This is a genomic window from Nocardioides sp. NPDC006303, from assembly GCF_040613175.1.
Lineage (GTDB): Bacteria > Actinomycetota > Actinomycetes > Propionibacteriales > Nocardioidaceae > Nocardioides.
This window is the reverse complement of the sequence record NZ_JBEXRR010000031.1, coordinates 1-57,671: the sequence shown is the minus strand read 5'-3', so window position 1 is coordinate 57,671 and position 57,671 is coordinate 1. Positions and strand designations below refer to the sequence as shown.

The 57,671-nt window shown below is 70.0% G+C and carries 47 protein-coding genes and 1 tRNA gene (1 of these 48 running past the window's edge); 37 read left to right on the top strand and 11 right to left on the bottom strand.

Annotated elements, in window-relative coordinates:
• The 3 genes from ABZY89_RS21195 to ABZY89_RS21185 all read right to left on the bottom strand — a co-directional run.
• Positions 1-977, bottom strand: the 5' portion of a protein-coding gene (locus ABZY89_RS21195) for a LacI family DNA-binding transcriptional regulator (RefSeq protein WP_355230363.1). Its footprint begins 28 nt before the window's first position; only the first 977 of its 1,005 coding nucleotides appear in the window; its start codon is at positions 975-977; its stop codon lies off the left edge, out of view.
• A gap of 114 nt (positions 978-1,091) precedes the next feature.
• On the bottom strand, positions 1,092-2,285 hold the full coding sequence (locus tag ABZY89_RS21190; RefSeq protein WP_355230361.1) for a glycosyl hydrolase: 1,194 nt from the start codon (positions 2,283-2,285) through the stop codon (positions 1,092-1,094).
• 36 nt (positions 2,286-2,321) lie between these two features.
• The gene (locus ABZY89_RS21185; RefSeq protein WP_355230359.1) at positions 2,322-3,344 is read right to left on the bottom strand and encodes a LacI family DNA-binding transcriptional regulator; all 1,023 of its coding nucleotides are present in this window, start codon (positions 3,342-3,344) and stop codon (positions 2,322-2,324) included.
• Positions 3,345-3,482: 138 nt separating this feature from the next.
• On the opposite strand from ABZY89_RS21185, the gene ABZY89_RS21180 reads away from it, so the two are divergent.
• From ABZY89_RS21180 to ABZY89_RS21145, 8 genes are all read left to right on the top strand, one after another.
• On the top strand, positions 3,483-4,754 hold the full coding sequence (locus ABZY89_RS21180) for a sugar ABC transporter substrate-binding protein (protein ID WP_355230357.1): 1,272 nt from the start codon (positions 3,483-3,485) through the stop codon (positions 4,752-4,754).
• Positions 4,751-5,653, top strand: coding sequence for a sugar ABC transporter permease (locus tag ABZY89_RS21175; RefSeq protein WP_355230355.1), 903 nt, complete (start codon positions 4,751-4,753; stop codon positions 5,651-5,653). Before ABZY89_RS21180 ends, ABZY89_RS21175 begins: the two co-directional genes overlap by 4 nt.
• A 4-nt stretch (positions 5,654-5,657) precedes the next feature.
• On the top strand, positions 5,658-6,515 hold the full coding sequence (locus ABZY89_RS21170) for a carbohydrate ABC transporter permease (protein WP_355230353.1): 858 nt from the start codon (positions 5,658-5,660) through the stop codon (positions 6,513-6,515).
• Positions 6,512-7,753, top strand: a complete 1,242-nt coding sequence (locus ABZY89_RS21165; RefSeq protein WP_355230351.1) for an AGE family epimerase/isomerase — start codon at positions 6,512-6,514, stop codon at positions 7,751-7,753. Before ABZY89_RS21170 ends, ABZY89_RS21165 begins: the two co-directional genes overlap by 4 nt.
• Positions 7,750-10,785 (top strand): GH92 family glycosyl hydrolase, encoded by a 3,036-nt coding sequence (locus tag ABZY89_RS21160; RefSeq protein WP_355230349.1) that lies wholly within the window; start codon positions 7,750-7,752, stop codon positions 10,783-10,785. The genes ABZY89_RS21165 and ABZY89_RS21160 overlap by 4 nt, the downstream gene beginning before the upstream one ends.
• Positions 10,785-13,760 (top strand): glycoside hydrolase family 38 C-terminal domain-containing protein, encoded by a 2,976-nt coding sequence (locus ABZY89_RS21155; RefSeq protein WP_355230347.1) that lies wholly within the window; start codon positions 10,785-10,787, stop codon positions 13,758-13,760. Before ABZY89_RS21160 ends, ABZY89_RS21155 begins: the two co-directional genes overlap by 1 nt.
• 14 nt (positions 13,761-13,774) lie before the next feature.
• Positions 13,775-14,674 carry an endo-beta-N-acetylglucosaminidase H gene (locus ABZY89_RS21150; RefSeq protein ID WP_355230345.1) on the top strand — a complete coding sequence of 300 codons (900 nt, stop codon included), beginning with the start codon at positions 13,775-13,777 and terminating at the stop codon, positions 14,672-14,674.
• 273 nt (positions 14,675-14,947) lie between these two features.
• Positions 14,948-16,282 carry a hypothetical protein gene (locus ABZY89_RS21145; protein ID WP_355230344.1) on the top strand — a complete coding sequence of 445 codons (1,335 nt, stop codon included), beginning with the start codon at positions 14,948-14,950 and terminating at the stop codon, positions 16,280-16,282.
• Here ABZY89_RS21145 and ABZY89_RS21140 read toward each other — a convergent pair.
• Positions 16,266-16,883 (bottom strand): hypothetical protein, encoded by a 618-nt coding sequence (locus ABZY89_RS21140; protein ID WP_355230343.1) that lies wholly within the window; start codon positions 16,881-16,883, stop codon positions 16,266-16,268. The two genes, ABZY89_RS21145 and ABZY89_RS21140, sit on opposite strands and share 17 nt — an antisense overlap.
• A 104-nt stretch (positions 16,884-16,987) precedes the next feature.
• Here ABZY89_RS21140 and ABZY89_RS21135 point away from each other — a divergent pair, with 104 nt between their 5' ends.
• The 12 genes from ABZY89_RS21135 (at position 16,988) to ABZY89_RS21080 (ending at position 28,178) form a co-directional block, all read left to right on the top strand.
• Positions 16,988-18,547 (top strand): TIGR03767 family metallophosphoesterase, encoded by a 1,560-nt coding sequence (locus ABZY89_RS21135; protein WP_355230342.1) that lies wholly within the window; start codon positions 16,988-16,990, stop codon positions 18,545-18,547.
• Positions 18,548-18,679: 132 nt separating this feature from the next.
• A complete protein-coding gene (locus ABZY89_RS21130; RefSeq protein WP_008358178.1) occupies positions 18,680-19,093 on the top strand; it encodes a DUF3052 domain-containing protein in 414 nt (137 codons plus the stop codon).
• A 99-nt stretch (positions 19,094-19,192) separates the two neighbouring features.
• Positions 19,193-20,857: an AMP-binding protein gene (locus ABZY89_RS21125; RefSeq protein ID WP_355230340.1), complete on the top strand. Its 1,665-nt coding sequence runs from the start codon at positions 19,193-19,195 to the stop codon at positions 20,855-20,857.
• Positions 20,854-21,318, top strand: a complete 465-nt coding sequence (locus tag ABZY89_RS21120; RefSeq protein WP_355230338.1) for a peroxiredoxin — start codon at positions 20,854-20,856, stop codon at positions 21,316-21,318. The genes ABZY89_RS21125 and ABZY89_RS21120 overlap by 4 nt, the downstream gene beginning before the upstream one ends.
• A gap of 184 nt (positions 21,319-21,502) precedes the next feature.
• Positions 21,503-21,578 (top strand) — tRNA-Val (locus tag ABZY89_RS21115).
• A gap of 252 nt (positions 21,579-21,830) precedes the next feature.
• Entirely contained in the window at positions 21,831-22,811 is a 981-nt protein-coding gene (locus tag ABZY89_RS21110) for an AraC family transcriptional regulator (protein WP_355230336.1), read from the top strand.
• A gap of 81 nt (positions 22,812-22,892) precedes the next feature.
• A complete protein-coding gene (locus ABZY89_RS21105) occupies positions 22,893-23,723 on the top strand; it encodes a carbon-nitrogen family hydrolase (protein WP_355230335.1) in 831 nt (276 codons plus the stop codon).
• Complete coding sequence (locus ABZY89_RS21100; protein ID WP_355230333.1) at positions 23,720-24,400, top strand: DUF2848 family protein; 681 nt, start codon at positions 23,720-23,722, stop codon at positions 24,398-24,400. The genes ABZY89_RS21105 and ABZY89_RS21100 overlap by 4 nt, the downstream gene beginning before the upstream one ends.
• Positions 24,400-25,875 carry a 4-hydroxyphenylacetate 3-hydroxylase N-terminal domain-containing protein gene (locus ABZY89_RS21095; protein ID WP_355230331.1) on the top strand — a complete coding sequence of 492 codons (1,476 nt, stop codon included), beginning with the start codon at positions 24,400-24,402 and terminating at the stop codon, positions 25,873-25,875. Before ABZY89_RS21100 ends, ABZY89_RS21095 begins: the two co-directional genes overlap by 1 nt.
• Positions 25,872-26,228 (top strand): cupin domain-containing protein, encoded by a 357-nt coding sequence (locus tag ABZY89_RS21090; RefSeq protein ID WP_355230330.1) that lies wholly within the window; start codon positions 25,872-25,874, stop codon positions 26,226-26,228. Before ABZY89_RS21095 ends, ABZY89_RS21090 begins: the two co-directional genes overlap by 4 nt.
• A 14-nt stretch (positions 26,229-26,242) precedes the next feature.
• A complete protein-coding gene (locus tag ABZY89_RS21085; RefSeq protein WP_355230328.1) occupies positions 26,243-26,749 on the top strand; it encodes a flavin reductase family protein in 507 nt (168 codons plus the stop codon).
• Positions 26,750-26,840: 91 nt separating this feature from the next.
• Entirely contained in the window at positions 26,841-28,178 is a 1,338-nt protein-coding gene (locus ABZY89_RS21080; protein WP_355230326.1) for an MFS transporter, read from the top strand.
• 16 nt (positions 28,179-28,194) lie between these two features.
• Here ABZY89_RS21080 and ABZY89_RS21075 read toward each other — a convergent pair whose 3' ends face one another.
• Positions 28,195-28,839, bottom strand: a complete 645-nt coding sequence (locus ABZY89_RS21075; RefSeq protein ID WP_355230324.1) for a TetR/AcrR family transcriptional regulator C-terminal domain-containing protein — start codon at positions 28,837-28,839, stop codon at positions 28,195-28,197.
• 87 nt (positions 28,840-28,926) lie between these two features.
• Between ABZY89_RS21075 and ABZY89_RS21070 the strand changes: the two genes are divergently transcribed.
• The 3 genes from ABZY89_RS21070 to ABZY89_RS21060 are packed head-to-tail and all read left to right on the top strand — an operon-like array spanning position 28,927 to position 33,097.
• Positions 28,927-30,396, top strand: a complete 1,470-nt coding sequence (locus ABZY89_RS21070) for an APC family permease (protein ID WP_355230322.1) — start codon at positions 28,927-28,929, stop codon at positions 30,394-30,396.
• On the top strand, positions 30,393-31,976 hold the full coding sequence (locus ABZY89_RS21065) for an amidohydrolase family protein (protein WP_355230320.1): 1,584 nt from the start codon (positions 30,393-30,395) through the stop codon (positions 31,974-31,976). Before ABZY89_RS21070 ends, ABZY89_RS21065 begins: the two co-directional genes overlap by 4 nt.
• On the top strand, positions 31,973-33,097 hold the full coding sequence (locus ABZY89_RS21060) for a serine hydrolase (protein WP_355230319.1): 1,125 nt from the start codon (positions 31,973-31,975) through the stop codon (positions 33,095-33,097). The genes ABZY89_RS21065 and ABZY89_RS21060 overlap by 4 nt, the downstream gene beginning before the upstream one ends.
• On the opposite strand, the gene ABZY89_RS21055 is transcribed toward ABZY89_RS21060, so the two are convergent.
• Positions 33,098-34,306, bottom strand: a complete 1,209-nt coding sequence (locus ABZY89_RS21055) for an MFS transporter (RefSeq protein ID WP_355230317.1) — start codon at positions 34,304-34,306, stop codon at positions 33,098-33,100.
• 84 nt (positions 34,307-34,390) lie between these two features.
• Between ABZY89_RS21055 and ABZY89_RS21050 the strand changes: the two genes are divergently transcribed.
• Positions 34,391-35,314: a LysR family transcriptional regulator gene (locus ABZY89_RS21050; protein ID WP_355230315.1), complete on the top strand. Its 924-nt coding sequence runs from the start codon at positions 34,391-34,393 to the stop codon at positions 35,312-35,314.
• On the opposite strand, the gene ABZY89_RS21045 is transcribed toward ABZY89_RS21050, so the two are convergent.
• Complete coding sequence (locus ABZY89_RS21045) at positions 35,315-36,217, bottom strand: LysR family transcriptional regulator (protein ID WP_355230313.1); 903 nt, start codon at positions 36,215-36,217, stop codon at positions 35,315-35,317.
• A gap of 212 nt (positions 36,218-36,429) precedes the next feature.
• On the opposite strand from ABZY89_RS21045, the gene ABZY89_RS21040 reads away from it, so the two are divergent.
• The 7 genes from ABZY89_RS21040 (at position 36,430) to ABZY89_RS21010 (ending at position 45,335) form a co-directional block, all read left to right on the top strand.
• Positions 36,430-37,539 (top strand): PrpF domain-containing protein, encoded by a 1,110-nt coding sequence (locus ABZY89_RS21040; RefSeq protein ID WP_355230311.1) that lies wholly within the window; start codon positions 36,430-36,432, stop codon positions 37,537-37,539.
• A gap of 58 nt (positions 37,540-37,597) precedes the next feature.
• Positions 37,598-38,797, top strand: a complete 1,200-nt coding sequence (locus tag ABZY89_RS21035) for a hypothetical protein (protein WP_355230309.1) — start codon at positions 37,598-37,600, stop codon at positions 38,795-38,797.
• Between the two features lie 10 nt (positions 38,798-38,807).
• Entirely contained in the window at positions 38,808-40,871 is a 2,064-nt protein-coding gene (locus ABZY89_RS21030) for a tripartite tricarboxylate transporter permease (RefSeq protein WP_355230307.1), read from the top strand.
• Between the two features lie 46 nt (positions 40,872-40,917).
• The gene (locus ABZY89_RS21025) at positions 40,918-41,292 is read left to right on the top strand and encodes a universal stress protein (protein ID WP_355230305.1); all 375 of its coding nucleotides are present in this window, start codon (positions 40,918-40,920) and stop codon (positions 41,290-41,292) included.
• A gap of 94 nt (positions 41,293-41,386) precedes the next feature.
• Positions 41,387-43,474: an MMPL family transporter gene (locus tag ABZY89_RS21020; RefSeq protein ID WP_355230303.1), complete on the top strand. Its 2,088-nt coding sequence runs from the start codon at positions 41,387-41,389 to the stop codon at positions 43,472-43,474.
• The gene (locus ABZY89_RS21015; protein WP_355230301.1) at positions 43,471-44,721 is read left to right on the top strand and encodes a sensor histidine kinase; all 1,251 of its coding nucleotides are present in this window, start codon (positions 43,471-43,473) and stop codon (positions 44,719-44,721) included. Before ABZY89_RS21020 ends, ABZY89_RS21015 begins: the two co-directional genes overlap by 4 nt.
• Positions 44,718-45,335 (top strand): response regulator transcription factor, encoded by a 618-nt coding sequence (locus tag ABZY89_RS21010; RefSeq protein ID WP_355230299.1) that lies wholly within the window; start codon positions 44,718-44,720, stop codon positions 45,333-45,335. Before ABZY89_RS21015 ends, ABZY89_RS21010 begins: the two co-directional genes overlap by 4 nt.
• Before the next feature lie 15 nt (positions 45,336-45,350).
• Here ABZY89_RS21010 and ABZY89_RS21005 read toward each other — a convergent pair whose 3' ends face one another.
• On the bottom strand, positions 45,351-46,010 hold the full coding sequence (locus ABZY89_RS21005) for a response regulator transcription factor (protein ID WP_355230297.1): 660 nt from the start codon (positions 46,008-46,010) through the stop codon (positions 45,351-45,353).
• On the bottom strand, positions 46,007-47,257 hold the full coding sequence (locus tag ABZY89_RS21000; RefSeq protein WP_355230295.1) for a histidine kinase: 1,251 nt from the start codon (positions 47,255-47,257) through the stop codon (positions 46,007-46,009). Before ABZY89_RS21000 ends, ABZY89_RS21005 begins: the two co-directional genes overlap by 4 nt.
• A 145-nt stretch (positions 47,258-47,402) precedes the next feature.
• On the opposite strand from ABZY89_RS21000, the gene ABZY89_RS20995 reads away from it, so the two are divergent.
• On the top strand, positions 47,403-48,299 hold the full coding sequence (locus ABZY89_RS20995) for a type II CAAX endopeptidase family protein (protein WP_355230293.1): 897 nt from the start codon (positions 47,403-47,405) through the stop codon (positions 48,297-48,299).
• Here ABZY89_RS20995 and ABZY89_RS20990 read toward each other — a convergent pair.
• Positions 48,296-49,555, bottom strand: coding sequence for an MFS transporter (locus ABZY89_RS20990; protein ID WP_355230291.1), 1,260 nt, complete (start codon positions 49,553-49,555; stop codon positions 48,296-48,298). The two genes, ABZY89_RS20995 and ABZY89_RS20990, sit on opposite strands and share 4 nt — an antisense overlap.
• A gap of 104 nt (positions 49,556-49,659) precedes the next feature.
• Here ABZY89_RS20990 and ABZY89_RS20985 point away from each other — a divergent pair, with 104 nt between their 5' ends.
• From ABZY89_RS20985 to ABZY89_RS20965, 5 genes are all read left to right on the top strand, one after another.
• Complete coding sequence (locus ABZY89_RS20985) at positions 49,660-51,099, top strand: aspartate aminotransferase family protein (RefSeq protein WP_355230290.1); 1,440 nt, start codon at positions 49,660-49,662, stop codon at positions 51,097-51,099.
• Positions 51,096-52,448, top strand: coding sequence for a SidA/IucD/PvdA family monooxygenase (locus ABZY89_RS20980; protein ID WP_355230288.1), 1,353 nt, complete (start codon positions 51,096-51,098; stop codon positions 52,446-52,448). The genes ABZY89_RS20985 and ABZY89_RS20980 overlap by 4 nt, the downstream gene beginning before the upstream one ends.
• Entirely contained in the window at positions 52,445-54,697 is a 2,253-nt protein-coding gene (locus ABZY89_RS20975) for a GNAT family N-acetyltransferase (RefSeq protein WP_355230287.1), read from the top strand. The genes ABZY89_RS20980 and ABZY89_RS20975 overlap by 4 nt, the downstream gene beginning before the upstream one ends.
• A gap of 79 nt (positions 54,698-54,776) precedes the next feature.
• A complete protein-coding gene (locus ABZY89_RS20970; protein WP_355230286.1) occupies positions 54,777-56,777 on the top strand; it encodes a penicillin acylase family protein in 2,001 nt (666 codons plus the stop codon).
• Complete coding sequence (locus ABZY89_RS20965) at positions 56,768-57,265, top strand: GNAT family N-acetyltransferase (protein ID WP_355230284.1); 498 nt, start codon at positions 56,768-56,770, stop codon at positions 57,263-57,265. The genes ABZY89_RS20970 and ABZY89_RS20965 overlap by 10 nt, the downstream gene beginning before the upstream one ends.
• 1 nt (position 57,266) lies before the next feature.
• Here the strand turns inward: ABZY89_RS20965 and ABZY89_RS20960 are convergent, their stop codons facing one another.
• On the bottom strand, positions 57,267-57,602 hold the full coding sequence (locus tag ABZY89_RS20960; RefSeq protein ID WP_355230282.1) for a DUF1048 domain-containing protein: 336 nt from the start codon (positions 57,600-57,602) through the stop codon (positions 57,267-57,269).
• Between the last annotated feature and the right edge of the window lie 69 nt (positions 57,603-57,671).

Sequence of the window (57,671 nt, the reverse complement as noted above, 5' to 3'; positions counted from 1 at the left end):
ACCGGGGTGACGAACCGGACGATCGGCGGTCCGGCCGCGACCGGGTCGGTGACCCGGCCGATCAGCCGGGAGACCGCCTGGCGTCCGAGTTCGTCCGCGGCCGAGTCCACGGCTGTATAGGGGAGCGAGAACTCCTCGCCGAAGTCACGCGAGTAGAGGCTGACCACGCTGAGGTCCTCGGGGACCCGCACCCCGCGTTCGCTCAGGATCGAGGGCAGCGCGGCGACCGTCGCGTCGTTGTGGACGATCAGGCCGGTCGCGGTCGGGTGTGCATCGAGGATGCGGTTGACCGATTCGCCGATCGCGGGCTGGCGGGACTCGCCGTGATAGCAGTGGATCTGGATCCCGTGTCGCGCCGCGCGCTCGACGGCCGCGTCGCGGAACCGCCAGGCGTAGGTCCCACCGCGCTCGACCACGTGGTGCGGCGGCGCGATCAGGATCAGTTCGCGGTGATCGCGTTCGTGCAGGTGGTCGACGAGCATCCTGGCCGCCTCGCCGAAGTCGAGGTCGACGAAGTCCAGGCCGGCGGTGTCGCGGGCAAGGCCGAGCAGCACCCCGGGCTTGCGGACCGCCCTCAGCGCCTCGAGACGCGGGTCCTCGGCCGTGACGTCGAGGAGGACGATGCCGTCGACCATGCGGGAGTCCGCGATCCGGTGGATCGCGGAGGGGCCGTCGGGGTCGGTCACCATCAGGATGTCGTAGCCGAGCTCGCGGGCCCGCATGGAGATCGGCAGGACGTACTGCAGCATCGCCGGCGCGAACTCGTCCTCGTGGAACTGCAGCAGCAGTCCGAGCACCATCGTCTGCGAGGTGGCCAGTGCGCGTGCGCCGGCGTTCGGGGTGAAGCCGAGCTCGCGGATGGCCTGCTCGATCCGCTCCCGCGTCTCGGTCGAGATCGTGCGCTTGCCGGAGAGGGCGTAGGAGACGGTGCTCCGCGAGACGCCCGCGTGCCGCGCTACGTCTTGGATGGTGGCCAACTCGCTACCTGACTTTCGAACCGGTTCGACACTGGAATTGACTAGAGTGTGATCAGGATCACGCGTCGTGTCAAGGGTCTCGACAGGGCTCGACCGTGGGGAAGGTGGCCGAGGTTAGCGGGAGCGGGTGGGCGGGACGATCTCGACCGGCCCGTCCACCCGGGCGGCGACCCAGGCGCGGTGGAAGTCGCTGCCGGGGGCGACCTCGGCGCGGCGCTCGGGCTCGCGGATCAGGTCGACGGGGCACTCGAGCTGCTGTCGTGGCGTGGGCGTGGGGCGAGGGCCGCTGTGGTCGGCGATCGCGGCCGCCAGCGCCTCTGCGACAGGCTTGCGGCGGTGGTCGACGGTGAAGAGACCGAGGTCGTACTCACGCTCGGGGAAGTCGACCAGCGATCGGTCCAGGTCGTGGGAGCACCACCAGGTGATGCCGTACAGGGCCGGGTTCTGGACGACGTGGTCGATGGTGCCGGTGACGAACTCGCGCACGCTGTCGGGTCCGATCTCCGGCAGGGGAGCGCCGATCTCCTGGAGCCAGACCGGGCGCCCGGGCTCGGCGGCGTACGCGGCGGCAAGCTCGACCAGGTAGTCGGCATGCGTGAGCGTGGCCGGACCCAGGGGCGCGTCGATCGCGCCGACGCCGTTGAAGACCCAGGAGTGCACGGTGCTGAGGTCGCCGAGCGTGGTGACGTCGGCGGGCCCGAAGGGGTGGTCAGGTGCGTAGAAGGCGTCGTCGAAGAGCGAGTGGAGGCAGAGCAGGCCGGGGGCGGCCTTGCGTGCGGTCTCGAGGAGCTCCTGGGCCCAGGAGCGGGACTCGGCGATGGTCGTCGGGTTCGACGGCCACAGGTTGTTGACCTCGTTGCCGAGGGTCAGTGCGAAGACGTTGTCCCGGGTGGCGACCGCCCCGGCGAGGGCGTCGACGTAGGTGCGCAGACCCTCGCGCACCTCCGGGTGGCTGAAGAGCGATCGCTGGTGGTGGGTGAGCACCCACGAGGGCAGGAAGTCGAAGCTGGACAGATGCCCCTGGATCAGGTCGACGCAGACGTCGAGCCCGCGGGCAGCGGCCAGGTCGATGGTGGTGAGCACGTCATCGATTGCCGAAGACCGGATCAGCGAGCGGTTGGGCTGGATCCAGGGCCAGACCGGGAAGATGCGTACGTGGTCGAGGCCGAGCCCGGCCAGGTCGTCGAAGTCGCGGGCGATCTCGTCGGCGTCGAAGTCGAGCCAGGAGTAGAACCAGCCGGACGAGGGCACGTGGTTGGCGCCGAAGCGCAACGGGGCAGGGGCTGAGGGCGTCGGGAGAGCTGGCACTCGCGCAATATAAACCGTTTAAGTAAACCGAGGCAATCAGTGTCCGGCGGGCGGAGCCGTGCTCTCCCGCGGGACGAGCACCGGGGTGCTCGACTGATGGCGGACGGTGAGGGTCGGATCGGCGATCAGCCGGAGCAGCCCGCGGGCGGCCTCGGTGGCCCATCCCTGGGTGTCGCGGGTCAGGGCGGTCAGCGAGGGATGGGTGAGGCGGGCCAGCAGCGAGTCGTCGAAGGAGAGGATCGACAGGTCCTGTGGCACCCGCACCCCCATCTCCAGAGCGACGCCGAGGCCGGCCACAGCCATCACGTCGCTGTCGTAGACGATCGCCGTCGGCCGATCCCGCCGCGACAGCACCCGGCGGGTGATGACCGCCCCCTCGGAGTCGCTGTAGTCGGTCGGGATCGAGACCACCTCGGCCAGCTCGTGGCGCTCCTTGGCCTCGGTGAGAACGTCCATCCGGCGCTTGGTGTGCAGGAACTGCGGCATGCCGGCGACGTGGACGACGTGGCGGTGGCCGAGCGCGGCGAGGTAGTCGACCGCCTCATGCATGGCCTCGCTGTCGTCGGCCCAGCTGAAGCTCAGCGACGTGTCTTCGAGCGGCCCGCCGAGCACCATCACCGGGACCTCGAGGGCCTCCAGCGCCGCGAACCGGGGGTCGTCGATGAGCGGGTCGAGGAGCACGAAGCCGTCGACCCGCCTCTCGGCGGTCCAGTTCCGGTAGGCCGCCATCTCGGCCTCCGGGTCCTCGACCACGAGCAGCTGCAGCGCGGTGCCATCCTCGGCCAGGCCGGCCTGCAGGCCGGAGACGATCTGGCCGAAGAACGGCTCGAGGCCGAGCGTTCGTGCGGGGCGGGACAGGATCAGGCCGACGGCTCCGGCGCGCGCGTTGCCGAGGGATCTGGCCGCGCGATGGGGGCGCCAGTTCATCTCGTCGGCCACGGCGAGGATGCGGCGCCGGGTCTCCTCGCTGACTCCCGGCCGTCCGTTGAGCGCGAACGAGACCGCGCCCTTGGAGACGCCGGCGCGCTCTGCGATGTCCGCGATCGTGGGTCGTGCCATCGACAAGTCCTTCCTGGGACGAGGCCGGAGGCGATTGTGGCGCCCCTCACACGGATGCCTTGACGGCACACCTCGTTCGGTGAATAGTACGGCCCGAACTTAACCGCTTTATCAAAAGCTTTCAGCAAGGAGCCAGAAATGAGCGTACGCCGGTTGGTGGGGGTCGCCGCTGGGTTGGCCATGGGCATCACTGCGATGACGGGTTGCGGGGCCGGTGACGAGCCGTCCGCCGGTGACCTCGGGGGCAAGATCGAGGGCAAGGTCTCGATCCAGACCTGGGCGCTGAAGCCCAAGTTCACCGACTACGTCGAAGGCGTGATCGCCGACTTCGAGAAGGAGAACCCGGGCGTCGAGGTCACCTGGCTCGACCAGCCCGGCGACGGCTACGACCAGAAGGTGCTCACCCAGGCATCCTCCGGCGACCTTCCCGACGTCACCAACCTGCCTCCGGACTTCGCTCTTCCGCTCGCCCAGCAGGACCAGCTCCTCGACCTCGCGGAGACCGACGTCGACCTGGAGGGGACGTTCGTCGAAGGTGGCCTGCAGGGCTACCAGTACGACGGCCTCGACGGCACCTACGGCTACCCGTGGTACCTCGGCACCGACGTGAACTACTGGAACAAGGACATGCTCGCGAAGAACGGGCTCGACCCGGCCAGCCTGCCCACCGACCTCGACTCGCTGATCGAGCAGGCCAGGACGCTCAAGGAGAAGTCCGGCGGCAAGGTCTACCTGATGACCCGCAAGCCGGGGCTCAACGACCTGCAGCAGGCCGACGTACCGATCTTCAACGAGGACGGCACCGAGCTCACCTTCAACACCCCCGAGGCCGTCGAGCTCGTGCAGAAGTACGCCGACGCCTATGCAGACGGGCTGCTGCCGAAGGACATCCTCACCGACACCTTCCAGGGCAACGCGGAGCTCTACAACCAGGAGAAGGCCGCCTGGACGACCGGCAGCTCCAACATCTCCGGTCTCGAGGAGGCCAACCCGACCCTCGCGAAGGGCACCGAGATCTCGCCGGCCTTCGGTGACGGCCCGCTCTACGTCCAGGGCCTCTCGGTGAACGCCAACAGCAAGAACCTCGCCGCCGCGAACGCGCTGGCCCAGTTCGTGACCAACCCCGACAACCAGCGCGAGTTCGCCAAGCTGGCCCCGGGTGTCTACCCGAGCACCGTCGCCTCGCAGGAGGACCCCTACTTCACCGAGGACGACGGCTCCGTCGCTGCCAAGGCCAAGGTCACCGGTCTGAAGACCCTGACCACCGCGATCCCGAACAACCCGAGGGTCTCGCCGGCGATGTCGACCATCATCGACCAGCAGATCGGCCTCGCCATCAGCGGTGACGCGACGCCACAGGAAGCCCTCGACAACGCCGTCGAGGAGTGCAACAAGCTGCTGGCGCAGTGACGGACTCGATCAAGATGAGCGGCCGGGTGCGTGAACACAAGTGGTTCACGCCCTGGTTGCTCGTCGCGCCCGCGACCCTGTGGCTGTGCGTGTTCAACCTCTATCCGGCGTTGAACACGGTCTACATGGCCTTCACGAACAAGAAGCCGCTCGGCGGAGGACACTTCGTCGGGCTCGCCAACTTCGAGCGGATGCTCGATGACGACCAGCTCGTCTATGCCCTGACCAACTCGGTCCTCTACATGCTGGTCTGCGTACCTCTGCTCACCATGCTGCCGCTGCTGCTGGCGGTGCTGGTTGAGAAGAAGCTGCCCGGCCTGACCTTCTTCCGGGTGGCGTTCTACACCCCGGTGGTCGCCTCGGCGGTGGTCGTCGCGCTGATCTGGAACTGGATGCTCGACGACCGCGGCGCCATCAACGCGATCCTGCAGGCGCTGAAGGTGGTCCAGGAGCCGCTGCCGTTCCTCACCGACCGCTGGCTGCTGCTGTTCAGCGCGATCAGCCTGACGGTCTGGAAGGGCCTCGGCTACTACATGATCATCTACCTCTCCGCGCTCGGGAACGTCGGCAAGGAGCTGCACGAGGCGGCCGCTGTCGACGGTGCCGGCCCGGTGCGCCGGTTCTGGAGCATCACGGTGCCCGGTGTACGCGGCACGATGCTGCTGATCACGATCTTGATCACGGTCTCCTCGCTGCGGGTCTTCTCCGAGCTCTACGTGATGACCGGCGGCACCGGCGGACCGGGAGGCCGGGTCAGCTCGGTGGTCATGCTGATCCAGATGTACTCCACCGGCTTCACCGGTCACCTCGGCTACGCCTCGGCGCTGAGCCTGCTGCTCTTCGTCCTCACCCTGGTGCCGATGGTGCTGCTGGTCCGTCTCAACAGGAAGGACGGCTGAGTCGATGGCTGCGAAACAGAAGGCGTACGCCTTCCACCGGATGTCCGTGGGCGAGGTCGTGCTGCGCTACGCGCTGCTCGCGGTGGTGCTCGTCATCACGATCCTGCCGTTCCTCTGGCAGCTCTCGACCTCGCTGAAGGGGATCGACGAGAACATCTACACCGCGACCCCGCGGTTCATCCCGGAGGACCCGACGTTCGCCAACTACACCAAGGTCGCCGAGGTCGTCCCGGTCGTCGACTACGCGATGAACTCGCTCATCGTCGCGGTCCTGGTCGTGGGCGGCAACGTCCTCGGGGCCACCATGGCGGGCTATGCGCTGGCGAAGCTGCGCTTCCGCGGGAGCCGGCTGGTGCTCGGTGCGCTGCTGGCCACCCTGATCCTGCCGGGCGAGGCGACGATCATCGCCCAGTACGTCACCGTCCGCTCGCTCGGCCTGACCGACACCCTGCTGGGCGTCGCGCTGCCGGGCATGATCGGGATGATCAACGTCCTGCTGATGCGGGCCGCGTTCACCGCGATCCCTGACGAGCTCGAGATGGCCGCCAAGGTCGACGGCGCCAACGCCTGGCAGCGGCTGATCCACGTCAACCTCCCCGGCGTACGCGGCATGCTCAGCGTCATCTCGATCTTCGCGTTCATCGGGGCCTGGGACGACTTCCTGTGGCCGCTGATCGTGCTGACCGACCCAGAGAACCTCACGCTGACCGTCGGCCTGCAGTATCTGTCCGGCACATTCACCAACAACCCCCGCCTGATCGCGGCAGGCACGATGATCTCGTTCGTCCCGATCGTGATCGTCTTCGCGGTGCTGCAGCGCTACTTCTTCCGCGGGGTCGAGGAAGGGGCCATCAAGGGATGACCGACCTGCAACTGACCACCGCCGAGATCGCCCGCTTCGAGGAGGAGGCCTCGCGCCTGCTGTCGTTCGCCCGGGCCTCCCGTCACGACGGCGGCGGCTTCGGGTGGCTCGACGAGCACGGCCGGCTCTCTCCCGAGCGGCCCGTCGAGACCTGGATCACCTGCCGGATGACGCACGTCTTCGGGCTCGCGCAGCTGCGCGGTGACGCCTCGGCCGCTGCGTACGTCGACCACGGGGTCGCCGCGCTGACCGGGCTGCTCCATGACGACGACAACGGCGGCTGGCACTCCGCGGTCTCCCCGGAGACCGGCGAGGTGGTGAGCACCGTGAAGGAGGGCTACGCCCACGCCTTCGTCGTGCTCGCCGCCACCACCGCGTACGCCGCCGGCCGCCCCGGCGCGGAGGCACTGCTCGACGACGCGCTGAGCGTGATGGAGGAGCGTTTCTGGCGCGAGGACGACGGCATGATCCTCGACGTCTGGAGCGCCGACTGGACCACCTTGGACGGCTATCGCGGCGTGAACGCCAACATGCACGCTGTCGAGGCGTTCCTCGCGGTCGCCGAGGTGACCGGGCACCGGGTCTGGCTCGAGCGCGCGCTGCGGATCCTGGAGCGGGTCGTGCACGGCCTCGCGCGTGAGCACGACTGGCGGCTGCCGGAGCACTTCTCCTCGGCTTGGGCCGTGGATCTGGACTACAACGTCGACGAGCCGGGCCACCCGTTCCGGCCGTACGGCGTCACCATCGGGCACCTCTTCGAATGGGCGCGGCTGGCGCTGCACGCGCGGACCCTGCTCGGGGCGGAGGCTCCTTCGTGGCTGCGCGAGGACGCTCAGTCGCTGCTCGCCGCGGCGACGTCGCGCGGTTGGTCGGTCGACGGGGCGCCCGGATTCGTCTACACGACCGACTTCGCCGACCGGCCCGTCGTACGCGAGCGCATGCACTGGGTCGCCGCCGAGGCCGTCGCCGCGGCCTGGACCCTCTTCCGCGACACCGGCTCCGCCGCCGCGCTCGCGGACGTACGCCGCTGGTGGGCCTACTGCGAGGAGCATCTGGTCGACCGCGAGGGTGGCTCCTGGCACCACGAGCTCGACGCCCTCAACCAGCCTTCGGCCACCGTCTGGCCGGGCAAGCCGGACGTCTACCACGCCTATCAGACGGTGATCCTGCCTCTGCTCCCCGCGGGCGCCAGCTTCGCCGGGGCGGCCCGTGGGACCAGCGGTGGGGGAGCGGCGTGAAAGGTCCTCGGGATCCCGTCGCCGCCCGTGCCGGGGTGGGCTACTCGTCCGAGGACGCCTGGCTTCTCGAGGTGGCGCCCGGGGTCGGCGATGTCGAGGCTGAGTTTCCGCTGGAGGCGCCGATCGAGGTGGCCGACGGGGACGAGCTGCGCTTCGTCGTCTTCCCGGAATCGGCGTCGGCCGATGAGCGGCGGTGGGAATCGACGTACCTCTGTCTCGACGCGGTGCTCGACGACGGGCGGCGGCTCAGCGAGGTCGGGCTGGTCGACCAGTACGGGCAGGCGCTGACCACGGCCGCTCAGGGGCAGGGGAAGCGGGCGTTGGTGGACCAGTGGAACCTGCGGCGGGTGGCGCTGACGGGGTTGGCCGGGCGCCGGATCGAGCGGCTGCTGGTCGTGGCCCGTGCCGCGGAGGTGCCGCTGCGGGTGTGGGTCGACGACGTCGGCGTACGCCCTGTCCGCCCGCTCCCGGCGGAGCCGCTCGACCAGGTCGACATCCGCCGGGGAACGCACTCCAGCGACCGGTTCTCGCGCGGGAACAACGCGCCGCTGGTCGGGCTGCCCCACGGCGGGGTGTTCGGACTGCCGATGACGAACGCCGCCGCGGGCAACTGGCCCTACGCCTGGCACGCGCACAACCGTGACACGGACGGTGGGCCGAACCGGCCGGCGATCGAGGCGTTCGCGACCTCTCACATCCCGAGCCCGTGGATGGGTGACCACGGGGTCTTCGGGGTGATGCCGAGCCCGCTCATCGAGCCTGACGACGACCGGCGCGCGCGAGCGCTGGGGTTCGACCACGACGACGAGGAGGCCGGGCCGCACCGGTACGCGGTCGCGCTCGACGGTGGCGTCACCGCCGAGCTGGTCCCGGGCGACTTCGCGCTCGGGATGCGGTTCACCGGGGCCCGCTCGCTGGTGCTCGACCACCATGGCGAGATCCGGTCGCTGACCTGCGAGAACGGCAGAGAGGGCCTGATCGTCCGCGCCCTCCTCGACGACCGCGAGGGCAAGCCCGCCCAGCACATCCACCTCCGCGTCGAGGGCACCTCCCAGCTGCGCCTGGGCGGGGGCCGGCTCCGCGGCCACATCGCGCTGAACGGGGCGAGGGCCGTCGACGTACGGCTGGGCATCTCGACCGTCAGCGACGAGCAGGCGGCCGCCAACCTAGAGGCCGCCGGGTCGTTCGATGAGATGGCCGCGCGGGCGCGCGCGGCGTGGGAGCAGGCGCTGTCGACCATCGAGGTCGAGGGGGCGAGCGAGGACCAGCTGGTCTCGATCCGCTCCGGGCTCTACCGGCTCTTCCTCTACCCCAATCGCTACGGCGAGGGGCCTGGTCACGCGCACACCTCGCCCTACGACCTGACCACGGTCAGACATGCGCCGATGACGGTCACCCACGGCTTCTGGGACACCTACCGCACCGCCTGGCCACTCCTCGCGCTGCTCGACCCGGCCGGCGCCGGCGAGCTGGCGGAGGGCTTCGTCGAGCACTTCCGCGACCGCGGCTGGACACCGCGCTGGAGCGCCCCGGCCGCCGAGGACTGCATGACCGGCACCACCTTCGACACGGTCCTCGCCGACCTGGCGCTGCGGGGCGTGCCCGGCATCGACCTGGAGACCGCGTACGCCTCGGCGCTGAAGAACGCGACCGTGCCGGCCGATGACGTACGGGTCGGTCGCAAGGGGCTGCGGCGCGCGATCTTCCGTGGATACGTCGCCACCGAGACCCACGAGGGCATGTCCTGGACGCTCGACAACGCGATCAACGACTGGGGCATCTCTCGCTTGGCCCGCGTCCTGAACGAGGACCGGGCATCAGAGGACCTGGCGGCAGAGGGGGAGTACTTCTCCCGGCGGGCGCTTGGGTATCGGAACGTCTTCGACACGTCTCGTGGGTTCTTCATCGGGCGTACGCCCTCCGGAGACTGGCGGGACGGCTTCGACCCCGACGAGTGGGGGCACGACTACACCGAGACCAACGCCTGGGGGACCGCGTTCACCGCGCCCCACGACGGCGCCGGGCTGGCCGCGCTCCACGGCGGCGAGGCGGCGCTCGGCGCGAAGCTGGACGACTTCTTCGCGCGTCCCGAGACCGGCGCGGCATCGCTGTCGGGCCACTACGGGTTCGCGATCCACGAGATGACCGAGGCCCGGGACGTACGCATGGGGATGCTCGGCCTCTCCAACCAGCCGGCCCACCACATCCCGTTCATGTACATGTTCGCCGGGCGGCACGACGACGCCCACCGGATCGTCCACGAGTGCCTCGGCCGACTCTTCGTCGGGTCCGACCTCGGCCAGGGATATCCCGGCGACGAGGACAACGGCGAGATGTCGGCCTGGTACGTCTTCGCCACGATCGGCCTCTACCCGCTGGTCCCCGGCTCCGCCTCCTACGTGATCGTGCCGCCGTCGGTGCGCCGGACGGTGCTGCGGCCACGCGACGGCAAGGAGATCGTGATCGAGGCGGTCGGGAGCGGTGGCTACATCCGCTCGGTGACCCTCGGCGGCGCGCCCTGGGACGAGATCTCGATCCCGCACGCGCGTCTGGTCGACGGCGCGCGCCTGGTCATCGAGCTCTCCGAGGTGCCGTGCGGCTGGGCGAAGGACTCCCGGCCGCAGTCGGCCTCGCGGATCGCGCCCGGACTGCCGGTGACCGACGCGACCGTCGTGGCTCCCGCCTCGCTGACCGACGACACCGGCGAGACCGCGATCGCGCTGAGGTCGGGGGAGCAGGTGGAGGTGCCGCTCGTCGGCGGACGGCGGCTCTCCCTCTACACCGTGACCTCCGCCGAGCCGGGAGATCTGGCCTGGGCGCTGGACTACCTCGATGCCGGCGGCGCGACGGTGGCCCGCGAGGAGCGGGCTGCTGAGACGTACGTCTGGGCTGGTCAGACCCGGGTTTTCCGGGTCAGGCGCGGAGACCCGGTCGTGGCATGCGCCGTACGGTTCACCGCGTTGTCCGACTGCGTGCTCACGCAGCTGGAGCTCATCGAAGACGACCTCGAGAACAGACAGGACGAGCACTGATGCACGACGACGTACACCTCACCGAAGGCCGCGTGAGCCGGGTCCTCAAGGAGCGCCTGTGGCCGGCGGTCCACACCGCCGCGGCGCCCGTGAGCGTCGAGTGGCACGAGCTGCCGGGGGAGCCGATCGCTCCCGCGGAAGGGCTGGCCCTGGCGTACGAGAAGGTGGAGGTCGGCACCGACTGGGGTCCGGCCTGGGGGACCACCTGGTTCCGGATCACCGGGACCGTGCCCGCGGAGTGGGCCGGCAGGCGGGTGGAGCTGGTCTGCGACCTCGGCTTCGACGTCAACATGCCCGGCTTCCAGTGCGAGGGGCTGGTCTACACACCCGACGCCCTCACCGGCGAACCCAGCCCGGTCAAGAGCCTCAACCCGCGCAACCAGTGGGTGCTGGTGGCGTCGGAGGCCGTCGGCGGTGAGGAGGTCGAGCTCTTCCTGGAGGCCGCGGCCAACCCGGTGCTGCTCGACTACCACCCCTTCCTGCCCACCCAGGAAGGCGACATCCAGACCTCCTCGCCCAAGAAGCTCTACACGACCCGACGGATCGAGCTGGCCGTCTTCGAGAAGGACGTCTTCGAGCTCTGCCTCGACCTGGAGACGCTCCACGAGCTGCAGGTCGAGCTGCCCGAGGGGCCGCGCAAGTTCCGCATCCTGCAGGCCATCGACGACGCCCTCGACCGGGTCGACCTGCAGCGCATCGCGGAGACGGCGGCTTCGGCCCGCTCGGCTCTCACTGGGGTCCTCGAGGCGGCCTCGCACGACTCCGCCCACCAGATCGCAGCGATCGGCCACGCCCACATCGACTCGGCCTGGCTGTGGCCGGTGCGCGAGACGATCCGCAAGGTCGCCCGCACCACCTCCTCGATGACCGAGCTGCTCGGCGAGGATCCCGACTTCCGCTACGGGATGTCATCGGCCCAGCAGTACGCCTGGCTCAAGGAGCACCGTCCCGAGGTCTACGCCAAGGTCAAGGCCGCGGTCGCCGAGGGGCGCTTCATCCCGCTCGGCGGCATGTGGGTCGAGTCCGACACCACGATGCCGTCGGGGGAGTCGCTGGTGCGGCAGTTCCTCTACGGCCAGCGCTTCTTCGAGACCGAGTTCGGGATCCGCTGCAAGGGCGTCTGGCTGCCGGACTCGTTCGGCTATTCGCCGGCCCTGCCGCAGCTGATGAAGCGGGCCGGCTTCGAGTGGTTCTTCACCCAGAAGATCTCCTGGAACCAGGTCAACAAGTTCCCTCACCACACCTTCGAGTGGGAGGGCATCGACGGATCCCGCATCCTCAGCCACTTCCCGCCGATGGACACCTACAACTCCCGGCTCTCCGGCGACGAGGTCGCCAAGGCGTCGCGCCAGTTCCGCGAGAACCGGCTCGCCACCGGGTCGATCGCCCCCGTCGGCTGGGGCGATGGCGGTGGCGGCACCACCCGCGAGATGGCCGGCAAGGCCCGCCGGCTCCGTGATCTGGAGGGCTCCGCCCAGGTGTCCTGGCGACACCCCGACGACTTCTTCGCCGAGGCTCGTGAGGAGCTCGCCGGGCCGCCGGTGTGGGTCGGTGAGCTCTACCTCGAGCTCCACCGCGCCACCCTCACCTCTCAGCACCTCACCAAGCAGGGCAACCGGCGCTGCGAGCACCTGCTCGTCGAGGCCGAGCTGTGGTCCGCCACCGCTTCCGTTCGTGGTCTTCTCGACTACCCCTACGACGAGCTGGACGCGCTGTGGCAGCAGATCCTGCTGCAGCAGTTCCACGACATCCTGCCAGGCACCTCGATCGCCTGGGTCCACCGCGAGGCGGCTGCCCAGTATGCCCGGGTCGCCGAGGCCGCCACCGCCCTCATCGAGCGTTCCCTCACCGCCCTTGCCGGGGAAGGCACGGTCGCGCTGCGTGCCGACGGGCGCTCGGGCGCGGTCACGGCGGCCGAGCCGGTGGCGGCGGTCTCCGTGGTCGAGCAGGACGGGACGTACGTCTTGGACAACGGCATCGTCCGGGTCACCGTCTCCGCCGAGGGGCTGATCACCTCGGCGCTCGATCTGGCGACCGGGCGGGACGCGATCCCGGCCGGGGCAGAGGCCAACCTGCTCCAGCTCCACCAGGACTTCCCGAACATGTGGGACGCCTGGGACGTGGACCGGTTCTACCGCAACCGGGTCACCGACCTGCGCGAGGTCACGTCGATCTCGGTGACGCCCGACGGGCTGGTCATCGAGCGGCCCATCTCCGCCGACTCCTCGACCACGCAGGTGCTCTCGCTCGCTCCCGGCTCGCGGGTGCTGGACATCGCGCAGAGCACCGAATGGCACGAGACCGAGAAGTTCCTCAAGGTCGCCTTCCCGCTCGACGTCAAGGCCGAGCAGACGCTCGCCGAGACCCAGTTCGGCTACCACCGCCGCCCGACGCACACGAACACCTCCTGGGAGGCGGCGAAGTTCGAGACGTCGATGCACCGCTGGGTGCTGGCTTCGGAACCTGGGTTCGGCGTCGCGCTGGTCAACGACTCGACGTACGGCTTCGACGTCACCCGTCCTTCCGCTCTGACCACGGAGGTGCGGTTGTCGCTCCTGCGCGCGCCGCGGTTCCCGGACCCGGAGACCGACCAGGGCGTGCAGACCCACCGCTACGGCCTGGTCATCGGTGCCTCTGTCGCGGCCGCGACCGAGGCGGGCGCCGCGCTCAACACGCCTCCCCGTCCTGTGTCGGGAGCCCGTGCGGTCGAGCCTCTGGTGACCGTCTCCGGCGAGGGCCTGGTGGTCTCGAGCGTGAAGCTCGCCGCCGACCGCTCCGGCGACCTGGTCGTGCGTGTCTACGAGTCCACCGGCGCGCGTACGCAGGGGGAGCTGCGCGTCGCAGAGAGCTTCGGGCGGGTCGAAGAGATCTCGCTCGTCGAGGACCCGATCGCGGAGGTGAGCGCCGACGGCGGTGTCGTCGCGCTCAGTCTCGGTGCCTTCGAGGTCCGCACCCTGAGGTTCCACCGCAACTAAAGGAGATCGGTCACATGTCAGTTCCCCACATCTCACGTAGACGCATGCTGCTCGGCGCCGGAGCGGCCGGCCTCGCGGCCACCGGCTTCGCCTCTGCGGCGAACGCGGCGCGGCCGCTCGCTCAGCCGACCCTGATGACCGGTTATGTCGAGGTCAACAACTACAGCGTCGGCAACGTCGCCAAGTACGAGCTCGCCGGAGGCGGCAACGTCTTCGACATCGGCCTGATCTTCGCCGCCAACATCAACTACGACGGCCAGCGGGCCTACCTCTACAACAACCCGCAGGTGCAGGCGCAGCTCGACGCCGCCGACGTACACATCCGCCCGGCCCAGGCCAAGGGCATCAAGATCCTGCTCTCGGTGCTCGGCAACCATCAGGGGGCCGGGTTCGCCAACTTCCCCGACCGTGCCGCCGCCGAGGCGTTCGCCGACCAGCTCGCCGACGTGGTCAACCGCTACGGGCTCGACGGGATCGACTTCGACGACGAGTGGTCCAACTACGGCGCCAACGGCACCGGCCAGCCCAACGACTTCTCCTTCGTCTACCTCCTCGAGGCGCTGCGCTCGCGGATTCCCGACAAGCTGATCACGCTCTACTTCATCGGCCCCACCGCCGAGCGGCTCTCCTACGGCGGGGTCAACGCCGGAGACCTCCTCGACTACGCCTGGAACCCCTACTACGGCACCTGGGGCGTCCCCGACGTCCCCGGCCTCGGCAAGCCCGCGCTGGCGCCCGCGGCCATCGACATCCAGGGCACCTCCTCCTCGACCGCAGCCAGCCTCGCCTCCCGCACCGTCTCCCAGGGTTACGGCGTCTTCAACACCTACAACCTCGGCTCCGCCGACGCGAGCGCCTACCTCTCGACAGTCACCCGCAACCTGTACGGCAAAGCGACCGTCTACACCGGCTGAGTTCCTGCAGGGGTTGGCGTGTCTTCGCTTCCGCATTCTTGGCCGCCGACCCTTTCGGGAGGGTCTCGAAAAGATGGCTGACTATCGGGTCGGCGGCCAGCCCTGTCGGGCTTTGGTTCGGGTTGGGTGCCGGCGTTCGCCGGCTCGGGCCGGGCCTCTTCGTGTCGGCTGGCGTATCCGCGCCAATCCAGGGACTGAGAATGACATCAATGTGCCATCTGACCTGGGGAAATACGGTTCTCGGGGGCGCCGTGGTCTGGTAAAATATGGGTCATGGAAGCACTCCTCGATCCGGGCGACACGGCCAGCAGTCTGCTGGATGCGGTGCGTACGTCTCGTGCGGTCGCGGAGCAGGCTGACCGTGATGTGCTGATCGCTGCCGCCAGGTTCGCGGCGTTGCATTCGGTCGACTCCGTGGAGGAGTCCGCGCGGCTGGATGGCGACACGTTCGGAGACCGGATGCTGCCCTTGGCCGGGCCTGGGGCACCGCTGGTGTCGGAGGCGGCGGCCGTGGAGTTCGCGGCTGCGTTGGGTCGATCGACCCAGGCGGGCAAGAGGTTCCTCGGGGACGCGGTCGAGCTACGCTACCGGCTCAAGCATGTCTGGGCGCGAATCCTGGACGGGTCGCTGTTGGCGTGGCGGGCCCGACGGATCGCCGACATGACCAGGTACCTCGATGCCGAGGTCGTCGCCTGGGTGGACAAGCAGGTCGGTCCTCACGCCCACAAGATGGGCCCGGTCCAGCTGGAGCGCGCGGTCACCCAGGCGGCCGCGCTGTTCGAACCCGACCTCGCCGCAGCGATCGCCGAAACCGACGCGGCCGAACATCGCTCGGTCACCATCACCACCAACCAGACGACCCCCTTCGTCGGCGTCGGTGCCGAACAGGGGCAGGCGGTCCTGGCGCTGGGCTATGTCGACGGCGTCCTCGACGCTGCGGACGCGCTGGATCTGGAGCAGGCCATCGCAGCGATCGCGCACGGTCTCCTCGGTCAGGACGGCTACGCCGACGCAAGCTTGGACGTGCGCCGGGCTGCAGCGCTCGGGGTCCTGGGGCGGGCCTACAACTCGGGTTCCCTCGATGGCGTCCCCGGAGCTGCCCGGGTCGTCGAGCTGGTCATCCACACCGACACGCGCGAACTAGCCAGAACCGGCCTGGTGAGCCTCGGAAACACACGTGGCCTGGCCAGCATCGAACGCCTCGAGCAGTGGGCCACCACCCCCGGCACGGTCGTCAAACCGATCATCGTGGTCGACCTGACCGAAGACATCGAGGCAGCCGGCTATGTTCCGACCGCCCGGCAGCGGCGTCAGGCCGCGCTGATCCACCAGAAGTGCTCCTTCCCATACTGCCAAGCACGAGCCGAGCGCTGCGACCTCGATCATCGAGCCGCGTACGCTGCCGGCGGCCCAACCAGCAGCCAGAACCTCACCCCGCTGTGCCGACAGCACCATCGGATGAAGACCCACCACGGCTGGCGCTACCACCGGATCCGAGCAAGCACCTACCGATGGCGCAGCCCCCACGGTTACGAGTACGTCGTCAGTCCAGCTGGCACCATCGATGTCAGCAGTGACATCGACCCACCACTCACGCTCGCCGCCTGATCTGGTCGAGCGCACGGATCGCGGGATACGTCGTGATGTGGGGGAAGTCGGTCCGGTAGTACTCCGACCAGTAGCTCGTCGCGCGCGCTCGTGTGAGCGCCATGAAAGCCGGGTTGGACTCAGCGAAGTGCTGGAGCCCACGTGCCACGTTCGGATAGGTCATTGCCCCGTCAGTCAGGAGCTCCTCGACGTCGATGCAGATCTCGACGACGTACTCGCCGAGCAGTTGCACGACGAAGGGCGCGCACCAGTCCACATCCGCGCTCAACGCGACGCCGAGGGCGCGCTGTCGAGTATGTCCATCGCGGTGACGGGTGTAGATGCAGCCCGCAGCCGCACGACTCAACGGCGCGAGGCGCTCGAACGCGCCTGCCGGAAACGTGTTGTAGATCCGACCTGGAATCTCCAGATCGTCGCCGCGGAAGGTGACAGCTGGCCACTTCGCGTTGTTGGACTCATGGATCAGGCCAAGGGGTGAGTAATCGGCTGGTGGAACAAGGTCGATGGCCTGACGAGCAGCCGCACGCGCAACCGATGGAAAGGCGCCCAGCAGCTGCGATCGCAGCTGCTCCGCTCCATCTCGTCCCGCCCGGTCGATCACGCGGACATTCTCTACCCGGTCGGGACCGCGGCGACATGGTGCCTGGGAGTATCGTTCGCCCACGAACCGCGGCGGCCGGTCGTGAGGGAGAAGAGGCGGCTTAGATGGGTGTCACGAGCGAGAGCGGGCGGATTGTCGCGGGCGGCCGGAAGGGCAACTACGTACGTCTGGCCGAAGGGCCGCAGGAGCGCCACGTCTCGCGCACCGATCTGGCGCGGAGGCCCGAGGATCTCGGCGACCCGGTGCTGACCGTCGCGCACCTGTCCGACATGCACATCTGCGACCACCAGTCGCCGGCTCGGGTCGAGGTCCTGGACCGGCTCATGGACCCCGACACCGCGACCCGTGAGCTGATCGACGAGATCGGGACGTACCGGGCACAGGAGCTGCTGACCGCCCAGGTCGGCGCGGCGATGGTCGAGGCGGTCAACGAGATCACCGAGGGTCCCGTCGGCGGTGGCCCGCTGGACCTGGCGATCGCAACCGGCGACAACACCGACAACGGGCAGTACAACGAGCTCGACTGGTATCTGACCCTGCTCGACGGCGGCCGGCTGACCCCCGACTCCGGCGACATGCTGCACTACGAAGGCGTCGCCGCCCTGCCGGACAAGCGCTTCTGGCACCCCGAGGGCGAGACGTACGACATGCGCCGGGGCGACCACGGCTTCCCGCTCGTCCCAGGGCTGCTCAAAGCCGTGCGCAAGGCGATCGACTCACCCGGGCTGGAGGTGCCCTGGCTGGCCGTCAACGGCAACCACGACGGGCTGCTGCAGGGCACCGTGCCGGACAGCTCCGCCATCGGCGAGATCGCGGTCGGCGACCTGAAGGCGATCGCCATGCCCGAGCACTGGACCGACGAGGCCAAGGCGAAGCTCATCGCCGGGCTGATCTCCGGCGACCCGGTGGCGCTCGGGATGCTGGCCGAGCTCGAGCCGTACGAGGTGACCCCCGACCGGCGTCGCCGGCAGACGACGCTGCAGGAGTTCGTCGACTCCCACGTGCACGACGAGGCGAAGCCGCCGGGCCACGGCTTCAAGGCCGGCGGCAAGCCCTACTACCGCTACGACGTCAACGACGAGGTGACCTTCGTCGTCCTCGACACGGTCAACCCGGCCGGCGGCTTCCAGGGATCGATCGACGCCGAGCAGCTGGAGTGGCTCGACGCGGTGCTCGCCTCCACGGATTACGACGAGCGGCTCGCGGTGATCGCCAGCCACCACGATGTGGCCTCGCTGGTCAACGACATGAGTGGCGGCGGCGGCACCCGCCGGGTGCTCAGCGACGAGGTCGAGCAGACCGTCTCACGTCATGAGAGCGCCGTGCTCTGGCTCAACGGGCACACGCATCGTACGTCGGTGAAGCCTCGCGGCTCCTGGTGGGAGGTCACCGCTCCGTCCCTGATCGACTGGCCGCAGCAGGGCCGGATCGTCGAGCTGATCTCCGACGGGGACGTGCTCACCATCGCCACCACGATGCTCGACCACGCCGGTCCCGCCCGTTGGAGCGGTTCGATCGAGGAGGTCGGCCACCTCGCCTCGCTGTCTCGTGAGCTGTCCGCCAACGACTGGCAGGGACCGAAGGTGCGCCTCGCCGAGCACCCGTCGGCAGGGACGGCGCAGGATCGCAACGTACTGCTCCACCTGCTCGATCCGAGGGCCTGAAAGGCCTCCGACACGCCGTTATCTAGCGTATGACAGGCGGGTGGGGTTGCGTGGACCAGCGTTCTCCGCTGGACTACCACCAACCAAGTTCATGCAAGCGGCGTGGACATCAAGCTTTTGGAGGAACGACACGTGAGCTCGACCGCAGCCACAGGGCCTGCGGACCGGCTGGGCCTCAAGTCCGGCATGGTCATCCAGGAACTGGGCTGGGACAACGATACTGATGACGAGCTGCGGGTCGCCATCGAAGATTCCGTCGACGCGGACCTGGTCGACGGCGACTACGGCAACGTGGTCGACGCCGTGCTGCTGTGGTGGCGCGACGACGACGGCGACCTCGTCGACGGTCTCGTCGACGCGCTGACCGACCTCGTCGGAGGCGGCGTCATCTGGTTGCTGACGCCGAAGGTGGGCCGCCCTGGCGCGGTCGACCCGGCCGACATCGCCGAGGCCGCACCGATCGCCGGACTGTCCCAGACCACCACCGCATCTGTGAGCAAGGACTGGGCCGCGACGCGTCTGCTGGCGCCGAAGACTCCGGTCTGATGCCGGCGATTCTCGGCGCCGGCAGTCTCGGGCTCCGCTTCGACCGGACCGCTGGACACCCACAGGAGATCTAGGTTGAGCCTGGCTACACTCCCAACGGTGTTCTCGACTACGGCTGCCAAGGCGCGCACCGCCGGATCCGCGGCGAAGATCCTGGCCGGCTCCGGCATCGTCCGGCCGGTCAACCCCCTCGGGCTCGCACGGACCGGCCTGGCGCTGGCGCGCTGGGGCACCGGGCCGGCCGGAGGCTTCATCGGCCTCGCCCACCGCTACCCGCGGCGCACCGCGCTCATCGACGAGCTCGGCTCGTTGACGTACGCCGAGCTCGACCGCCGCTCCAACGCGATCGCCCGGGCCCTGGCGGCCCGGGGGGTCGGTGAGGGCGACGGGGTCGCGATCATGTGCCGCAACCACCGCGGGTTCGTCGACGCGACCTTGGCGGTCGCGAAGCTGGGTGCCGATGCGCTCTACCTCAACACCGCTTTCGCCGGTCCGCAGCTCGTCGGGGTGCTGGAGCGGGACAAGCCCGCCCTGATCATCCACGACGAGGAGTTCACCGGGCTGCTGTCCTCGGCGACCTCGGCCGCGAGGCTGGTCGCGTGGGTCGACTCCTCGGATCCTGGTGAGACTCTCGAGTCGCTGGTCACCGGCGACGCGCGGCCGGTGTCGCCGCCGAAGCGGCACGGGCGGATCGTGATCCTCACCTCCGGCACGACGGGAGCGCCCAAGTCGGCGCCGCGTCAGGAGGCCGGGGTCGACGCGGCGATCGCGCTGATGTCTCGGATGCCGATGAAGGACGGCTGGCGCTGCTTCATCGCCGCGCCGCTCTTCCACACCTGGGGGATCGCCCACCTGCTCTTCGCCGAGCTGCTCGGCACCACCATGATCCTGCGCCGCCGGTTCGACCCGGAGGACGCGCTGGCGACCCTCGCGGAGACCCGGGCCGACTCGTTCGTGGTCATCCCGGTCATGATGCAGCGGATCCTGTCGCTGCCGGAGGAGACGCTGGCTGCGTACGACCTCGAGGGGATCGCCTCCCGGCTCAAGGCCGTCGCGTCCTCCGGCTCGGCGCTGCCCGGCGATCTCGCCCTGGAGTGGATGGACCGGTTCGGCGACAGCCTCTACAACATCTACGGCTCGACCGAGGTCTCCTATGCCTCGATCGCCGACCCTGTCGACCTGCGGGAGGCGCCGACCTCGGCGGGCAAGATTCCGTGGGGCACACAGATGAAGATCCTCGATGGCGACGGCGCCCCGGTGCCCGATGGTGAGGCCGGCCGGATCTTCGTCGGCAACGGGCTCCTCTTCGAGGGCTACACCAGCGGCGGCGGCAAGGAGGTCGTCGACGGTCTGATGGCGACCGGCGACGTCGGGCGGTTCGGGCCCGACGGCCGGCTCTACGTCGAGGGCCGTGACGACGACATGATCGTCTCTGGCGGCGAGAACGTCTTCCCGCAGGAGGTCGAGGACTGCCTCATCCGCCACCCGCTCGTCGCCGACGCTGCCTGTGTCGGGGTCGACGACACCGACTTCGGCAAGCGGCTGCGCGGGTTCGTGGTGCTGGTTCCTGGCGCCGAGGGTGACGTCGATGCGGTGTTGAAGGACTGGGTCAAGGAGAATCTTGCTCGCTTCAAGGTGCCGCGCGAGATCGTCGTGACCGACGCTCTGCCGCGCAACGCGACCGGCAAGGTGCTCCGTCGCGAGCTGGCCACCTGGGACAACGAGGCGGCAGAGTCGAACGGCGAGAGGGCGGCAGGGCAGTGAGTGGACTCGAGATCGGTGGTCCGGCTCCGGACTTCACGCTGCGCGACCAGTTCGGCGCCGACGTCACCCTCTCGGACTTCCACGGCAAGAAGGCGGTGGCGATCTTCTTCTTCCCGTTCGCCTTCTCCGGCGTGTGCACCGGTGAGATGAGCGGCCTGCGTGACCGGCTCGACGAGTTCGTCACCTTCGACACCGAGGTCCTGGCGATCTCGTGCGACCCGGTGTACGCCATGCGGCAGTTCGCCGACACCGACCGGCTCAACTTCTCGGTACTCTCCGACTTCTGGCCGCACGGCGAGGTCACTCAGGCCTACGACGTCTTCAACGACCGCACCGGCGCCCCGCGACGCTCCTCCTACATCGTCGACAAGGCAGGCGTCGTGCGGTGGGCCGTGCACAACGACAACGCCGACGGCCGTGATCTCGACGAGCATCTCCGGCAGCTCCACGCGGCGGTGTGAGGAAGTAGTTTACGGGTCATCAAAGGTCCGTTAACAGCCTGGTTACATGGCTTTTCCTATGCCCTGGGTGGGATCTACTCTTTAAGTGTTGAGCCGCTGATGACCCGAGACGTCAGCGGCTCAACTTCCATTTACGGCCCGGTTTCTCTGGGCCGCCCCTGATCGCGTACTCTTGGGGCGCTTCGGACGCATAGCTCAGTTGGTAGAGCGCCTCCCTTACAAGGAGGATGTCGGGGGTTCGAGTCCCTCTGCGTCCACCAACACCGCCCGAGCTCACCGCCCCGTGCGGGGATCCACCGCCGGTGTCTTGGCGGTCTGTGCTCAGTTCCTTGTCGGTGCGTGAGCTCCGCTTCGGCCCCAGTGACGTCGAGGCTTGGCTGGCAGGTCTCGGCGAAGGCCGGGCGCACGTTCTTGACTCACCTGTCGTTGACGCCGCCGTGAGGGGCGAGCCATGATCGGTGGATTCGAGGTGTCGACTCGATGTCCATCTGTTCAGATCGTCGGGAGGTGCCATGGGAGTTCCCGCGTTGGCGCGCCTGACGGCGGATCGCGGTCGCGCCGTGCTGTCGGAGACCGAGGATGCCGACCGGGTCATCGACGCATGCACCGGGGCTCTGCGCCCTCACTCCCTTGCCGTACGCAAAGCCCGGGCACGGCTCGCCACGACCCTGACCCACGTCCCGCTGCGGGACGCGTCGGTGAATCTGCTGCGCTACGGCGCCGAGGTCACGGTGAGCTCTGGCGACGGGGTCCTCGACGACTATCTCCTCACGCTTCCGGTCGCCGGCGCGGGAATGTTCCGCTACGGGGATGCGGAGGTGCTGGCGACACCTGGTCGCGGCGTCATCATCGGCCCGCACCGCGAGTTCGAGTTCGCGTTCGACGCGGCCTGGGACCAGGTGATCGTGCGTCTCGACCGGGCTCGGGTCGAGTCGGTGGCGGCCGGGCTGACCGGAGAGGTGGGGCCGGTCCACTTCGATGTCGCGTTGGCCGAGGATGTCATCAGCCTCAATGGCTTGCTGGAGTCGGCCGTCAGCCTCGTCGACTCGGCCGCGGTCGAGCATCGTCCGCAGCTGATATGGCAGCTCGAGCAGGTGATCATCGAGACCCTGCTGCTCGCTCAGCCGAACAACCGGACAGCCGCCGATCCGGAGCGTGCCCAGCCGGTGTCGCCGCGCATACGGCAGGCGATGGACTTCATGCTCGACCGGCTGAGCGACCCGGTGACTGTCACGGCCGTTGCGGAGGCGTGCGGAACCAGCGTACGCAGCCTGCAGGCCGGCTTCCGGCGTGAGCTCGGGACGACCCCGGTGCAGTGGCTGAGGTCCCAGCGGATCGAGCGCGCCCACGCCCTGCTGGCCGGCGGCGCACCTGGACTCTCGGTGACCGACGTCGCCTACAGCTGCGGGTTCTTCCACCTCGGCGAGTTCGGCACCGCGTTCCGCAGCCGCTACGGCGTGACCCCCTCCGCGGTTCTCGCCGAACGCCGCTGACACCTCTCCTCGCGCAATTCCGAGTGCGCGACGGCGCCTTTCCGATATCCGGTGTGTGCCCAGTCACATGATCGTTGGGGCATGCAGATATCGCTCCTCCAGCTCGCCAGCCCGGACCATGAATCGGTCGAGGACCGACTTGCCCGCGTCGATCGTGCGGTCCGCGCCGAGCGCGCCTTGCACGACGTCGAACTGCTGGTCCTGCCAGAGATGTGGACGGCCGGCTACTTCTCCTTCGAGCAGTACGCCGAGCGCGCCGAGCCCTTCGAGGGCCCGACTCTCTCCGCAGCTCGCGGCTGGGCCGCTGCACTGCAGCTGTTCGTGCACCTCGGCAGCTTCGTCGAGGTCGACGCCGATGACCGGCTGCACAACACCTCCGTCGTGGTCGCCCCTGACGGCAAGGTCGTCGCCCGCTACCGCAAGGTCCATCTGTTCGGCTACGGCTCTCGCGAGTCCGAGCTGCTGACACCGGGCGACGACCTCGGCGTCGGGCCGGTCGCAGGCCCTGTCACCGGTATCACGACGTGCTACGACCTGCGCTTTCCCGAGCTCTTCCGGAGCCTTGTCGACGAGGGCGCGGAGCACGTGGTCGTCTGCGCCGCCTGGCCCGCTGCCCGCCTCGAGCACTGGCGCCTGTTCACGTCCGTGCGCGCCGTCGAGCAGCAGGTCAACCTGATCGCCTGCAACGCGGTCGGCGAACAACAGGGTGTCGCCCTCGGCGGCCACAGCCGCGTGGTCGCACCCACCGGCGAGGTGCTCGTCGAGGCCGGCGTGGACGAGGGCTTCACGTACGCCGATATCGACGCCGGCCTGCCGCGCCGGTTCCGCGCCGAGTTTCCCGCCCTGGCCGACCGCCGCTGGCCGGCCCCGCCCGTATCAACGCAGTCCACCCCGATGAAGGAGTACGCATGAGCACCACCGCGACGCGCCTCCGGCTCGGCACCACCGACGGTGTCGACGTCGAGATCGCAGCCACCCACCTCGTCGTCGCCGGATACACCGGCCGCGACCAGGAGGCGGTCCGCCATCACATCGACGAGCTCGCCGCGATCGGTGTACCGGAGCCGGACACGATCCCGGCCTTCTACCCGCTCGATGTCGACAGGCTGACCACCGCCGGTCACATCGAGGTCAACGGCACCGAGACCTCTGGCGAGGTCGAGCCGGTGCTCATCCGGGCCAACGGCACCTACTACCTGACCATCGGCTCGGACCACACCGACCGAAAGATGGAGACCGTCGGTATCCAGCTCTCGAAGGCCGCTTGCCCCAAGCCGATCGCTTCCACCCTCATCGAGCTCGGCGACCCGCCAGCCCTCGTCGACTGGGACGCCATCGTCGTCCGCAGCTGGGTCGACGGCGACCTCTACCAGGAGGGCACCCTCGCCTCGATGCTTCCGATCACCCAGGTCCTGGCCGAGTGGGACCAGATCGGGGGCAGCGCCGACGTCGCCCTTGTCCTCTTCGGCGGCACCCGGCCGCTGATCGACGGCACCTTCCGCTACGGCCGCGACTGGCGCATGCAGCTCGAAGTCCCCGGCCACGAACCCATCGAACTCGCCTACACCGTCTCTGTCAGGAGCAACTGATGCGCACCAGCAACGACTACCTCGCCTCCCTCGACGACGGCCGCCGCGTCATCGTCGACGGCAAGCCCGTCGAGCACGTCGCCAGCGACCCGGCTTTCGCCCCGATCGCCAACACCATCGGCAACCTGCTCGACCTCGCCGTCGATCCCGACAACGGGATGCAGGTCCACGACGAGGCGACCGACCGCCCGGTCAACCGCCTCTTCCTCGCACCCCGCAGCGCGGAGGACCTGCAGTCCTGGCGCGACGCGGCCCAGGTCTGGGCCGACCACACCCACGGCTGGGTGGGGCGCTCGCCCGACCACGTCGGCGCCTTCGTAGCCGCGTTCTCGGCCCACCCGGAAGCGTTCGCGACCGAGCGCGGTCTGGCCGACAACGTGCTGGCGTTCCACCGCCGCGTCGTCGAGAACGACCTGTACGTGTCGTACGCGATCATCCCGCCGCAGGTCTCGCGAGCCACGACCGCGCACGCCTGGGAGGGCGACTTCATCCAGGTCGGCGTCAAAGAGGAGCGCGAGGACGGCATCGTTGTCCGCGGTGCCCAGATGTTGGCCACCGGCGGCGCGGTCGCCGACGAGATCCTGGTGTCGTGCATCAAGCCCCTTCAGGCCGAGGATGCCGACTTCGCGGTCAGCTTCACGGTCCCGGTCAACGCTGACGGCCTCAGTCTCTACTGCCGCCGCCCCTACGCGCCCGGCGTGACGAGCGAGTACGACTACCCGCTCAGCTCCCGTTTCGACGAGACCGACGCGCTGCTCGTCTTCGACGACGTCTTCATCCCGTGGGAGAACGTCTTCGTCTACAAGGACGTCGTCGGCCTTCGCAAGCAGTTCTTCGAGACCGCCGCTCACGTCCTCGGCAACTTCCAGGCCCAGATCCGGTTCGCCACCAAGCTGAAGTTCCTCGCCGGCATCGCCCGCAAGGTCGCCGCCGTCAACGGCGTCGACAAGTTCCCCGGTGTCGTCGAGAAGCTCGGCGAGCTGGCCAGCCTGGTCTCGGTCGTCGAGTCGGGTGTCAACTCCGCCCAGTTCACTGCGACGATCGACGCGCAGGGCCTGATCCGCCCCGGAGCCCAGGCGCTCTACGGTGCGATGGGTCTCCAGGCTGAGATCCACCCGCGAGTCATCGGCATCCTGCGTGACCTTGTCGGCGGTGGGGTCCTGCAGGTGCCCTCGAGCGTGCACGAGCTCGTCGAGGAGGCCACTCGCGACGACATGGAGCGTTACGTCAGCAGCCCCGGCCTCTCCTCGATCGACAGGGTGAAGCTGTTCAAGCTGGCCTGGGACGCGATCGGCAGCGAGTTCGCAGGACGGCACCAGCAGTACGAGCTCTTCTACTCCGGCGCCCCCTTCGTCGTGAAGGGCTACGCGTTCCGCAACTTCGACTACGACGGGCCGCTCGCGTCCGTCGAGGAGTTCCTGGCGTCGTACGGCGTCACCGAGCTCGCCGCAATCACCGAGGAGGTCACGGCATGAGCAAGCCCGAGATCGAGTTCACGCCGATCACCGACATCGACTACACCCTGTGCCCGGGGGACAACCCGCTGATCAAGGAGCGGATCCTAGCGGCAGACCCCGTCGGCGGCGTGGCGACCCGCATCCTGCGCTACGAGCCCGGCGCCGACTCGACCGAGCTGGGCGTGCAGAAGCACGAGTTCTGGGAGGAGGTCTACATCATCGAGGGCTCGTTCCACGACCTCTCGCTGGACCGGACCTTCGTGGCCGGCGAGTTCGCCTGCCGCCCGCCGGGCATGCCGCACGGCCCCTGGCGCACCGATGACGGTGTGACCACCTACGAGGTCCGTTACCACGCGCGGGCCGAGGACTGAGGGAGATGGAAACGATGACCGCAGTCGACCCTATGGCGATGCGCCAGACCATGGGTCGCTTCGCCACCGGCGTCGCCGTCATCACGACCGAACACGACGGCGTTCCGCACGGGATGACCGTGAACTCGCTGACCTCGGTCTCGCTCGACCCGCCGCTGCTCCTGGTCTGCTTCCACCACGGAGCCCGCAGCGCTGAGGCGGTCACATCCGCCGGGCGGTTCGCGGTGAATATCCTCGCGTCGCGACAGCAGCCCATCGCTCTGCGCTTCGCGCAGCGCGGCGAGGACCACTTCGCCGGCCTCGGCCTGGAGTACGACGGGCACCGCGTGCCCGTCGTACCCGGCGCGCTGGCCCACCTCGACTGCGACGTCGAACGGGTCGTCGAGGCCGGTGATCACACGATCGTCTTCGGGACGGTCGTCGACGTCTGCTCCCGCGAGGGCGAGGCGCTCGGCTTCCATGGCGGTCGATTCGCGGACGTCACCCCGCACGGGCGCGAGCCCGAGCACTGGTTCTTCTAGGCCTTCCCGGCCTGAACGAGAAATGCCCCGGCGGCTGCGGCAACAGCCCCCGAGGCGAGGTCACCGGACACGCACCCTTCAGGAGAGACCCATGTCCAGAACAACCCTCGATCAACCTAGCAAGCAGACTCAGCGAACGTCGCACACCAGCCTCCCGGTCGTCGCCGGCTCGAGCCTCGCCGGCACAGCCGTCGAGTGGTACGACTTCTTCCTCTACGGGACCGCCTCGGCGCTGGTCTTCAACACCCTGTTCTTCCCGGCGTCCGACCCGCTCGTCGGCACGATCCTGGCTTTCGCGACGTACGCCGTGGGCTTCCTGGCGCGTCCGATCGGCGCCATCGTCCTCGGTCACTTCGGCGACCGGCACGGACGCCGCGCCACGCTGATCGCGAGCCTCCTGCTGATGGGCGGATCCACCTTCCTGATCGCCTTCCTGCCGAGCTACGCGACGATCGGGATCGGCGCGCCGATCCTGCTCGTCGTCCTGCGGCTGGTGCAGGGCTTCGCGCTCGGCGGCGAGTGGGGCGGTGCCGTGCTTCTCGTCTCCGAGCACGGCGACGAGAAGCGGAGGGCCTTCTACGCCTCCTGGCCGAACATCGGCCCGCCGCTCGGCAACCTCGCGGCAGCAGGCGTGCTCCTCGCCCTCAACAGCATGCTCTCCGAGGCGGACTTCCTGTCGTGGGGCTGGCGAATCGCCTTCGGCCTCTCGGCGCTGCTCGTCCTCATCGGTCTCTGGCTGCGTCTCTACGTCGCTGAGACCCCGCTCTTCGAGCAGGCACAGAAGCAGGCCCATCCCCAGCCCAAGGGCCTGCCCGTGGGCATCGTCATCCGCAAGCACTGGCGGATGGTGCTGCTGGCCGCTGCGACCCGCTTCGGCGAGAACGCCGGCTTCTACATCTACTCCCTGTTCGTGATCACGTACGTCACCAAGATGATCCACCTCGACCAGTCGGTGGCACTGACGGCCGTGCTGATCGGCCAAGGCGTCGCGGTTGTGGCGATCCCCTTGATCGCGGTGCTCGCCGACCGGATCGGGCGACGGCCGATCTATCTCGCCGCGTCCGTGGCGACGATCGTGTGGTCCTTCGTCTTCTTCGTCCTGCTGGACACGAAGAACACGGCCCTGATCGTGCTGGCCGTCGCCGGAGGTCTGCTGATCTTCGCCGCCTTCAGCGCGGTGATCGGCGCCTTCTTCTCCGAACTGTTTCCGACCGAGGTGCGCTACTCCGGCGTCTCGTTGGCCTACAACCTGGCCTCGGTCCTCGCCGGCTCGCTCGCTCCCATCATCGCGATCGCGCTCTATCAGAAGTTCGGCACCGGCTACGCGATCGCGGCCTATCTCGCCGCCATGGGCGCGGTCTCCCTCGTCGCCTCCCTGATCGCGAAGGAGACCCGGGAGACAGACCTGGCCACCGTCGGGCAGGACTGAACAGGAGACCCTGGGGTCAGGCCGTCGTAGACCCGATCTCGGCGGCCACCCCAGCCAACATCATCCGGAGACCACACTCGAAGGCTGCCTCTGCCCGGTGAACGGCGTCACGCTGCGAGGCCAGAGCCTCGGCGAGACGAGGGACCTCCACTCCTTCGGGGATCTCCCACATGACGTCGGGCGCGGCAAGGTCGAGAGCAGAGCCGATCACGAAGCTCTCCACCGCCGTCAGCACCTCCATGGCGTGGTCGACCGGGAAGCCGACCTCTTCGAGGAGCACGACCATCCGGTCGTACGCAGCAAGCACCTGCGGCGACCGGATGGTCGTCGTCGTGAGAAGTGGCACGACGCGCGGGTGGGCGGCGAAGACGGCGCGGTAGGAGCGGAAGAAGCCCGATACGGCGACGTTCCACGGGCCGTGGTCGAGCGTGGAGGTGTCCATCTCGGCGCTCACCTGCTCGCGCAGCAGCTCGACGACACCGGTGCGGCCCTCGACGTGGTGGTACAGCGAGGCGGTCTGCACTCCGAGCCGTCGGGCCAGCTCGGGAAGGGTGAAGTCGCCGGTCTCGTCGACCAGCTCGAGCGCCGTGGCGCCGATCCGGTCGCGGTCCAGCAGCGCCTTACGAGGGCGGCCAGCGCGGCGCTGGGTGATCTGGGTCACGAGAAACCCTTCCAATTGAGGCTCAGGAGTCGTACGCTACCGCACAACCTAAATCTAATCGGTTTCGATTAATAAGGAGACCGCCCCATGCCCACCACGACCACCGACACAACCGGGTCATCGCCCGGCCTCAAGCGCGACGCTCTCGGCACCAGTGATCTCGTATTCATCGTTGTCTCGGCCGCCGCACCACTGATGGTGATGGTCGGCGTCGCGCCGCTCGCGCTGATGATCGGCGGCATCGGGGCGCCGGCGGCGTACATCTTCGCGGGTGTATCGCTCGCCATCTTCGCCGTCGGCTTCACGACGATGTCGCGGCACATCGACAATGCCGGCGCCTTCTACTCCTACATCGCGGTCGGGCTCGGTCGTACGGCCGGTGTCGTCTCCGCACTCGTGGCGCTGGTCTCCTACAACGCGCTCCAGATCGGCGTCTACGGTCTCGCCGGCGTCGCCATCCAGAGCACCTTCGCCGAGGTGTTCGGGATAGATCAGCCGTGGTGGGTCTACGCCATCGTCTGCGTGGTCATCGTCTGGTACGTCGGCTTCCGCAGCGTCGACTTCGGCGCCAAGTTCCTCGCGGTGCTGCTCACTGCGGAGACGGGTCTGCTGCTGGTGCTCGCTATCGCGATCCTTGTCCAAGGCGGCAGCAGCGAAGGGCTCGGCCTCGACTCGTTCGCACCGGACAACGTGTTCGTGCCGCCGATGACGGTCATCCTGCCGACCGCCTTCGCCGCCTTCATGGGCTTCGAGGCCACCGTGATCTACCGTCGCGAGACCCGCGACCCGCGCCGCACCATCCCGCGGGCGACCTACCTCGCCGTCGCGGTCCTCGCGGGCACGTACGCGTTCATCGTGTGGAGCATCGTCCAGGCATTCGGTGCCGCGGGAGCGGTCGAGGCGGCCACCACGAACGGCGTCGGCATGTTCTTCGTCGCCGGCGAAACCTACCTCGGCACCTGGTTCACCACGGCCATGCACTTGCTCATCGCCACCAGCGTGGTCGCGAGCCTGGTCGCCTTCCACAACGCGGTGACCCGCTACGCGCTGGCCATCGCCGCAGAGGGTCTGCTACCCGCGGTCCTGACGAAAGTGCATCCGAGAACTCGGGCGCCATACGTCGCCGGACTGCTGCAGACCGCGCTGGCGCTGGCCATCGTCGGAGGCTTTGCGATCGCGAAGGCCGACCCCTACACCCAGCTGCTGATCTGGGTGAACACCCCCGGCATCTTCGGGATCCTGCTGCTGCAGGTCGCCGCCGCGATCTCGGTCGTCGCCTACTTCCGCAAGCGGGCCACAGGGGAAGGAGCCTGGCGCACCATCGTCGCGCCGGTCGTCTCCGCCGGCCTGATGCTGTTCGCGATCGTGCTGTCCGCGAAGAACATCTCCTTCCTGACCGGAAGCACCGGTCTGGTGAACCAGGTGCTGCTGCTCACCATCCCCGTCACCTGTGCCCTGGGCGTGGTATGGGCGGTGTGGCTGCGCCGCAACCGCCGCGACGTCTTCGACGGCGTCGCCGCGACGTGCGACAGCACCCCGGAGGTGGCGGCGTCGTGAGTGCCGACCTGCTCATCGTCGGGGCCACCGTCCGTACCCTCGACCCGGCTCGTCCCATGGCCCGTGCCGTCGCGATCCGCGGGGACCGGATCGTCGGGCTCGACGACGACGCCCTGGCTTTGCGGAGCGCCACGACCGAGGTCGTCGACCTCGCCGGCGCCACAGTGACGCCCGGCCTGGTCGACGGGCACCTGCATGCCCTGCTGGGGGTGACCGCCTTCGCCGGCGCCGACCTCTCCGGCTGCCGGGACCTCGACGACCTGCGTACCGCGCTCGCGGGTGCCGCGCCCGGCAGGGACGGTTGGGTGACGGGCTTCGGCCTCGATCACAACGTCTTCGGTGGTGCCCCGATCACCAACAGGATGCTGGAGGAGGTGCTCCCGGGAGCCGCGGTCGTCATCGTCCTGTACGACGGCCACTCGTCGCTGGCCAGCGACGAGGCGCTGCGCCGAGCCGGTGTCACCGGACCTCGCCGGTTCGAGCAGCGCGCCAAGATCGTGTGTGACGACGCGGGCCGGCCGACCGGGCTGCTGCTGGAGCACGCCGCGATGGAGACCGTGCGCGACCTCATCCCACCGATGGAGCAGGCCGAGCTCCACAAGCGGCTCCTCGAGGTGCTGGACGGCATGGCTGCGACCGGGCTCACGGGCGGGGTGATGATGGACGCCGAGGGCGATGCGCTCGACGTGCTCGCCGCTGTCGAGGCGGCCGCCGAGCTGCCGGTTCGGCTGCGGGTGATGCCGTGGTGCATGCCGGAAAGCGACCTCGCGGCTCTCGATGCTCTCCAACGGCGCCGTGGCCGGCGCTGGGCCGTGGGCGGCGTGAAGTTCTTCATCGACGGAACCGTCGAGGGCGGCACCGCCTGGCTCGGCCACGCCGACTGCCACGGGCAGGGGGTCGACGCGTTCTGGCGCGATCCAGCCTCCTACACCCGTGCGGTCCGGCACTTCGCCTCCGACCGGGTCCAGACGGCGACCCACGCCATCGGCGACGCCGGCGTGCGCCACGTCGTCGACTCCCTGGCCGACGTGGACACCCGCGGTGTCCGACACCGGGTGGAGCACCTCGAGACGCTGCCGCTGGCGGAGGTGCGACGGGTCGTCGGCGCGGGACTCGTCGCCTCGATGCAGCCCTCGCACACCGGCTACGCCCGGGCCGACCACACCGATGAGTGGTCGACCCGGCTGGGTCCTGAGCGGGCCGCGCGCGCCTGGCCCTGCCGGGACGTACGCGACGCAGGCGGCACGCTGGTGCTGGGCTCGGACTGGCCGATCGCGTCCTACGATGCCCGCGACGTGCTCGCCTTCGCACAGCTGCGCCGCAGACCGGGGTCCGGCGACGAGCCGGTCACGCCCGACCAGGCCCTCACCGGGCTGATGTCCCTCGAAGGGATGACCACCCACGCGGCGCTGGCCGACGGCACCGAGGCCACCAGCGGAAGGATCGCCGTCGGGCACCGGGCCGACCTCACCGCGTTCGTCGTGGACCCGGTCGCGGCACCGGCCGACGAGCTCGCGACCGCACCGATCCGGCTCACCGTCTCCGGCGGACGGATCACCCATCGCATGGACGACCGATGACGGAGGTCACTGTCGCCGACTGGCAGACCCATCCGCAGCTGCGCTGGGCCTTCCAGCACATGGATGACCTCTTCCCGGCGGCGGTGATCGCCCGGGGAGAGGGGGCTGCCGCGCCCCTACCGCCATGCGACCTCGACCAGCCCGCCCTCACCGTGCAGGCACAGGACACCGACGCCTGGCTCGTCGTCCACCGCGGGGCGGTAGTGGCCGAGGAGTACGCCGGCACGATGGGCCCAGACACACGACACCTGCTCATGTCCGTGAGCAAGTCGATCGTCGGCCTCGTGGCGGGCATCCTCGTAGGCGACGGCCGCCTCGACGTGAACCGGCTCGTGACGTCGTACCTCCCCGACCTGGCCGGTTCGGGCTGGACCGGGGCGACGGTTCGCCACCTGCTCGACATGCGTGTCGGTATCCACTTCTCGGAGGACTACCTCGACCCGACATCCGAGGTGCGCCGCCTCGACGAGGCGGTCGGTTGGGCCGTACGTGGCCCATCGTCGCCCGCGAGCCTGCGCGCGTTCCTGGCCGAGCTGCGCAGCGATCGCCCACACGGTGGTGCCTTCGCGTACAGCAGCGCCATCACCGACGCCCTCGGCCTGGTCTGCGAGGTGGCAGCCGGGGGCGTTCCCTTCGCCGAGCTGGCCTCGGACCTGCTCTGGTCGAGGATCGGAGCCGAGCACGACGCCTTCGTCACCGTCGACGGCGCCGGCACCGCCATGTTCGACGGCGGCATCTGTGCCACGCTGCGCGACCTCGCCCGGCTCGGCGCTCTGGTCGCCTCGGGTGGCCGGTCGCTCACGGGTGCGCAGGTCGTGCCTGCCGCGTGGATCGACGACCTGTTCCGCGGTGGTGCCGACTCGGCGTCGGCCTTCGCGGACGCCGAACACGACTACGGCCTACGCGGTGGCAGCTACCGCGGCCACTTCTGGTCTCCGGCCGCGGGTGGTGACGTCGTGCTGTGCCTGGGCATCCACGGTCAGATGGTCTACGTCGACCGGGCCCGGGACTTCGTCGGTGTGAAGCTGTCGAGCTGGCCGCTGCCGGTCGACGACGAGAGGTCCCAGGCAGACCTCACCGCGTTCCGCGAGATGGCGCAGCGCCTGACATGCTGGGGCTGACTAGGATGCCTGGCGACCTAGAGCCTGCTTCGGGGACTGGGGCAGGAGTGCGCGGGCGGCGGCGAAGGCGACCAGGGTGATCGCGATGACCATGCTCGCGGTGCCGGTCCAGCCGGCCGCGAAGGCGAGGCCGCCGAGCCAGCCGAAGAGGCTGGAGCCGGCGTAGTAGAACAGCGTGTAGAGCGAGGTGGCCTGCGCGATCCCGCTGGTCGCCATCGGGCCCACCCAGCCGGATGCGATCGAGTGTGCCGAGAAGTAGGCCGTCGTGAACAGCAGCAGTCCGATCAGCACGGTCGGCAGTCGATCGGGGATCGTCAGCGCGGCTCCGGCGACCATGGTCAGTGATGAGGCGAGAAGTACGCGTCTGCGGCCGAAGCGTCCGGCGAGCGTGGCTGCGAGCCGGGCCGAGACGGCGCCGGAGAGGCTGGACAGGAAGATCACCGCGGTCAGCGCTGGTGGCAGGTCGAACGGCTCAAGCTCGAGTCGGTAGCCGAGGTAGTTGAAGACCGCCACCTGCGCGCCCATCAGGAAGAACGCCTGCGCATAGAGGGCGAGCTGGCCGGGGTTGGTGAGGTTGGCGACCATCCCGGGCCACACGCCGATGGGCCGCGGCCGTAGCTTCGCTGTGCGGGGGCCCTCGCACGGCAGGGTGGTGACCGCGACGGCGGCGCCGAGCGCGCTGACGACTCCGGCCACGAGCGCCGCCACGCGCCAGTCGCTCACGTCGGCGATCGGCGCGGCGATCAGCCGTCCGACCAGGCCGCCGACGACCGTACCGGAGATGTACGTCGCGCCCGCGGCCATCGCGTCGCGTCGGCTGACCTGCTCGCTGAGGTAGGCGAGAGCGAGCGCGGGGGTGCCGCCCAAGGCGATGCCCTGGGCGATGCGGAGGAGGACGAGGACAGGGAATGAGGTCACGAGCGGGAGGGTCAGGCCGATGGCCGCAGCGGCGACGATGGCGATCGTCATCGCCCTGGCGCGGCCGATCCGGTCGGCGACCCACGACCAGCCGAGCGCGGCGACGGCGAGCCCGATCGTCGCCCCGGAGACAGTCAGGGCGGCCTGCGAGGCACCGACCGCGAAGTCGCGGCTGATCGCCGGGATCAGCGCCTGGGGGTAGTAGAGCTGCACGAACGTCGTCATCCCGATCGCGACCAGCGCGACCAGCACGCGTCGATGTCCCGGTTCGGTCGCAGCCTGAACGCTCATCCTCGTCACGCTAAGGATCTCGAAACCGTGCGTCCAATGCATCAGTGATGCATGAATAATGCGGATTCGCATACGATTGTGGGTGTGGATGCCGCCGCACGAAACGTCCTGCCGATGCTTCCTGCCCTCGCCGCCTTGGCCGAGACGGGGCAGACGCTCGCTGCCGCCGATCTTCTGCAGATGCCGCAGCCCACGGTGAGCCGCATGCTCGCGCGCCTCGGTCGAGAGCTCGGCGTCGACGTGGTCGAGCGACACGGGCGTGGTCTGCGGCTCACCAGGGCGGGGGAGGCGCTCGCCCCGCACGCCGCCGCCGCGGTCGCGGCGGCCACGGCGGGCATCGAGGCGGTCCAGGCCCAGGAGTCAGGCGCCCGCGGACGGATCGCCCTCGCGTTCCAGAGCACGCTCGGCGAGCGGGTCGTACCGGCGCTGGTCAAGGCGTTCCTGCAGGAGCATCCGGGCACCTCGGTCGACCTGATCCAGACCTCCCGTCCGCGGTGCCTGGAGGCGGTCACCGACGGCACCGCCGAGGTCGCGCTGATCTCACCGCTCGAGGAGCGCTCCGGCATGCGCCAGCGGCGGCTGCACACCGAGCCTCTGGTCCTGGTCGTACCGCCCGGCCACCGCTTGGCCACACGCGTCCGGGTGAGCTTCGAGGAGGCCGGCGCGGAGACGTTCATCTGCATGAAGCGCGGCTATGGGATGCGTACGCTGCTCGAGGGTCTCGCTCAGGCCAGCGGCGTCACGCCGACGATCGGCTTCGAGGGCGACGACCTCGCCACCCTTCGGGGGCTCGTCTCGGCCGGCCTCGGCGTGAGCTTGGCACCCCGCGACCCGCACGGCGCCGCGGGCTGCGTCGAGGTGCCGCTGACGAACCCGGAGGCCGTACGTCACATCGGTGCCTGCTGGCTCGACCGCCCTCCGTCGACCCTCGCCGCCGCCTTCCAGGATCTGCTCCGGCGGCGGGGTCGGCGACTGACCGAGATCGGTTTACGGCCCCTGGGCGGCTGATCAGGAGTAGGTCGACGCGGTCTCCACGAGCACGTCGTGCAGGGCGAGCTCGGCGGCGCTTCGGACCCGACCCGTCCGTTGGGCGACGAGGACGCGCCGCGGGGGAGCGGTGTCGCCCAGGGAGATGACGCGTACGTCGGGGTGCTGGTTGACGGTGGCTGTTCTGGGGGCGAGCGCGATGCCCAGTCCGACGCTGACCATGGCCTGTGCCTCCTGGTAGTCGTTGGCCTGGAACGCGATGGTCGGGTTGAAACCCGCGGCGACGGCGCTCCGCTGCAGCACCTCGACGACCGGGTGTCCTCCCGCACGGATGATCCAGGGCTCGTCGGCGAGGTCGGCCATTCGGACAGTACGCCGCCGGGCCAGGCGGTGGGTGGCGCCGACGAGGAGCACGGTGGGGTCGGTGAAGAGCTCGGTCAGGACCAGCTCGTCGTTGTCGACCCGCTCCCAGGCGTAGTCCCACAGCAGGGACATGGCGACCTTGCCCTCCTCCAGCATGCGCACGAGATCGTCCTCGCGGCCGCTGTGGATCGTCAGCGCGATGTTGGGGTAGAGCTCGCGGTAGCGGCGGACGGCCAGGGGCAGGAACGAGCTGCCGATGGTGGGGAAGGTCCCGAGGGTGACGCTGCCGCGGCGTACGCCGGCGATGTCGGCGAGGTCCGACTCGGCAGCCGCGAGCTGGCGCAGGACCTTGCGCGCGTGGGTGGCGAGCACCAGGCCCGCGTCGGTCGGGGTCATGCCCCGGGCGTGGCGGTCGAGGAGGGGCTGCCCGGCCTCGCGCTCGAGCCTCAGGAGCTGCTGCGAGATCGCGGACGGTGTGTAGCCCAGTGCGGTGGCAGCGCTGGTCACTGACCCTTCCTCCACGATCGCCAACAGGATCTGCAGCCGTTTGATGTCGAGCACGGCCCCCAGTCTGCATGAAGTCGCGCTACATGGCCATGAAGGGGCATGCAGCGCTGCTTCACCCGCGTGCCGTCCTCGATCGGCGCAGACGCCCGAGTTGAGCGTGCAGTTCTACTTCATGGTCGTGTGCAGATTCGTGATTGTGCTACACGTCACCCGGCTCCAGTCTGAGGGCGTCCGGAACGCCCGGACGACTCGGCTCAGGAGGCAATATGCGCGAGATCGCCGCGACTTGGATGCGGGGTGGCACCAGCAAGTGCTGGGTCTTCCGTCGCGACGACCTGCAGGTCCCGGACCTGTCCGTCGACGAGGTGCTGCTGCGGATCTACGGCAGCCCTGACCATCGCCAGGTCGATGGCGTCGGCGGCGGTACGTCCACCACGAGCAAGGCGGTCATCCTGGCGCCCTCGGCGACGTCCGGGGTGGATGTGGAGTACACGTTCGCCCAGGTCGGCATCGAGGAGGCCAAGGTCGACTGGGGGAGCAACTGCGGCAACTGCTCCGCGGTGGTCGCTTCGTTCGCGATCCGCGAAGGATGGGTGCAGACCGGCACGCCGGAGACGGCCGTCCGGGTCCTCAACACCAACACCGACCAGCTCATCGTGCAGCGCGTGCCGACCCCCGGAGGCGTACTCGACGAGGACGCGTCCGAGGCCATCCCCGGCGTTCCCTTCCTCGGCGCGCCGGTGCGGATGGGCTTCGTCGACCCGGCGGGCCGGAGCACCGGACGGCTCTTCCCGACGGGGCATCAGCGCGATGTCCTGCCGGAGGCCGTGGGCGGTGTGACCGTCACGCTCATCGACGCGGGCGCGCCGGTCGTCGCGGCCAACGCCGCCGACTTCGGTGTGCGCGGCGAGGAGGACATCGCCGAGCTCGACCTGGTGCCCGGCCTCCTGGCCCGCCTCGATGCCGTACGTCGAGAAGCCGGAGTCCTGATGGGGCTCGCCCCGACGCCGGATGCCGTCGCCCGGGCCGTACCGAAGCTCGCGCTCGTCTCCGCTCCCGATCCGGCGAACGAGGAGCGCACCGACCTGACCGTGCGCATGCTGTCGATGGGGCGCTTCCATCCTGCCGTGCCGGTGACCGGCTCGGTGGCGCTGACGCTGGCCGCCGACGCCCCCGGGACGGTGGTTCACGACCTCGTCCCGGAGGGGCGGCCCGCTAACGGCCTGCGGCTCGGAACTCCCGCGGGCAGCGTGAGCACCTTCGCCGAGGAGCACAACGGCGTCCCCGTCGTCGGCGTCGTACGCACCTACCGCCGTCTCGCCCACGGATCCGTCGTGCTGCCGGACCCGCCGCTCCTGCCGTCCGCCTCGGCTTGACCATCCGACCCCTTGACACGGGATGCCCGTGTGAGGCTCGCTACACCTGGAGGAACCCATGACCCAGCACGTCGAAGAAGAGGACGTGGCCACGACCGCAGACGAGGATGCCGGCCCGACGCAGGACCCGCCGGAGCGAGCTGCGCCGACCCCACGACTCGCCGGAGCCGTCCTCGCCGGCTTCACCGCGTTGGCGGTGGGCGTCTCCGTCCTGGGCGGGGACTTCCTGAACCCGGCCGCCTCCACGGCCGACGGCGACTACTCGGGTGAGACCGTCGCGATGATGATCCCGCTGGCCGAGGGTGGTGGCACGGACACCTGGGCCCGGTTCGTCGGAGCCGAGCTGACCGAGGCGGTGCCCGGCTCGCCGGGCCTGGCTCCGGTCAACGACGACGGCGGCGAGGGGATCCTGGGCACCAACCACTTCATGACCTCGGCGAAGACCGACGGCACCGAGGTGCTGGTCAGCACCGCCTCGACGGTGGTGCCGTACCTCCTCGACATGCCGGCGGTGCGCTACGACTTCAACAAGCTGCGGCCCGTCCTGGCCAACGGCACCGGCGCGGTGGTCTACGCCCGGACCGGAGCCGGGGTGGACGGCATCGAGGACCTCGTCGACCGGGACGAGCCGCTCATCTTCGGGGGCATCGCGGCGACCAGCCTCGACCTCACGACCATGCTGGCCTTCGACCTGCTCTCCGCCGACATCGACTCGACCTTCGGCTTCGAGGGCCGCGGCCCGGTCAACCTCGCGCTCCAGCGCGACGAGGTCGACATCGACTACCAGACGACCTCGTCGTACGAGCCCGCGGTCGAGCCGCTCGTCGAGGACGGCACCGCGGTGCCGCTCTTCTCGCTCGGGCAGGTGAACGAGGACGGCGAGATCGTGCGCGATCCCAACTTCCCGGACCTGCCGACCGTCGTCGAGGCGTACGAGAAGCTCCACGGCAAGCAGCCGGACCCCGACGCGCTGGAGACCTACCGCGCCATCCTGGCGCTGACCTACACCTACCAGAAGGCGCTCTGGGTGCCCGAGGACACACCGGACGAGGCGGTCGAGCTGCTGCGCTCGACGGCCGACGACATGGGCGGCGATCCCGCGTTCCAGAAGTCCGCCGCCGAGGTGCTCGGTGGCTATCCGCTCGACGCCTCACCCGACCTCCCCGACCGGATCGGCGAGGCGTACCAGGTGGACGAGAGCGTCCGCCAGGACGTCCTCGAGCTGCTCGAGACCGACTACGACATCACGATCGACTGAGGGCAGACACATGACCGACGCAGCCTTCTCTGCCCTGGCCTCCCTGGCCGACCCCTCGCTCCTCATGATGCTCGCCGTCGGCGTGGTGGCCGGTCTGGTGATCGGCCTGATCCCGGGGCTCGGCGGCACCGGCGCGGTGGCGATCCTCCTACCGGTCACGTTCGGCATGGAACCCGAACCCGCACTCGCGATGCTCATCGGAGCACTGGCCGTGGTGCACACCTCGGACACGGTCGCCGCCGTCCTGCTCGGCGCGCCCGGCTCCGCCTCGGCCAGCGTGACGATGCTCGACGGCTACTCGATGGCGCGACAGGGACAGGCCAAACGCGCCCTGTCGCTCGCCTTCCTCTCCTCGATGGCCGGCGGCCTGATCGGGGCGGTCGGACTCACCCTCGCGATCCCGCTGGCCCGGCCCCTGGTGCTGTCCTTCGGCAGCCCGGAGCTCTTCATGCTGACCATCCTCGGGGTCTCGCTCGCGGCCGTGCTCTCGCGCGGCAACGTCGTCAAGGGCCTGACCGCCGGCCTGCTCGGACTCCTGCTCGGTCTCGTCGGCACCTCGCCCACGACCGCCGAGGAGCGGTTCTCCTTCGGGTCGCTGTTCCTCAGCGACGGCATCTCCCTGGTCGCGGTCGCGCTGGGTGTGTTCGGGCTGGCCGAGATCGCCAGCCGGGTCGGTCAGCGACGAGTCACCGAGAAGCCGGTGGAGCTCACCGGCGGCTGGGGATCCGGCATCCGCGAGTGGCTGACCCACTGGACTCATGTCATCCGAGGCGCGCTGATCGGCATCTGGGCCGGTGTGCTGCCCGGCGTCGGCGCCACCGCCGGCACCTGGCTCGCCTACGGGCAGGCAGTGGCGACCGCCAAGGACAAGCGGAAGTTCGGCAAGGGCGACCCCCGTGGCATCGTCGGTCCGGAGAGCGCCAACAACTCCGTCGAGGCCGGCGACCTGATCCCCACCTTCCTCTTCGGCATCCCCGGCGGCGTGCCGTCGGCGATGCTGCTCGGGATGCTGCTGACGTACGGCATCCAGCCGGGGCCGGCGATCGTCACCGACCATCTCGACCTCATGTACCTGATCGTGTGGGCGTTCGCGATCGCCTCGGTCGCCGGAGCGTTCCTCTGCTTCCTGGCCACCGGCTCGCTCGCCAAGCTCACCAAGGTGCCCTTCGCCGTGCTCGGGCCCGGCCTCCTCGTGGTGATGCTCCTGGGCGCGTTCCAGGAGGGTGGCCAGATCGGCGACCTGTGGGTGATGGTCGCGCTCGGCGTGGTCGGCTTCTTCCTCAAGGCCACCGGGATGCCGCGGGCTCCGTTCCTGATCGGCTTCGTCCTGGCCATCCCGATGGAGCGCTACTACTACCTGACCGCCAGCCTGTACGACGGCGCATCCTGGGTCGCGCGACCCGGCGTGCTCGTCTTCGCCGCGCTGCTGATCGTGCCCCTGGCGTGGTCCCTGATCAAGAGGCTCCGGCGAGCCTCTGGGGCTGCCGACGACGGCCACCGGGACGAGCACGAGAGCGATGACAAGGACGGCGACGAGCTCGAGGGTTCGCTGGCCCGTACGCCCTGGTCCCTCGCTGTCGCCGTCGTCGCGGTGCTGGTCTTCGCGGGCGCGCTGTGGGTGAGTGGGTCGTTCTCCGCAGAGGCCGCGTTGATGCCGCGACTCGTGGCCGTCGGTGGTCTGGCTGCGGCACTCATCCTGACCTGGCAGGAGCTGCGCGCGAGGCGGCAGGTCACCCGGCGCGACACGGTCGATGACAGCCTCGAGCCGACGGGTGGCTCCGGTGCGACTATGGTCGCCACCCGTGCGGACCACGCGGTCGACGCCCGAGCCCTGGCTCGGCGTCACGACCTGGTGATCGCCATGCGCACCTTTGTCGCGATGGCCGCGTTCCTGGTCCTCGTCATGCTCGGCGGCTACCTGGCGGCGACCCTGGTGTTCACCCCGGTGTTCCTCCTGTACGCAGCCCGCACCCGGCCGCGTACGGCGATCATCTACACCCTCGTCCTGGGTGCCGTGCTGCTGGCCCTGCCGTCGCTGCTTCCGGTCGACCTGCCGATGGGACTGCTGCAGTGACCGCGCCGACCTCTCGCCCGTCCACGCACCACCGAAAGGAACGCCGATGACCATCGTCGTCGCGTACGCCGACACCCCGCCCGGACACGCCGCCGTCACGGCCGCGGTCGCCGAGTCCCGAGAGGGAGAGGCCGTGGTCATCGTGCCCGCCGTGCGCGACGAGCGGGTCCCCGACGTCGAGGAGATCGAAGGCCGGTGGCCGGAGCTCGCCGGCCGGGTCGAGGTCGAGCGCGGAGACCTGGGCGACCCCAGCGACACCGTCATCCAGGTCTCCCAACGGCTCGACGCGCGCCTGGTCGTCCTGGGCCTGCGCGCGCGGACGCCGGTCGGAAAGCTGGTCTTCGGCAGCACCGCCCAGCGGATCCTGCTCGACGCCACCTGCCCGGTGCTCGCGGTCAAGCCTTCCGTGGCTGCTACCTGAGCCGCCCGGTGCCGCGGCATCAGCCAAATGGATGATTCCTGGTTCAGTCCTGCTCGCGATGATCTGAGACGACGCCGCTGGTGGAGTTGTCGGCATGGCAGATTCTCTGGTTCGTACGCGGTCGGGTGCTCGTCCGCATGTCGCAGACAGGTTGACCTCCCGCCGTGGGGCCTGGGTGGCGCTCGGTCTCGCGGTGGTCGTGATGGCGGTGCTCTTCGGGGCATTCGCCGGGGCGGAGGCCCCGGCGCAGACCGGGCAGGCGCCGGCGGGGTCGGAGTCGACGCGGGTGGGCGAGCTGCTGGAGGAGTTCCCCGGTGCGGATCGACAGTCCGTGCTCGTCGTCGCCTCCCGGGAGGACGAGGGTGCTCTCTCCAGCGGTGATCTCGACGGCCTCGAGCGGCTCGGCGTCGAGGTGGGTGCGCAGGCCGCGCCTGGCGCCGCCGGTCCGATGCTCAGTGAGGACGGGAAGGCAGCGGCTCTCGCCGTCCCGATCACGGTCGGCGCCGACAACGCCGAGACGGCGGGGGTGGTCAAGGCCCTGCGTACCGACATCGCGGTGCAGACGCCAGACGGGCTCACCCTGCAGGTGACCGGCGGGCCGGCGTTCGGGGCCGATGCGGCCGCGGCGTTCGACGGCGCCGACTTCACGCTGCTGCTGGTGACGGTCCTGATCGTGGCGGTGCTGCTGATCATCACCTACCGCTCGCCGGTGCTGTGGCTGATCCCGCTGCTCGTGGTCGCCGTCGCCGACGCGCTCGCCGGGCGGGTCACCGCGGCGGCGGGAGCGCTGTGGGACTTCGGGTTCGACGCCGGCATCGTCAGCGTCCTCGTGTTCGGCGCGGGGACGAACTACGCGCTGCTGCTGATCTCGCGATACCGCGAGGAACTGCAGCGGACCGAGGATGACCGGCTGGCGCTGAGCACGGCCTGGCGGAAGACGGTTCTCGCGATCCTAGCCTCCAACCTGACAGTGGTGCTCGCCCTGCTGACGCTGGTCCTCGCCACGATCCCGATGACCCGTGGGCTGGGCGTCCCCGCGGCGATCGGTCTGCTGATCGCCCTCGTCGCGGTGCTGTTCGTGCTCCCGCCTGCCCTGGCGGTGTGCGGGCGGCGACTGTTCTGGCCGTTCGTCCCGCGCCCGGGTCAGTCGCGTGACCAAGGCGCGGTCTGGCGCGCGGTCGCGTCGCGGGTGGTGAAGCGTCCGGTGGCGAGCTTGCTGGGCGGGCTCGTGCTGCTCGCGGTGATGGCCTCCGGCCTCTTCGGTACGTCGGTCGGGCTCGACCAGATCGAGAAGTTCCGGGTGCAGTCCGAGTCGGCTGCCGGTCTGGAGACGCTCTCGGCGCACTTCCCGCCCGGCGAGGCCCAGCCGGTCTACATCGTCACCGACAGCGCGGCCGCCCCGGAGGTGGCCGCGGTCGCCGGCGAAGTGGAGGGCGTCGTGCGCGCCCAGCCCGCCGGAGTCACCGACGACGGGTCCCTGACGAAGATCATGGTGACCAGCGACTACTCGCCCGGCACTGAGCGGAGCCTCGACCAGATCACCGACCTGCGGGAGGTGGTCCACCCGATCGAGGGCGCGGATGCGCTCGTCGGCGGTGCGGTCGCGACCGAGCTGGACGCCGCCGAGGGGAGCGAGCGGGACCTGTTGGTGATCGCGCCGCTGGTGCTCGCGGTGAGCTTCCTCGTGCTCCTGGTCCTGCTGCGTTCGCTGGTGGCACCCGGACTGCTGCTCCTGGTGAACCTCGCCAGCGCGGTCGCCGCGATCGGCGCCGGGGCCTGGCTCAGCCGCGTCCTCTTCGACCAGCAGGCGCTCGACCAGCAGGTGCCGATCCTGGCGTTCCTGTTCCTGGTCGCGCTGGGGATCGACTACACGATCTTCCTCGTCCACCGGGCGCGCGCGGACGCGGCGCGGCTCGGCACCCGGGTAGGCGTGATCGAGGCGGTCGCCCACACCGGCGGTGTGATCACCAGCGCGGGCATCGTCCTCGCCGGGGTCTTCGCCGCTCTCGGTGTGCTGCCGCTGGTCACTCTCGGACAGCTGGGCCTGATCGTCGGTGTGGGCGTGCTCGTGGACACCCTGGTGGTGCGTACGGTGATCGTGCCGGCGATCTTCGCCCTGGTGGGCGACCGCATCTGGTGGCCGGGACGACTGCAGCGGGCCGGGGGAGAATCGAGCACATGAGTGTCGTACACGCGCCGTTGAGGCAGCCAGGCGTCTCGCATCAGGGCCCGGCCGCCTCGACGGTGCGGGCGATGGAGATCGGGCAGCACGTCATCGCGGTCGTGCTGACGGCGATCGGCGTCAGCAGGGCGATCGGCGAGGGGGTGCCGCTTCCTGCCGCGGTCGTCTCGGGGCTGGCGATCCTCGGGTGGCACACCGCCGGCACGATACTGCCGGCCAGGACGGGCTCACGGGACCTCCCGGTGTGGTGGCTGCTCGGCTTCGCGGTGATCTGGGTCGCCGCCGTCGCGGTCTCGGACGAGTTCGTCTGGCTCGCGTTCCTGCTGTGGCTGCTCGCCGGGCATCTGCTGCCGCTGCGCTGGGGCCTGGTCTTCTCGGCGGCGATCCTCGTGGTCGTCGTCGTGGCCCCGATCCTGCACCGTGGCACGACCAGCTACGCGGACGTCTTCGGACCGCTCATCGGCGGCATCTTCGCGTTCGGCATCTCCCGCGGCTACCTGCAGCTCCTTCGCGACGCCGCGGAGCGAGAACGGCTGGTCACCTCGTTGCGGAAGGCTCAGCAGGAGATGGCCGAGCTGCAGGACGAGCTCCTGCTCGCCCAGCGCCACTCCGGAGCGATCGCCGAACGCACCCGGATCTCCCGAGACATCCACGACACCATCGCGCAGGCGCTCTCCTCGATCCGGCTCCTCACCCACGCCGGAGGCAACCGCACCACGGACCCCGAGTCCTCGCGCACCTTCGCGCAGGTCGAGGCGCTGGCGGGCGACAGCCTCGCGGACGTACGCCGGATCGTCGAGGCCCTGGCACCCGCCGAGCTCGAGGACGCCGCCCTCGCAGCGGCGCTCCGGCGCATGCTCGACCGCACGAAGGACGAGACCGGCCTGCACGTCGAGCTCCATGTCGACGACACGCTCCCGCTGCTGCGGACCGAGGTCGAGGTCGCGCTGCTCCGCACCGCTCAGTCGGCCCTCTCCAACGTACGTCTCCACGCCGGGGCGACCCGGGTCGTCCTCACGCTGACCGACGACGGTGACTCGGTGCGGATGGACATCAGCGACGATGGCGACGGGTTCGATGTCGCCGCCTGGGAGCAGGACGCCGATGCCGGCTCGTCCAGCTATGGCCTGCGTTTCATGCGGGCCCGTCTTCGCGAGCTCGGAGGTGGACTCGACGTGGAGAGCACGCCCGGTGAGGGCACTGCCGTCTCCGCGCATCTCCCGATCCACATCGAGGGGTCGAGATGACCACGGTGCTCCTCGTCGACGACCACCCGGTCGTACGCAGCGGCCTGCGCGCCGTGATCGAGGCCGGCGATGCCCTGACGGTCGTCGGGGAGGCCGCCACCGGCGAGGAGGCGATCATCCTCGCCGGTCACCTCCATCCCGACGTCGTGCTGTGCGACCTGCGTCTGGGGAGCGGGATCGACGGCATCCGGACCACGGTCGCGCTCCGCGCCCTCGACCCGGCGCCGGCCGTGCTGATCCTGACCACCTTCGACCGCGACGCCGAGGTGCTCGGTGCGATCGAGGCCGGCGCCGCCGGCTACCTGCTCAAGGACGTCGACCCCGAGGTCATCGTCCAGGGAATCCACCGCGCCGCCGCAGGCGACATGGTTCTCGCTCCGGACCTGGCCACCCGGGTGCTCAAGGGCATGCGCAGCCCGCTGCCGCGGTTGACCGATCGCGAGATCGAGGTGCTCCGACACCTCGCCAGGGGCGCGACCAACAAGGAGATCGCGCGCACCCTCTTCGTCACCGAGGCGACCGTGAAGAGCCACCTCGCGCACATCTTCACCAAGCTCGACGTCGACAGCCGCTCCCGGGCCATCCACGTCGCCCAGGAGACCGGCCTGATCTGACCGACCGGGCCCGCCTCAGGTCTCGACGAGTCCCGACTGGTAGGCCCACACGGCGGCCTGGAGGCGGGACTTCACGCCGAGCTTGGGCATCATCCGGGCCAGGTGGGACTTGACCGTGGAGACCTCGAGGACGAGTGCCTGGGCGATCTCCTCGTTGGACATGCCCTCGGCCAGGTGGAGAAGGATGTCGAGCTCGCGGGTGGTGAGGACCTCGCTGGCGCGCGCGGCGGTCACGGGCTGCGTACGCCTGCGGGTGACGACCTCGCGGAGGACGCGGCGGGTCAACGAGGTGTCGAGGGTGCCGTGGCCGGCGGCGACGGAGCGTACGGCGGCGACGATGGCATCGGGGTCCGCGTCCTTGAGGAGGAAGCCGGAGGCGCCGGCCTCGAGGGCGCCGAAGACGTAGTCGTCGATGTCGAAGGTGGTCAGGACGAGCACCGGGATCGGGTCGGTGACGTCGGGACCGCACAGCTCACGGGTGGCGCTGATGCCGTCGCGGCCAGGCATGCGGATGTCCATGCAGACCACGTCGGGGCGCAGCGCGAGCGCCCGCTCGACAGCGGCGGCACCGTCCTCGGCCACCGCGACGACCTCGATGTCGGGCTCGGTCTCCAGCAGCGTACGCAGCCCGGCACGCACCAGCGGCTGGTCGTCGGCGACCACGACGCGGATCATCCGGCCACCTCCGCGGTCGCGGTGGCGGGGATCCGCAGCCGCGTCTGCCAGCCGCCCTCGGCGGTCGGTCCAGCCTCGAGGGTCGAGTCGGTCAGGTCGGCGCGCTCCTGCATGCCGATCAGGCCCAGGCCGCGCCGACGCGGCGTCCCGGCGGGGATGATCGGCGGCGGCCCGTTGCGCACCGTCACCACCACCTCGGCCGGATCCCGGGCGTCCAGGACCACCTCGCACCGGGCACCCGGCGCGTGCCGGGCGGCGTTGGCGAGGCACTCCTGCACGGTGCGATAGGCCGAGAGTTGGGCGAGCGGCCCGACGCTCTCGGTGACGGAGCCGGCCCCCAAAGTGGAGAACGACACCTCGAGCCCGGCACGACGGGCGTCGTCGACAAGCGAGCCCAGCTCGGACAGGCGCTCGTGCCCGCTCGCCTCCTCGGCCTGCCCCGGACTCCGCAGCAGCGTGACCAGGCCACGCAGCTCGCGCAGCATCGCGGTGCTCTGGGTGCGGACCTGGCGTACGGACTCCTTCGCGCCGGCCGGGTCGGTGTCGATCTGCCGTTCGACCGCGCCTGTCATCACCGCGATGCCGGTCAGATGGTGGGCGGCGATGTCGTGGAGCTCGCGGGCCATCGCCGTACGCTCCTCCGCGATCGCCGCGGCGATCTGGGCGGACTGCTCGCGGTCGACGGCGTCCGCGAGGTCGGTCCGGGCTGACCGCGCGTCGCGGCGTGCGCGCACGGTGGCGGCGAGCAGCGCCGGAGCGGCGATCACGCCCGCGCCCTGGACGAGACCGGCGAGGACTGCGGTGCCGACCGGAAGGCCGATGCTCGTCTGGCTCAGGCAGGTGCCGAGCGCGACCAGCAGACCGGCACCGGTCAGCGCCCCCGCGAGGGCACGGGCCCGGCGGGGGAGCGGCGTCGCGATCACCGCCGACCACACCGCGACCAGGACGGCCGCCGAGGCGAGGCTGGTGGTGTCACCCGCTCCGCTGACCGCCAGCACGACCGAGGCGGCGGCCACGACCAGCAGCACCGCCAGCGGCCGCGACCGCCGCTCGAGGAGCACCGCCGCCTGGGCGGTGAGCACCACCAGCGCGACCCACCAACCCGCGCTGCCGAGCGCGGGACTGCCGCCGATCTCGGCGTCGGCCGAGTCGAGGCTGGGCGCGGCCACCAGCAGCGTCGTGGTGATCAGCCAGACCACCACGGGAGGTATCAGTCGCGGCACCATCCGGGTCGTCTCGTCGCTCACGCCATCATCCTTTCCGCAACAGGTCCCGGTCGCCAGCATCTTTCGATGCAAGTGCGAAGGTTCGCTCTTTTGCCCGGCGCGACGGGACCGGCCCCGTTCCTAGGTTCAGGTCAGGAAAAGCGACCCATGCCGAAAGGGAACGACCATGACCACGACCACGACCCAGCCAGTGACCCAGCCGGATCAGGGCTTACGAGCATTTGTCACCCGCCACCAGCTCTCCACCTTCTTCGTGCTCGCCCTCGCGGCGAGCTGGCTGGCCTGGACACCGTACGTCCTGTCCAACAGCGGCCTCGGCGTCTGGGACCTCACCTTCCCCGGCGGCATGATCGGCGGCCAGCTCCTCGGGATGCTTCCGGGGGCGTATCTCGGCCCGATCGGCAGCGCCGCGCTGGTCACCGGGCTCGTCGGCGGCCGGGCCGGCCTGCGGGCCTGGGTGGTCGGGATGTGGCGCTGGCGGGCGAGCTGGCGCTGGTACGCCGGCATCCTGATCGGCGTCCCGGCCACGATCATCATCGCGACCCAGGCCGTCGGTGGGCAGATGGCGGCGCCGTCGCAGGCGTGGCTGTTCGTGCTGGTGGCGTACGTCCCCGGGCTCATCCTGCAGATGATCACCACCGGCCTCGCCGAGGAGCCGGGCTGGCGCGACTTCGCCCTGCCCCGCCTGCAGCGGAAGGTCGGGCCGCTCGGGTCCGCCTTCGTGCTCGGCCCGATCTGGGCGCTGTGGCACATGCCGCTCTTCCTGACCGACTGGGCCGGCTGGCCGGACGTGCGCTGGTACGCCCCGCTCGTCTTCGCGGCGTTCTGCGTCACCTTCGGGATCGTGATGACCTGGGTCTTCAACCGCACCGGACAGAGCCTGCCGCTGGCGATGCTCCTGCACACCAGCGTCAACAACTACGCCTCGGTGGCCTCCACCGAGCTCTTCCCGGGCGTCGACGCGGACCGGTTCCAGCTCGCGGTTCTGCTCGCCGCGGGGATCGGCGCGGCGATCGTCATCGTCGCCACGCGCGGCCGGCTCGGCTACGACACGAGGCGTTAGTCGGCGGCCGCCTGGACGGGCTCCCGGAGGGTCTCGGCCCCCGGGGCGCCGTCCTCGGCCGCAGTGAGCAGGAACCGGAGCCGGGTCAGCACCAGGCCCGCGGTGAGGGTGCCGCCGATCACGACGACCGCCCACAGATGGCCGAGGCCGCTGCCGATGAGGGAGCCGGCCAGCGCCGGGCCGAGGATCTGGCCGAGGGTCAGGGTGAGGCCGAGGGACGCGTTGTAGCGGCCGCGCAGGTGGTCGGGGGCGATGGTGTTCGCCAGCCCGGTCACGATCGGCGCCCACAGCGTCTCGCCGAGGCCGAAGATGGCCAGGCCGATCACGACGGCAGCGATCGCGCCGGCGACGGGCATCAGGTCGGCGGCCGCGAGCACGCTCCAGGCCAGCGACCAGGTCAGCACGGCGCAGGCCAGTGCGGTCGTACGCCGCCACCCGGAGGTGAGCCGCAGCAGGATCACCTGCCCGCACACGATCACGGCGGCGTTGGCGGCGAAGGCCCAGCCGAGCGCGGTCGCCGGCACCCCGGCCACGTCGACGGCGTAGGCGGTCGCGCCGGCCTCGAGCTGTCCGTAGCCGAAGGTCACCGCGAGCACGCCACAGGCGACCAGGGCCACCGCCCGCCGGTCGCGCAGCACCTCGCCCCAGGAGCCGGCGGTCGCGTCCTCGGCGTCGTCCTCGCCGGTCCGAGCGGGGGAGCGGACCAGAAAGGCCAGTACCGCGGCGTAGACCAGATAGGCGACGGCGTCGCACAGGTAGAGCACCTGGAACGTCTCCGGACGCGCGACGTCGATGAGGAACGCGCTGACCAGACCACCCACGCCGATGCCCGCGTTCAACCCCAGGAAGGCGAAGCCGTAGGCCCGCTCGCGGTCCGCGGCCGGGACCATCCCGGCCAGGAGCGTCGTCGTGCCGGGCCACAGGGGGGAGGCGCCCACGACCACGCCGGCCAGCACCGCCATCGTCGGGACGGTCCCGTCGACGAAGCCGAGCGACCCGATCGAGACGGACTCCACGATCAGCGCGGCGATCAGCACCGCGCGAGGCCCGAAGCGGTCGAGGAGCGCTCCGACCCCGGGGGCGGCCGCCAGGCCGACCAGACCCATCCAGGCGAACATCCAGCCGGCTGTCGATGACCCGAGGTCCTGGACCTGGGCCATGTAGACGTACAGGAACGGAAGGGTCAGGCCGTTGCCGAGAGAGGCGAAGGCGAAGCCTGCGAGCACGCGGGTGGCCTGGGTGGGGGAGTGCGGCACGGGTGTGATCGTCCTCTCTCTGGCCCACCTGTCTGGCGGGGACGCGTTTAGGGTAGCCTCACTTAGGTTCGCCTAACCTAATCCCCCCGTGTCGAAGGAGACCAGTGAGCGCACCGCACTTGGAGCATCTGTTCCACCCCGACAATGCTCGTGAGTACACCAGCGGGATCACCGAAGCAATCCGGCTGCTCGTCGACCAGCTCGCCACCCTCTCGGGCCCCACCACCGGAATCTCGCCCGAGACGGCCGCAGGACCGGTCGCCGAGGTCGACCTGGACAACCCCCTCGTCGACGGCGCCGCCGCGCTGGCCGAGGTCAGCAAGCTGTGGCTCCAGGACGCCGTCTGGTTCCACGACCCCTCCTATGCCGCCCACCTCAACTGCCCGGTCGTGATCCCCTCCCTCGTCGGGGAGCTGCTGATCGCGGCCGTCAACACCTCGATGGACACCTTCGACCAGTCCGTGGGCGGTACGTTCATGGAACGTCGCCTCATCGACTGGACCGCCGCCCGCGCGGGCTACCCGGAGGCGACCCGCGACGGCATCTTCACCAGCGGCGGCAGCCAGTCCAACCTGCAGGCGCTGCTCCTGGCCCGCGGTGAGGCGGAGCGCCGCGGCGTACCTCTGGACCGGCTGCGCTTCCTGACCTCCGCGGACAGCCACTTCTCCATCGCCAAGTCGGCCCGCCTGCTCGGCATGGGCGACGCGGCCGCGATCGCGATCCCGACCGACACCGAGCACCGGATGGACGTCGTCGCTCTGCGCGAGGCGCTCGACGAGTGCGTCGTCGACGGTCTCGTCCCGGCCGCTGTCGTGGCCACCGCGGGCACCACCGACTTCGGCGTCATCGACCCCCTCCACGCCATCGCCGACGCCTGCCAGGACTTCAACGTCTGGTTCCACGTCGACGCGGCGTACGGCGGTGGGCTGCTCGCCTCGCCGAAGTATCGCCACCTGCTCGACGGCATCGAGCGGTCGAACTCGATCACGATCGACTACCACAAGACCTGGTTCCAGCCGGTCTCCTCCAGCGCGCTCCTGGTCCGCGACCTGGCGACCATGCAGCACGCCTCCTGGTACGCCGACTACCTCAACCCGCGGGAGTCGGAGAACCCGAACCAGGTCGACAAGTCCCTGCAGACCACCCGCCGCTTCGACGCGCTCAAGCTGTGGCTGACGCTGCGCACGATGGGCCCCGACCAGATCGGCGCCTACCTGGAGACCGTGATCGACCTGGCGCGCGAGGTCTACGACATCCTCAGCGTGCAGCCCGACATCGAGGTCATCACGCCCTCCCAGCTCTCCACGGTCGTCTTCCGCTACGTCGACCCGCACCTGGACGAGGACGCGCTTGGCGACCTCAACCGACGCATCCGTGCCGAGATGTGGAGCGGCGGCCGCGGCGTCGTCGCCGCGACCAAGGTCGACGGCCGGCAGTTCCTAAAGCTCACCCTGCTCAACCCCAAGGCCTCCGTTCAGGACGTACTCGACATCATCGAGCAGGTCCGCACGCTGGGCCGCGCCGTTCCGGAGGTCGCCCGATGAACGCACCCGCCACCGTGTTCTCTGACCCGTCAGGTCACGTCCACGACCTGATCGGCATCGGCCTGGGCCCGTTCAACCTCGGCCTGGCCGCCCTCGCCGACCCGATCGACGAGCTCGACTGTCTCTTCCTCGAGGGCCGCGACCGGTTCGACTGGCACCCCGGGATGATGCTCGACGAGGCCACCCTGCAGGTGCCGTTCCTCGCCGACCTGGTGACGATGGCCGACCCGACCTCGCGGTTCAGCTTCCTCAACTTCCTCAAGCAGACCGGCCGGATCTATCCGTTCTACATCCGCGAGAACTTCCTGCCCCACCGGCGCGAGTACAACCAGTACTGCCAGTGGGTCGCCGAGCGGCTCGACTCGGTGCGCTTCGGCCAGCAGGTCACCTCCGTGGAGCACGACGGGGAGACGTACGTCGTCACCACCGCCTCCGGCGAGACCCATCGGACCAGGCGGCTGGTGCTCGGGACCGGGACGAGTCCGCGGGTGCCCGAGTGTGCGGCCGAGGCCGTGGCCGCGGAGGGTCCGGCGCTGCACAGCGCCGAGTACCTGGCCCGCAAGGACGAGCTCGTCACCCGTCGCAGCATCACCGTCGTCGGCAGCGGGCAGTCGGCCGCCGAGGTCTACCTCGACCTGCTGACCGCCCAGCCCGACCACGACTACCAGCTGGCCTGGCTGACCCGCAGCCCGCGGTTCTTCTCGATGGAGTACACCAAGCTCACCCTTGAGCTGACCTCCCCGGAGTACTCCGCCTACTTCCAGGCGCTTCCGAGAGAGAAGCGTGACCGGCTGCTGAAGGCGCAGCAGAGCCTCTACAAGGGCATCTCGGGCGACACCATCGACGCGATCCACGAGGCGCTCTACACCCGATCGGTCACCGAGGCGGCCGAGACCACGCTGCTGACCAACACCGAGGTGCGCGGCGTGACCCGCACCGGGAGCGGCTACCACCTCGCGCTGCACCACGTTGAGCAGGAGGAGGACTACGAGATGGCGACCGAGGCGCTCGTCCTCGCCACCGGCTACCGCGCCGGCATCCCGGCGTTCCTGGAGCCCGTCCGAGACCGGCTCCGCCTGGACGAGCAGGGGCGCTACGCCGCCAGCTCGACCTTCTCGGTCGACACCGCCGACCGCGAGATCTGGGTGCAGAACGGCGAGGAGCACACCCACGGCTTCGTCGCCCCCGACCTCGGCATGGGCGCCTACCGCAGCTCGGTGATCCTCGCCGCCATCCTCGGCCGGGAGCCGTACCCGCTCGAGAAGCGGGTCGCCTTCCAGGAGTTCGGCGTCCCCGACCGGTTCCGGATCTTGTCCAAGCACAGCCAGCCTACGGAGGAGAACCGATGAGGATCACGATCGAACCGCTCGAGATCGAGGCCCACCTCGCCACCGTCCACTCCTGGGTGACCCACCCGCGCTCGGCGTACTGGATGATGCTGGACGCCACGCTGGAGGATGTCGCCGCGGAGTACGCGCGCATCGCCGGCCACCCGCACCACGACGCCTGGCTGGGCCGCGTCGACGGCGTGCCGGCGTTCCTGGTCGAGACCTACGACCCCGCCCACAGCGAGCTCGCCGGGATCACCCACGTGCCCGACCTCGCCGCCGGCGACCTAGGCATGCACGTCCTGGTCGCGCCGACCTCGGGCGAGCCCGTCACCGGCTACACCACCCGGGTCTTCCGGGCGGTCATGCGGCACTGCTTCGCGGACCCCGGCGTGCGTCGCGTGGTGGTCGAGCCGGACGTACGCAACGAGGCGATCCGCCGCAAGAACACCGAGGCCGGCTTCGTCGAGCTGCGCGAGATCAGCATCGGGGAGAAGACCGCGATGCTCTCGGTCTGCACCCGGGAGATGTACGCGGCCGCCCACCTGCGCCCGGAGAACCTGCGCGTCGCGCACCGCCACCTGGTCGCCAAGGCGATCGCGGAGTTCAGCCACGAGCGCATGATCGCGCCCGTGGCCACCGACACGGGCTGGGAGCTTCGGGGGCCGTCCTCGACGTACTCCTTCACCGGCCGCCGCTTCCAGCTCGAGCACTGGGTGGTGGACCCGGCCTCGATCGTCCGGACGACCGGGGGTGAGGAGGCCGAGGTCGACGCGCAGGCGTTCGTCGCCGAGTTCGCGCCCGATCTCGCGATCCCGGACAAGCTGCTGCCGACCTACCTGGAGGAGCTGGCGGCCACCATCGCGTCGGCCTGCTGGAAGCTCGAGCACCAGACGCTGACCGCCGCCGACCTGGTCGACGCCGATCACCAGAGCGTCGAGGGCGCGATGAGCGAGGGCCACCCGGCCTTCGTCGCCAACAACGGCCGGATCGGCTTCGACATCGACGACCACGCCCGCTGGGCGCCGGAGACGAGCAACGACCTGAGCCTGCTGTGGGTCGCCGTCTCCCGGGACCAGTCCCACCTGGCCCTGGGCCGCGGCGAGGACGAGCGAGCGCTCTACGAGGCCGAGCTCGGCGAGGCGACGCTGGCCCGGTTCGCCGCGAAGCTGCGCGGGCTCGGGCTGGACCCGGACGGGTTCCGCTACCTGCCGGTCCACCCCTGGCAGTGGCGCCACAAGCTCGCCGTCACCTTCGCCACCGACGTCGCCGCGCGCCGGATCGTGCTGGTCGGCGAGGGCGAGGACGTCCACCGCCCGCAGCAGTCGATCCGGACGTACTTCAACACCAGTCGTCCCGAGCGGCACTACGTCAAGACCGCGCTGTCGATCCAGAACATGGGCTTCATGCGGGGGCTCTCGCCGGCGTACATGGCGGCCACCCCGGTCATCAACGACTGGGTCGCCGACCTGGTGGAGGGCGACGCGGAGCTGAAGGAGCGCGGCTTCGGGGTGCTGCGCGAGCTCGCCTCGATCGGCTGGACCGGCGACGTCTTCCACGCCCTGCCGAACCCGTCGCCCTACCGGAAGATGATCGCCGCCCTGTGGCGGGAGTCGCCGGTGCCGCGCCTGTCCGAGGGGGAGCGGTGCGCGACGATGGCGGCGCTGCTCCACCGCGACGCCGCCGGTGCCTCGTACGCGGCCGAGCTGGTCCGCGCCTCCGGGCTGCCCGCCCGCGAATGGGTGCGCAGCTACCTCGACGCCTACCTGCGCCCGCTGGTGCACTGCCTGCTGGCGTACGACCTGGCGTTCATGCCGCACGGCGAGAACCTGGTGATGGTGCTGCGCGACCACGTCCCGGTGCGGATGTTCATGAAGGACATCGGCGAGGAGGTGGCGGTGATGGGCGACCTGCCGCTGCCCGAGGAGGTCTCCCGGATCCGCGGCTCCTTCCCCGACGACGTCAAGGCGCTGGCCGTCCACACCGACATCTTCGACGGGGTGCTGCGCTACGTCGCCGCGATCCTCGATGATGAGGGGGTGCTGCCGGAGACCGAGTTCTGGGCCGAGACGCGGGCCTGCATCGTCGACCACGCCGCAGACCACCCCGAGCTGGCCGACGCGGTCGCGCGCTACGACTTCCTCCGCGCGCGCTTCCGCCACTCCTGCCTCAACCGGCTCCAGCTGCGTAACACGCTGCAGATGGTCGACATCACCGACCAGGCCGAGTCGCTCATGTTCGCCGGCACGTTGGCCAACCCGATCGCATGAGCGAGCGCGAGCGAGCGAGTCATGGGGTCAACATGCCGCCGCGTCCGTACTCTGGCGCTTGCGCTACGGATGTGGCGGCATGAGCGTTCTCCTTCGGGACGAGTGGGGCATCCCGCACGTGCGGGGTGCCTCGCTCGCCGAGGTGGCCCGGCTGCAGGGCTGGTCCACCGCGCGGGACCGCGCGTGGCAGCTCGAGATCGAGCGGCTGCGTGGCGAGGGCCGCACCGCCGAGCTGCTCGGCCCGGCCGGGCTCGAGTGGGACGCCTTCGCCCGCCGCGCCCGGCTGGCGGCGGTGGCGCAGACGGCCTATGCGCGCCTCGACGAGGAGACGCAGGAGTTCCTGACGGCGTACGTCGAGGGCGTCCGCTCCGGTCTGGAGGGAGCCTCCTGCCCGGAGCTCGACGGGGCCGACGGGCTCGGGCCCGCGCCGGGGACCTGGCAGCCGTGGACGCCGCTGGCGGTCTTCTGGGTGCAGCAGATCCTCTTCGGGTCGTTCCCCTCGAAGCTCTTCGGCGCCCGAGCGGCGCGGGTGCTCGGGACCGACGCCGAGCTGTTCCGCACCGAAGGGTTGACCGGGGGACTGTCCGGCGGCTCCAACGCGTACGCCGTCGGCGGTGGCCGCACCCGATCCGGTCTGCCGCTCGTGGCCGGTGACCCGCACCGGGTCTTCGAGGCGCCCAACGTCTACCTCCAGGTGCGGCTGGCCTGCACCGACCCCGACGACGCCTTCGACGTGGTCGGGATGACCTTCCCCGGCGTACCCGGCGTGCAGCACTTCGCGCACGCCGGTCAGGTCGCGTGGGGGATCACCAACGCGATGGCCGACTACCAGGATCTCTACCGCGTCGATCTGCGCTCGGGCCGCGATGTGGTGCGGCGGAGCGTGGAGACGGTGCTCGTCCGGGAGCAGGAGCCGGTCGAGGTCGAGGTGCTGGAGACCGATCGCGGGCCGGTGGTCCTCGGCGGTTCCGACGAGGGCTGGGGAGAGGTGCTGCGCTCACCCGGCCACGAGCTCGGCGACCTCGGCTTCGGGGCGCTGCTGCCGCTGCTGCGGGCCCGATCGGTCGCCGATGTCGAGGCCGCGGTGGAGCACTGGGTCGAGCCGGTCAACAACTGGGTGATCGCCGACGTGGCGGGCGACGTCGTCCACACCGTCGGCGGTCGGGTGCCGCGGCGCGACGAGGCGGGGGAGTGGACCGGCTGGGTCGACCCGCTGCCGCGGCGTACGGCGTCGGCGGATGGTTCTGTCGTGACCGCCAACGACCGCTGCATGCCGGAGTTCGACGTGCTCGCGGCCGGTTTCGCGCCGCCGTTCCGGGCGCACCGGATCGCGCAGCTCCTCGACGAAGCCGGCCCCCTCGACGCTGAGCAGGCGGTGGCGGTCCTCGCCGACACCACCCAGACCGCGGGCAAGCCGCTGCTCGCGCTGGTCCCGGCCGATCTGCGGCCCCCGGCACTGGCCGGGTGGGACGGCGCGATGGACGGCTCGCCGGGCGCGGCGTGGTACGCCGCGGTGCGTGCCGAGGTCGTCGACCGGATCTGCGCGGCACCGGTGCTCGCGCCGCTGCGGGAGCCGTCGGAGCACGGGCCCCTCTACGAGCCGTGGTTCAGCCTGTCCGCGCGGGTGGCCGGTGCCCTGCACATCATCCTGGCCGCCGAGAAACCCTTCGGTCTGGACCCGCGAGCGCTCGTCGCCGAGGCTGCGAAGGCCGTACGCGACGCCGGCAGCGAGCCGACGCCCTGGCCGGAGGGCCACTGCTTCTGGCCGCTGCACGCGCTGGAGCAGTTCGACCTCCCGCACACGCGGACCGTCCCTGCCACCCCACTGTCCGGCGACACCGACACGGTGCGCTGCAACGCCTGGATCCCGGGCACCACCGTGTCCGTCCGGGGCTCGGTGGCGCGCTACGCCTGGGATCTGGCTGACCGCGACGACAGCCGTTGGGTCGTACCCCTCGGTGTCAGCGGGTCCCCGGACAGCCCCCATCACATCGATCAGCACGACGCCTGGGCCAGGGGAGGCGCGATCCGCGTCGTCACCGACTGGTCCCTGCTCACCGAGGAGAAGACATGCCCCTGACCATTCGTGACCTGGAGCCGTCGGCCGACATCGACCTGTTGTGCGGCTGGCTGCACGACGATCGGGCCCGGTTCTGGGGCATGGTCGAGAAGCCGCGCGAGGAGATCGAGGAGATCTACACGTGGCTGCAGGAGCAGCCCCATCTGGCTGCGTACATCGTCGAGCTCGACGGCGATCCGGTCGCGCTCTTCCAGACCTGGGACCCCGAGGTCGACGAGCTCGGCGCCTTCTACGATCGCCGCCCCGGCGACATCGGCGTCCACCTCTTCCTGGCCGACACCCCGACCCGCAAGGGCCGGACGGAGGAGGTCCTCGAGTTCTTCATCGAGGAGGTCATCTCCAAGTCCGGCGCCCGCCGCGCCGTCGTCGAGCCCGACGCCTCCAACGAGGCCTCCCTCGCCAGGCTCGACGACTACGGCTTCAAACGCGGCCCTGTCGTTCAGCTTCCGCACAAGGTCGCCCAGTACGCCTTCCTCGACCTTCCCTGACTCATGCCAGCTTCGAGGCGACCTCGTTGAGGTCGGCGCGGAGCTTGGTGCGGTAGGCGTCGTGCTGCTCGGGCAGCCGGCCGTCGCAGAAGGCGGCCAGGTCGGTCCCGGTCACTTCGATGACCGAGCGCCCGGCCGCGGCCTCGGTCTCGAAGAGATCGAGGACCTCGCGGAGGATGGCGACGATGTCCATCCCGTCGCCGGCGGTGAAGCGCCACATGTAGCTCTTCATCTCGCCGTAGACGGTGCGGTAGTCCGCGGGCAGTTCGGCGGCACGGGCCTCCATCCGCTTCCAGTCCTTCTTGTCACCCACGAGGCGGCTGAGCAGGTTGTTCATGGTGGTGCTCCTTTGGATCGGTTGGTGGCTCCTGTTTGGGGCCGTGAAAGAAGCGTGCAGCCCTGACGT

Coding starts and splice junctions, on each gene's coding strand:
- ABZY89_RS21185 (WP_355230359.1), bottom strand. CDS start 3,344: ATGGCACGACCCACGATCGCGGACATCGCAGAGCGCGCCGGCGTCTCC.
- ABZY89_RS21180 (WP_355230357.1), top strand. CDS start 3,483: ATGAGCGTACGCCGGTTGGTGGGGGTCGCCGCTGGGTTGGCCATGGGC.
- ABZY89_RS21170 (WP_355230353.1), top strand. CDS start 5,658: ATGGCTGCGAAACAGAAGGCGTACGCCTTCCACCGGATGTCCGTGGGC.
- ABZY89_RS21165 (WP_355230351.1), top strand. CDS start 6,512: ATGACCGACCTGCAACTGACCACCGCCGAGATCGCCCGCTTCGAGGAG.
- ABZY89_RS21155 (WP_355230347.1), top strand. CDS start 10,785: ATGCACGACGACGTACACCTCACCGAAGGCCGCGTGAGCCGGGTCCTC.
- ABZY89_RS21150 (WP_355230345.1), top strand. CDS start 13,775: ATGTCAGTTCCCCACATCTCACGTAGACGCATGCTGCTCGGCGCCGGA.
- ABZY89_RS21145 (WP_355230344.1), top strand. CDS start 14,948: ATGGAAGCACTCCTCGATCCGGGCGACACGGCCAGCAGTCTGCTGGAT.
- ABZY89_RS21135 (WP_355230342.1), top strand. CDS start 16,988: ATGGGTGTCACGAGCGAGAGCGGGCGGATTGTCGCGGGCGGCCGGAAG.
- ABZY89_RS21110 (WP_355230336.1), top strand. CDS start 21,831: ATGGGAGTTCCCGCGTTGGCGCGCCTGACGGCGGATCGCGGTCGCGCC.
- ABZY89_RS21105 (WP_355230335.1), top strand. CDS start 22,893: ATGCAGATATCGCTCCTCCAGCTCGCCAGCCCGGACCATGAATCGGTC.
- ABZY89_RS21100 (WP_355230333.1), top strand. CDS start 23,720: ATGAGCACCACCGCGACGCGCCTCCGGCTCGGCACCACCGACGGTGTC.
- ABZY89_RS21095 (WP_355230331.1), top strand. CDS start 24,400: ATGCGCACCAGCAACGACTACCTCGCCTCCCTCGACGACGGCCGCCGC.
- ABZY89_RS21090 (WP_355230330.1), top strand. CDS start 25,872: ATGAGCAAGCCCGAGATCGAGTTCACGCCGATCACCGACATCGACTAC.
- ABZY89_RS21085 (WP_355230328.1), top strand. CDS start 26,243: ATGACCGCAGTCGACCCTATGGCGATGCGCCAGACCATGGGTCGCTTC.
- ABZY89_RS21080 (WP_355230326.1), top strand. CDS start 26,841: ATGTCCAGAACAACCCTCGATCAACCTAGCAAGCAGACTCAGCGAACG.
- ABZY89_RS21070 (WP_355230322.1), top strand. CDS start 28,927: ATGCCCACCACGACCACCGACACAACCGGGTCATCGCCCGGCCTCAAG.
- ABZY89_RS21060 (WP_355230319.1), top strand. CDS start 31,973: ATGACGGAGGTCACTGTCGCCGACTGGCAGACCCATCCGCAGCTGCGC.
- ABZY89_RS21055 (WP_355230317.1), bottom strand. CDS start 34,306: ATGAGCGTTCAGGCTGCGACCGAACCGGGACATCGACGCGTGCTGGTC.
- ABZY89_RS21040 (WP_355230311.1), top strand. CDS start 36,430: ATGCGCGAGATCGCCGCGACTTGGATGCGGGGTGGCACCAGCAAGTGC.
- ABZY89_RS21035 (WP_355230309.1), top strand. CDS start 37,598: ATGACCCAGCACGTCGAAGAAGAGGACGTGGCCACGACCGCAGACGAG.
- ABZY89_RS21030 (WP_355230307.1), top strand. CDS start 38,808: ATGACCGACGCAGCCTTCTCTGCCCTGGCCTCCCTGGCCGACCCCTCG.
- ABZY89_RS21025 (WP_355230305.1), top strand. CDS start 40,918: ATGACCATCGTCGTCGCGTACGCCGACACCCCGCCCGGACACGCCGCC.
- ABZY89_RS21020 (WP_355230303.1), top strand. CDS start 41,387: ATGGCAGATTCTCTGGTTCGTACGCGGTCGGGTGCTCGTCCGCATGTC.
- ABZY89_RS21015 (WP_355230301.1), top strand. CDS start 43,471: ATGAGTGTCGTACACGCGCCGTTGAGGCAGCCAGGCGTCTCGCATCAG.
- ABZY89_RS21010 (WP_355230299.1), top strand. CDS start 44,718: ATGACCACGGTGCTCCTCGTCGACGACCACCCGGTCGTACGCAGCGGC.
- ABZY89_RS21005 (WP_355230297.1), bottom strand. CDS start 46,010: ATGATCCGCGTCGTGGTCGCCGACGACCAGCCGCTGGTGCGTGCCGGG.
- ABZY89_RS20995 (WP_355230293.1), top strand. CDS start 47,403: ATGACCACGACCACGACCCAGCCAGTGACCCAGCCGGATCAGGGCTTA.
- ABZY89_RS20980 (WP_355230288.1), top strand. CDS start 51,096: ATGAACGCACCCGCCACCGTGTTCTCTGACCCGTCAGGTCACGTCCAC.
- ABZY89_RS20975 (WP_355230287.1), top strand. CDS start 52,445: ATGAGGATCACGATCGAACCGCTCGAGATCGAGGCCCACCTCGCCACC.
- ABZY89_RS20970 (WP_355230286.1), top strand. CDS start 54,777: ATGAGCGTTCTCCTTCGGGACGAGTGGGGCATCCCGCACGTGCGGGGT.
- ABZY89_RS20965 (WP_355230284.1), top strand. CDS start 56,768: ATGCCCCTGACCATTCGTGACCTGGAGCCGTCGGCCGACATCGACCTG.
- ABZY89_RS20960 (WP_355230282.1), bottom strand. CDS start 57,602: ATGAACAACCTGCTCAGCCGCCTCGTGGGTGACAAGAAGGACTGGAAG.